Origin of the sequence: Pseudoalteromonas aurantia, assembly GCF_005886875.1 — a bacterium.
GTDB lineage: Bacteria > Pseudomonadota > Gammaproteobacteria > Enterobacterales > Alteromonadaceae > Pseudoalteromonas > Pseudoalteromonas aurantia_A.
Map to the genome: position 1 here is coordinate 1 of NZ_PNBY01000013.1, position 57671 is coordinate 57671.

Here is a 57671-nt window from a genome sequence, read left to right on the forward strand (position 1 = left end):
TAACCTCAGCTCTGGATAAGCGAATTTGCCCAATAAAGCTATTTTTCTCACGCTCGGCGTTGCTTTCATTTGTAATAGCCCGCTATTACTACATAAAAGCGCCCTGATATTGGGTAAAATATCATCATTGGATTGTACGTTAGTTGGTTTTCAAAACATTTTTATTGCAAAACCCCTATCCAAACCTGAGGTTACATACTACTTTTTTCTTTTTCACAACTTGATAACTTCTGTTGATAATCAGACTTTACAATGTCTAATGCTGCGAGTACTTGATCTGCGGGTAGTTCATGTTGTTCAAGCAGCATGATGAGGTCAACAGCTAACTTGATATGGGGGGGAGCGGCTTCTAATGTATTGCTCATTAAACTGATTTCCGTTTTTTGGCGACTTGGCTTATGGAAACATCGATTGCAATATTAACGCGTTGTTCCATTTGTATACGTTCGTGTTGGGGTAAATAAAATGCCATGTCTACATCATAGCGAATATATCGTGCTGGAAGTTGGTTTAAAATAGTACAGCAAAAATCCGCCATTATTTCATCACTATATTGTGCACTTAACCCACGTTTAATAAGCAGGTCGAGCATAATTTTTTCATAATAATTATGTACATCATCATGTAGTTTCATTGCAGCGCCTGACTGAATTAGTTAGGTTAAGTTTATACTATAATAACGTGCTTATCGACTAACACAATAAAAACCTAATGAGCTTAGCCTAAGTCAGGTTAAGCGGTTCTGCTTATATCAACGTGTTTGTTGTTTTTCAGCTAGTTGGATTTTTTCTTCGGTGGCTGATATTGCTTTTCGACATCGGCCGAGCCTTGCATGAAGTGTTAAGATTTCTTGATTAAGTGCATGTGCTTGCGTGGGGTTTGCGTTATTTAACTGGACCTTTCTCAGTTCTACCATTTCTATTAACCTACGCTCAAACTCATGGTTTTGAGAGAGCTCTTGATAGAGTTCTTGAGAGCTCTGTATCACTTTTTTCACTGCGGAGCGATATACTTTGGCTTTTTTAGGGTAATGGGCTTTATTTTCTTTTGCCCACACTGAGGTAGATTTTAATACTTTGATGACTGCTTCTATTTGAGTGGCAATTTTCTCAAGGGCGAAGGCATATGCGTGTCTTTTTTGTGGTTCAGGTAAAGCTGTGAGTGTTACTTTTATTTCATCAACGTAATCAGTTAACTGTAAGCTTTTGGTTGCAAAAACTGTTCTGTCGAACAAGCTCGGTTGAGCTTGAATATAGCGGTTTTTTGCAAACCACTTAGCATTATCAAATTGTTCAGCTTGCTGCGCTAAATAGTCTACTTGGTGGTGTAGTTTTGATAAAGCAGTCGTCATGTTAAATATGCCTCGACGATCAGCTTACCGGCCAAAATTATCACAATAGTATTAAATAAAGGCTTTATGAGCTTACTGCCAAATTTGATAGCAGAATGAGCGCCTAACCAGGCACCGAGCATTAAGAATATGCCCATGGTAACGCCCAGTATGAAGTTCACATGACCCAATGCCACAAAGGTGATCAGCGAGATAAAGTTCGATACAAAGTTCATTGAGCGAGCTAAGCCACAATTCAATAATAGGCTCATTTTATAAAGTAAGCTATTGGATGCAGTCCAAAAAGTACCAGTCCCAGGGCCAGCTAAACCGTCGAAAAAGCCAAGGCACAAACCTTGTACCCACTGCTTAACTTTTAACGTATTACTGTTGGCAGGTAACGTATGTGATTCAGTTGGGCTTAAACTCCCAAAAAGACTATAACAAGCAACAAAGATGATAATGATTGGCAGTAATTTGTTTAAAAAATCGATACTTAACTTATCCACTAATAAGGTGCCCAGTATTGAGCCTATGGCTGTGGCCAGAACTGAAGCAGCCCAAAACCTAGGGTTAAATAATTGCTTTTTGTAGTAGGTAATACTTGCGGTGATAGAGCCGAAGCTCGCCGCAAGCTTATTGGTACCGAGTGTTAAGTGAGGAGGTAAACCAGCTGTAAGTAATGCGGGCACGGTGAGCATGCCACCGCCACCTGCGACAGCGTCAATAAACCCGGCCGCAAGCGCGACTAGACATAATAATCCCCACGTCATGGGGTCAAGTGCGAGTTCAAACATAGATCAATCAATTTGTCTCTTAAAGGGTGGTAGAGTGTCCAGCATGGCTTTGCCATATCGTTTTGTGACTAAGCGCCTGTCCAGTACTGTTATACGGCCAGAATCTGACTCTTTGCGCAGCAGTCTACCACAGCTTTGGACTAATTTCTTTGCAGCATCGGGCACGGTGATTGATAAAAATGGATTTCCCCCTTTGCTTTGTACAAATTCAGCCTGAGCCTCTTCAATTGGGGAGGTTGGTACTGCAAAAGGGATCTTAGTTATAATTAAATTTTCTAAGTAATGGCCCGGTAAATCTAGACCTTCAGATAAACTCTGCGTGCCAAAGAGGACGCTGCCTTTACCTGAATCTATGTGACTTTTATGTGCTTTTAAGAGGCTATCGCGAGATTGCTCACCTTGAACAAGTATCTTCCAGTGATTGGCTCTTAATATTTTTACAACATGGTCCATTTGCCAATATGAAGCAAAGAGCACTAGATTGGCAGCCTCCTTATTTAGATAAGTAGGCAGTATACTTGCCAAGTAGTCACTAAATGTTTTGTCAGTCGGATCTTTTTCAGTTATTGGTAAATGTAAGGTTGCTTGATTGGGGTAATCAAATGGCGAATTGGCTTTGATGTATTTTACACCCGGTTCATTTCGTAACCCACTTTCTTTGGAGAAATGATCAAACGTGCCCATCGCACTGAGCGTTGCAGAACATAGAACAGCCCCAGCACACTCTTGCCAGAGTTTATCTTTCAAATAATAACCGACTTCAATAGGGCAGTCGCATAGTAAGTGATCATGGTGATGTTTATATTCTAAGCGTTTTATCCAGCGCGCGTGAGGCGTATTTTCGCCCTTACTCGCATAGCTAAACCACAGCTTGTTTAACTGCTCTAGCCGGTTTATGTATAGACCACTCTCAGTTAAAAGTGGGTCGGCAAGATAGGGCTTTACATCCCCATCACTGACATCAAGTGTGAGTGCGTCATGCATTTTTGACAGTGCACGCAGTGCATCAAGCGTCGCGTCGCTGATGTCTTTAGCCTTATCTGTGAGCGACTCAGGCACGACGCCATGTTCAAATCGGAACGTATCGTCGTCATTATAATTAAAGTCAGCTTTGTCTAAGATGTCTCTGACGACTCTTAAGTCTTTATTGGCATCATTGGCTGCGTCATTGAGTTTAAAGTTTTGACCAATGGCTTTTTGTGAAACAATAACATTGGCCATTTTGCCACTAAATTTTAATAGCTTGTCTAGCCAGTCTATTGTGCCTTTTATGGTTGCCGCAGCAGATGAAAAGTCTCGTGTAATATGTGGCAGGTGATGTGCCTCATCAATCACATAGAATGACTCATCTAATTCGGGTAGTATTTTTCCGCCTCCAAGCTCTAAATCGGCGAGCAATAACGCATGGTTAATGACGAGTACGTCCATTTGCGCCATTTTTTGTCGTGCTAAATGAAATGGGCATAAGTGGTGAGATTTCATTTGGCGTTGGCAGGCATGTTTATCACACGCAATAATGTTCCAAACCTTATCTGGGATGGTATCTGCCCAACTATCTCTATCGCCTTGCCACTTTTTATTTTGATAGGCGCTTTGTAAGTCTCTTAAACATTTCTGCTCCATATCTGATAGAGGTGATGACAAAGTTGGCAGCATGGACATTTGCACCATGTCTTCGTTAAGTGCTGCATTGAGTTTTTGAACGCATACATAACGTTGTCGGCCTTTAACCAGATCAAACTTAAAATCGAGCCCTGAATGCGCCTTAAAAAAAGGAAGCTCTTTTTCTATTAATTGTTCTTGTAGCGCGACAGTTGCAGTTGAAATAATTAACTTTTTTTTCTTAGCCAGCGCTAGAGGTAAAGCACTTAGGCAGTAGGCAAGTGATTTACCCGTACCAGTACCCGCCTCAATAACGCATATTCTCTGCGATTTATGATATTCACCAGCTAATGTTTTAGCGATTTCAGCCACAAGATAATTTTGACTGGTGCGAGGGTGATAGCCCTCTAAATTATCCGCTATATGTTGATGAGTTTGCCGAATTGTTTTCTTCAATGCGTCTGAGAGCATGTTAATCGCCTAAATTTAGATATATGTATATACTTACAGTATCGAGCGTTATTCTAGATGGGGAATTGGTTTGACACAAGCTGTCTACCCAGGGTTTATATTATCACGTCAACAGATCAATAATAATGGTCAGCTTCATTTGTGCTATTGGGTTAAAACTGAAGTCGGTCCAGTCAGGGTGTTGATTGAAAATGAAATGCCTGTCTTTTTCATTCGAGAACGAGATGTTCAAACAGCCAAAACATTGCTGCGTTCTGACGGTCAAGTGGTTGATATTAGGAAAACGGCGTTAAAACATTTCGACTGTGAACAGGTGTACGCTTGTTATTTTACAACGACACAAAAGCTTTTCTTAGCTAAGCGACTGTTAAATGAGCATGTACTTTTATACGAAGATGATATTCGTCATTGCGATCGATTTTTAATGGAGCGTTATATAAAAGGGGCTGCGTGGATTAAAGGAAATATTAGACAACGTGAAGGATATATTGAGTTAACAAACGCTAAGCTGAAAGCACACAATGACTATGTTCCAAATCTAGTAATGCTTTCATTAGATATAGAGTGCAGCGCTGAGGGGGTTTTGTTTTCTGTTGGTTTAGTAAACCATGAAGTTGAAGTTGTTATTATGGTGGGTGAGTCACAGGACTGTTCTGGCTATATTATTTGGGTTCGCGATGAAGCCGAGTTATTGCAAACTTTGATGGAGAAAATAACAGAATTCGATCCTGATGTACTCATTGGCTGGAACGTTATCGAGTTTGACTGTGTTGTTCTCGCTGAGCGTGCAGAGGCATTGGGCATTGAATTAATGCTAGGTAGGGGGCAAGGCCTCATTCATGTGTACAAAGGAAATTATGTTCGAGTGACTATACCCGGTCGAGTTGTAATTGATGGTATAGATACCTTAAAGAATGCTACATATCACTTTCCTAGCTTTCGTTTAGCCGAAGTCGCTAAAAAAGTGCTAGGTAAAGAAAAGTTACTTCAACAAGATAATAGATTAGCAGAGATAATCCGTCAGTTTAATGAAGATAAGTTGAGTTTAGCGGCATATAACTTACAAGATTGTTATTTGGTTCTTGAGATTTTTGAGAAACTCAGTTTACTGGATTTCGCAGTAGCGAGAACTCGTCTAACTGGGCTTGAATTAGAAAGAATGGGTGGCTCTGTAGCTGCCTTTACAAATTTATATCTACCGCTATTGCATCGAAGTGGCTTCATTGCGCCTAACTTAGGGGAGCATGGCTTAAATTTCGATAGCCCAGGCGGGTACGTCATGGAATCGACTCCTGGTTTACATAAGAATGTCATAGTGCTTGATTTTAAGAGCCTATATCCATCAATTATTCGTACATTTATGATCGATCCTTTATCCCTTATTATTGGCCTAGCTAATCCTCACGGTGCTATTCCTGGTTTTAATGGTGGTGTTTTTTCTCGCAAAGAGCACCACCTGCCGAATTTAATTAAATCACTATCTCACGCAAGACAGCTAGCTAAATCAAAGGATGATCTCATGCTATCTCAAGCTATTAAAATCATAATGAATAGTTTTTATGGTGTGCTCGGGTCTACTGGATGTCGCTTTTACGACCCTCGGCTATCAAGTTCGATAACCTTACGTGGTCATGAAATTATGCAGCGCACTAAAAGTTGGATTGAGGATGAAGGATTTGACGTTATTTATGGTGATACAGATTCAACATTTGTTCGCTTGCCATGTGAGTGGGAGAGAGAGAAGTGTAATGAAATAGGGGGGAGTCTTATGAATTTAATTAATAGAAAGTGGCAGATGCACTGCAATAATCACTTTGACTTAGATAGTCATCTGGAAATTGAGTTTGAAACTCTATATAGCCCGTTTTTTTTACCAACTATAAGAGGTGCGCAAACAGGCTCAAAAAAACGCTATGTAGGGCAAGTTAACAATAATGGTAATAATGAGCTCATTTTTAAGGGAATGGAAACCGTTAGAAGTGACTGGACTAAAATTGCACAACGATATCAAAGAGATATTTTTGAAGCTTTGTTTAAAAATGAAGGATTGCTGAGTATAACTGAACAGTATGTGGCGGCCATTCGGTCAGGGGAAGTTGATTGTATGTTGCTATATTCGAAACGGCTGGGTCAAAACCTTGAAATGTACAAAAAAAATGTCCCACCTCACGTCAAAGCTGCGCGTTCACACCAGAAAGTCAATGATAAAATTAGCTATAAAAAAGGTGCGATGGTCGAGTACTTTATCACTTCTAGTGGGCCTTCGGTTAGTTTTCAGGGGATGGAAATAGACTACGAACATTATATCGAAAAGCAAATAATACCAATTTTAAAGATGCTTCCTGGTTCAGAGGATGTTTTATTTAAGTTAACTGATCAGGGGTGTTTTTTCTTTTAATATCAAATATTTGTTTAGTAAATGTTTGTTAAATGTTTGTTTTTATTTTGGGGAATTGTTATTTAATCAATAATTAGAGTTGACGCTAGTGTCGCTGCTTGTTTAATATTCATGGTGAATGTTGCTTAGTTGCAATTGAATATAGAGGCTTAAGCCCGAAAAAATTACAAGCTACTAACAAGTGGTCCTGGGAGATACAAATGTTAAATAACAAAGTTTCAAACGCAGTGCGCTTAGCCATTGCATTTGGTGCTACATCTACAGCTATGTTTTCAGCTGGTGCGGTTGTTGCTGCTGAAGACGGTGCAAATAAAATTGAAAAGATCCAAGTAACAGGTTCTCGTATCAAGCGAGCTGATATGGAAGGCGCTAACCCTGTTCAGGTTATATCACGCGATGATCTAGTGGCATCGGGTATTACCAATGTTGGTGACATTCTTCAAGAGATCCCATCAGTTGCTGGTGCAGCGACAAATACAGCTATCAACAATGGTGGTTCAGGTGCTGTTCGTGTATCACTTCGTGGTTTAGGTTCATCTCGTACGTTAGTTCTAATTAATGGTCGACGTGTTGTAGCTTCAGGAACAGGTGCTAACTCATCAGTTGATTTGAGTACTATTCCAACAGCGGTAATAAAGCGCGTTGAAGTATTAAAAGATGGTGCTTCTGCGATTTACGGTTCTGACGCGATTGGTGGTGTAGTAAACGTAATTACGCGTGACGATTTTGAGGGCTTCGAAGCTAATGCTAGCTATGATGCATCGACACATGGTGGTGATGGCGAAACGAAAAGCTATGACTTTACAGTTGGTTTCTCTAGCGATAAAGGCAACGTAGTATTAAACGCATATTACGTTGAGCAGGGCCCTCAGTGGTCTTCTGATAGAGATTGGTCTAAATTTGAATTAGGGCTTGACCCTGACACCGGTGAATTTAATAAAGGCGGCTCTTCAGCTCCACCTTGGGGTCGTTATAATGGCATTGAAGGTGCAAACGACTGTTCTTCATTTACTCATGGCGCAGGCAGTGGCCCAGGTCAATCAGATCCAAGTGATTTTTCAAACCCGACTGGCTACGATTGCTGGGATTGGGATAAAGATACCTACAACTACGCACCTGTAAACTATCATTTAACACCACAAAAACGTTACGGAATGTTTGCGCAAGGTACTTATGAGCTTTCTGATTCGCATAGATTCTTTACCGAATTAAACTTTAACCGTCGTACGTCAGATACAAAATTAGCGCCATTGCCTCTTGCACCTCTTGCCTTCTTCGGTGTGACAAATGCTACGTATTCAAAAGACAACTACTATAACCAGCAGTTTGGACCTAAAGATGCTAGCGGCAACAGTGTAGATATTGCTGATTGGCGTCGTCGTATGGTTGAAACTGGCGGGCGTGATACGCGTTTCCGTGTAGAAACTGTTCGTGCGGTATTTGGTTTTGAAGGTGATATCAACGATACATGGGGATATGAAGTTTCTTACATCTTTGGCCGTAACGACTCTGCGACGGCTCGTGCTGGTGGTGTGAACTTTGAAAAAGTAGCCGAAGCGGTTGGCCCGTCTTTCATGGATTCAACAGGCAATGTTGTGTGTGGTACGCAAGAAAACCCGATTGCTGGCTGTGTGTCATTGAACACGTTTGGTATCCCAGGTACCGATACTCAAGTAACACAAGAAATGATGGACTTCATTACGTTTGAAGCGCATGACTTTGGTTCAAATGAGCAGCAAGTTATTTCAGCAAGTGTATTTGGTGAAGCGTTTGAATTACCTGCGGGCACTATTGGTGTTGCAATGGGTGTTGAGCATCGCGAAGAAAAAGGCGCTGATTACCCAGATGCACTTATTGCACTTGGTATTACGTCAGGTTCAAGTCGTCAGGCGACTGAAGGGTCATATACAGTTGATGAAATCTTCATGGAAGCTAACTTACCTATTCTTGATGGTGAATTTCTTGCTGAAGTACTTGAAGTAGATGTTGCTGTTCGTTATTCAGATTATGATACGTTCGGTGATACAACAAACCATAAAGTTGGTGTTCGTTGGTCTCCTATGGATGGCTTGATGTTCCGTGGTACGTCATCTACGGCATTTAGAGCGCCATCTACATCAGATTTGTTCTCTGGTGCTGAAGATAACAGCCCACAAGTCGCTGATCCGTGTGCTACTAACCCAACACAATTCTGTATTGCTGATGGTGTTCCTGCAGCAGGTTTTGAGCCGATTGGTGATCAGTTATCTTCTACACGTGGTGGTAACACAGAACTTCAACCTGAAGAAGCTGATATCTTTACTGTAGGTGTGGTATACAGCCCTGATTTTGTTGATGGGTTATCTTTCACTGTTGATTACTGGGATATTGAAGTAACTAATGCGATCAGTACTATTGGTGAGCAGCTTATCCTTGATAAATGTGCTGAAAGTGGGCTTTACTGTGACAAGATTACACGTTACACATCAGGTATATTAGCGGGTAACTCGAGTGATATCGATGATAGAAATGTAAACGTTGGTGGTGTTGATTCGTCAGGTATTGATTTCAACGTAAATTACGTCACTGAAGTTTCATTCGGTGCACTTAAGTTCAACTTAGATGCAACGCGTTACGACACATACGATATTACTCAAGCTGATGGGTCTGTTGTTGAAAATGCCGGTTGGTTCCGTCGCAACAGTGGTGATGGTAACTTCCCTGAGTGGAAAACAAACTTTGATGTTCGTTTGAACAAAGATGATTGGTCTGCAAGCTACGCTATCCGTTATATTGGTGAAGTGGAAGAACCATTTGGTAACGAAGCAGGTCAAAGAACTATTGATTCGCAAACAATACATGATGCGCGTTTCACTTATTTCTTTGATAACTTCACAACGACTGTTGGCTTAAACAATATCTTTGATGAAGATCCTCCGTATGCAGATACAGGATTCAATGATAACACTGACCCTCGTACTTATAATACTACGGGTCGTCATGTATACTTAACCTTAAGTGCTGCTTTCTAATTTAGAAACAAACTTTGTATTAAAACCGGCTAGTTATTAGCCGGTTTTTTTGTTTTTGGTACAATAAGCAATAAAAAAGCAATTTTTTTGTTGATTTTTTTTTCGCGTTTTTTGTCTTGTTATTTTTTGAAAACATCTGTTATTCACTCGCCTTACGAAATACATATTTTGTAAAAAATAATACATAAAGTTACACAATTTCACATTGTTACCATAAAAATTAAATGTTCTCGCTACTCGCAGAGCTATGATGTAAATGGTTCGTCGTGGCAGTTGTATGTAGTTATTACAGGTATATATTAAAACTCCCATTTTTGTTGAATTTTAAAATCAATGTTGACCTATTGTTGCAACAAAGATTAGTATGTACGCGTTGTACTGTATCAGGCACATACATTGTGTAACCTAATACAATAAAAAATAAATCAAAAAAACAATGGCTTAAGAGTTATTTTTTAAGCTCCAGGGAGAAATAAATGCTAAATCATAAAGTTTCAAAGGCGGTTCGTTTAGCAATCGCATTTGGTGCGGCGTCATCTGCTGCATTTACAAGCACAGTATTCGCTGCAGAAGATGGTGCGAAAAAAGTAGAAAGAATTGAAGTAACGGGTTCTCGTATCAAGCGTACAGATATGGAAGGCGCGATGCCTGTAAGCTCTTTCTCTTTGGAAGATATTAAAGCGACAGGTGTACCTACTTTAGAGCAATTTGTTGAACAACTACCTATTATTAGTGGTGGTAGTTATGGTTCAAGTACCAACAATGGTGGTACAGGTTTTGTTTCTATGAACCTGCGTGGTTTAGGTGATGACCGTACATTGGTACTATTAAATGGTCGTCGTTTTAGTGGTGATATCAGCGTAATTCCAATGGCTGCGATTGCACGTGTTGATGTACTACGTGACGGCGCTTCAACTATTTATGGTTCTGATGCAATCGCAGGTGTTGTTAACTTCATCACGACAAAAGATTACTCAGGTACAGAAATAGAATTCCGTTATCAAGAAACCTCTGAAGGTGACGGCGAAACCGATTCAATTAGCTTTGTAACGGGTGTTGAAGGAGATAAAGGAAACCTGATATTATCAGTGGGTTATGATAAGCGTGAAGCGATCTACGGCAGTCAACGTGACTTTTCTTCATGTCCATATTTCGAAAGAGATACAAACGATGATGGCGTGAATGATGAAACATTCTGTGCCGGTTCTTCAAGAACAACTCCATCGTCTTTTTCTTTGTCTGACGGTACTCGCGGTACCTTTATGAAAGCAGATGATGGTTCAGCTAGACCTCTTACAGCTGAAGACCGCTATAACTATGCTAGCTCAAGCATTTTATATCAACCACGTGAAAGTTATAATATTTTTGCCGCTGGTCGTTATGAGCTGTTAGATTCTGATTTTACAACGGTAGAGTTTTTCTCGGAGAATATGTTTACTCACCGTACTTCAGAACAACAAATGGCGCCTACAGCGACATTCTGGGGAATGACAGTACCAGAATCTCATCCTGACAATACAATGGGTCAAGATGTATCAGCAACACGTCGTTTGACAGAAACAGGTGGCCGTAATTGGCAACGTGACGTTTATGAATATCTTATTACATCAGGTTTCCAAGGCGAGCTAGATAATGGCTGGTTCTGGGATGTGAGCTACGGTGTTAACCACAGACGTCAAAACATTGAAGAGGATGGTCGTGTTCATCAAGAGCGTATCACCAATCTAGTCAATAAAGAAACGTGTGCAGCTGATGAATTATGTTCAGCAGCAGTGGCTGGCACGCCAAATGGTGTATGGAATCCGTTTGAAAAAGATACGCTAACTAAAGCTATGCAAGATTATGTGATTGTACCATTAACAAATACAACTATTTCAGAAGATACGCAATTACAATTTAACCTGACGGGTGATTCGGGTGATTTTGAACTTCCAGCTGGTGCTGTAGCATGGGCTGTTGGTTATGAGCATTTATCAACTAGCTACAGAAACATCAAAGATGGCGCAGCAGGTTTAGGCCAAATTTACGGTGTTGCAGCTGGTGGTGCCGAAGGTAAGTACAATACAGAAGCAGCATATGTTGAAGTTAATATTCCTCTTTTAGCCGACTTACCTTTTGCTGAGCGTTTAGACTTAACTGTAGCAACTCGTAGAACCGACGTTAGTACTATTGAAGATGCAGAGACAACAAGTAAAGTAGCTCTTGAGTGGCGCCCTAATTCAGAATTACTAGTTCGTGCTAATTACTCTGAAGGGTTCCGTACTCCTGGTATCGTAGATATGTTCCGTCCAAGAACTCAGTCTGCAAATACTTACTCAGATCCATGTGTTGACTTTGCGACGTCTGAATCAGCAACATTACGCGCAAACTGTCTTGCAGATGGTCTACCGCTTGATTGGGAACAAACAAATAGACAATCAGGTTCTTGGATTGGTGGAAGCCCTGATCTTGGCCCAGAAAAATCTGAAAGTGTTTCACTTGGTGTAGTTTGGTCTCCTGAGTTTATTGAAGGCTTCAGCATGACTCTAGACTATTATGACATTGCAATTGAGGAAGTTATTGGTGAGCTAGGTATAGGCACAATTGCTGCGGAATGTTATAACAGTGAGAACTTCTCATCACCTATGTGTGCTCAGATTAAAGGCCCTCAGGCATATGGTGCTTCAGGTAACGGCCCTCGTCGTGATTCAACAGATTCATTAAGTGGTGTTGATTTAGCAACACAAAACTTAGGTTTCTTTGATTCTGAAGGGGTTGATTTCGATTTTGAATATAAACTAGCAGCATTAAGTGGCGATATTCGCTTTAAGCTAAGCGGTACATACTTACTAGACCATACTCATTTAGAAGCTGAAGGTTTAACTGCTTCTGATTTACTTGGTAAATATGGTAATGACGTAGCGAATGGTGGACGTGGTGCATTTAACAAAGTGCGTGCAAACTTCCGTACGAGCTACTCACAAGATGATTGGGGTCTATCGCACACCATTCAATACCAAAGTGCAGTTGATGACTTCGCTCCAGCTGATTCGAACTTATCGAACTCAGTCGATGCTATGATGTATCATGATGTATCAGGCTATTATCATGCACATGATAACCTAAGCTTATCATTTGGTATTACCAACTTATTAGATCAAGATCCTGAATATGTAACGAATGGTGATAACCGTATGCTTATTCGTGTTCATCGTCTAACAGGTCGTCAATACTTTGCAAAAGCAACCTTTAAGTTTTAAGGTTGAATAATAAATAGGGGCTTACGAGCCCCTTTATTTTTTCGAAGGAAATGAAGATATGAAAAAACTATTATTAATCTCAACGATTGCCATTGTACTCAGTGGGTGTTCTTCAACGGACAGTAACTCAACAGCGAGCACTTCATCAGAAAATAAACCAAAAAAAATTAAGATGAAATGTGAAGTCAGCTCAATGACAGGGTCAAAGTTAAAGCGTAAACGCTGCGAAGATGCCGCATATGCAGCACAAAAAAGAACAGAAGCCAAAAGGCTTATAAGGGAATCCATCGATAACGCTGCAGATTTAAGTGGACGTTAATCACTAGCATAACGCTTGAGAAACTCCTTGCATAAGTTATTTCTGCATGATTTATGCAAGATTATTTTATATCAATAACCCGACTGGCTTTTTTGTAGCGAATTTTAAACCCTTGCCATGCTGGCAGCTCCCACCGTTTAGGTACCTCTTTTCTTTTTCCGCTCACATATTCTAACGTAATTCTTTTCGCCATGAATTGATAATTAATATTTAGACTAAGTTCATTGAGATGAACCTCTATTGGGTATTTTTCTATAAATGGTTCAATAAGCCAAGGTTCTAACCTGGTGTAGAATAGGTCTTCTGCTTCAATGAGTGCTAAATCACTTTGTTCTGTTATGCCTAATGACTGTAACGTATGTAATATATATTCTTTTTTTTCTGGTAGTTTGTGCTCTATATCATGCGCTTGATTGTATAACTCATGGTACTTTAAAGCATCATGAATTTGCTTTCCTGCTGGCGCGAAAAGCAGCCCTTGTACGATAAGTTCACAACATGCGGTAATAAGTTGTGGGCCTTGTGCTGCTACTTTTTTACTCTCTAGTGTTACTCCTGCATAGGTATATAGCGAATTAATAAAAATAACATTATCAATGACCTCTGGTGATTCACTAAGGTATGTTCCCAAAGATAACTTTTTAATTATGGCGATATTTACAGGTGCATTCAGTGTGGCTAAGGTGTTTGACTGCTTAGTGCCTTGACCAGCTAAAGCATACGTGTCGAGTACTAGCATCGCCTTGCTTTTATCGTCAATGCGAGAGGATTTTGAGAGCACCACTTCACTGAGCCCATTGCCAAATCCCCCCCTTTTATTATTACGTTTTATGAAAACGTAATTAGGTCTTGCTGCTGCAATCGACTCCACCAGTAGGTTATGATCATAACTTGCGGCATACTTTAATTCTGGTAACGCAAATGTACTTCGTAATAACTCACTAAATTGCTTCGCTTCTTGAAAGGCATCTAATGCGATATCAATAGTCGATATTTGTTCACGCATAATCGCTATGACAAGCTCGAGATCACAGCGGTTAGGTAAGAGAATATTTATCTGTTCAAGTAAATCTTGTTGCGTAGGTAAGTGATAAATACGTGCAGGGACACTCATTATTGCAACAACATCGATCATAGCTTGCATGAGTGAGGACGTTGGCATGGAATGAATTAAGTGAGCGAGCGTGGCATCTATTGGTAAAGGATAAAGGGCTTTACCATACTCTGTGGCTACGCCGGTTGCAGCAAGTGCCCCGATAGAATTTAACAGCGATATTGCTGAGGCTTTTGACTTTTCAGGTAAGGGATCAATAAAGCTTAGCGATTTGATCCCATCACTGGAGCATGCAGCAGCGAGTACGAGTTCTGTTAAATTTTCTCTATTTACTTCAGGAGGCGTCGATTTAATTAAAGGTGCATGTTGGCCATAAAGACGAATACATAGTCCATGTTGAGTTCGCCCAGCACGCCCTAGCCGTTGCTTTGCTGAATCAATGCTGATAGCGTCTAGCCCAAGCACTGTTTTTGAGCCTCTTAAATGTGTTCGTCGCTCTAAGCCTGAGTCAATCACACAGCTAATATTTGGTATTGTTAGCGACGTTTCGGCGACGTTAGTCGCAAAAATCAGTCTTTGCTGTGATTGTACTGATAAGGCCAATACTTGTTGTTGTGCCGAGCAACCACCATATAAACTCACGACAAGTGTATTTAACTTCTTTGCTGCAGCCGCACAAGCTTGTATTTCTGCCTTTCCGGGCAAAAAGATGAGTATGTCACCTGGTGTTTTTAGTATTGCTTGCTGACAGGTATTAATAACGCGTTCGGCTAACTGTTCTTTGCTAGGCATCGCTCGGCTATTATTTGCAATGAATTGCTCATCGACTGGATACATACTGCCTTCACTATGGAGTATTTTCGCATTTAAGTAAGAGGCCAATTGCGCTGTATTTAATGTGGCAGATGTAACAATCAGACGATGCTGATCATGCTGTTTTAGCATTGCTAGCAACAAGTCCATATCCCAGCGTCGCTCATGAAATTCATCAAGCATAACAATGTTAAACTCATGGAGTTTATCTTCAAAAAACCATCGTAGTGCAACACCAGGAGTAACAAAGACAACTTCGGTGTTTTCGCTGCGGTGGCTTTCAAAGCGGATGGCGTAGCCAATTCTTTCGCCAACGGGCTGTGAACTTTGCTGGGCTAAATATTCAGCCAAAGACGTGCAGGCTATGCGCCTTGGTTCAATGACGAGGACTCTACCTGATTGACTGGCCCACAAGGGCAAGCAGGTTGACTTACCTGAACCGGTTGCTGCGCTTACAATGACATCTGAGTGGGTAATGGTGCTCAAAAATTCCAGTTTGATCGCTTCAATAGGCAAGTGAGTCATGATAAATCTTTTGTTTTTTAGCGTGTGAGTGTGCCTTGATTTTATCAAATACATATTGAAAACACTGCAGTTCATACCAACTTAATTTAAAAAGGTGATTAAGTATTCAATATGATAATTAACAGTGTTTTATTGCTTGCATTGGGTGTGTTTGTGCTGGTTTATTGGCGTTGGAGTATGATCCAACACTCTATATGGAAGAGAAAATACCACGCGCATGGCTTATCGCGTAACGATAAAGCGGTGCTACTTAAGTACATGTCGATTTATCGGCATATGACGGATAAAGACAGGGCTTCATTAGAGCGCCATATTGTCTGGTTTTTAGGTGAAAAGCGTATTCTTGGTCGTGATGGACTTAAAGTAAATCGGGCAATGGAATTGGTGGTTGCGGCAGACGCGTGTTTACTCGTATTGAATAAACCATGGCCACTATATCCAAATGTTAAAGAGGTACTACTTTACCCCAGCAGTTATTACGTTCCTCACACAAGCAAAGATGGTGCTGGGTTAGTGAACTACCATACCTCTATAAGGCAAGGTGAGTCTTGGCCTGGCGGAACTTTAGTATTGAGCTGGCATGATGTTTTGGAAGGAAACCGTTTACCTGGTGATGGCCATAATTTGGTTTTTCATGAGTTTGCTCATCAATTAGATCAACAAACGGGCCAAACTAACGGCACGCCGGCACTCATCAGCCGTGAACAGTACACACATTGGGCGAAGGTGTTTCAACGCGCATATAGTAATTTAAAAAGTCACGTTGCGTATCAAATGCCACATGTGATCCACAGTTATGGTGCAACCAATGAAGCGGAGTTTTTTGCGGTAGTAACAGAAACATTCATTGAAAAGCCCGCTGAACTTAAAAGCTACGACCCTGAGCTTTTTTCGTTACTATGCCAGTACTATCAGTTTAATCCTAGCGATTGGGCTAAGTCCTTTGAATAGGCCTAGATAAGTGCAAATTTTGGGTGTTGGTGGTACTTTTCTGGCAATATTTTCGTTATTTTGTTGCTATAGGTACAACAAAATAACAGGGTTAAGAATCATGAAGCAGTATTTATTAAGCGCACTTGCGCTTGGGGTCTCGCTTACCTGCATGGTACAAGCTGCAACAGTTAATCAACTTACGCAATGGCAAGTTGATACACCGCCGGGTGAGTTCATAGGCGCTAAAATATCGGTAGAACAGGGACATGGATGAACGTGATGTGAGTCCTGATGGTGCATCACTGGTTTTTGATTTAGGTGTTAGTGAGCTTAGGTACACATGGTCAACGGGAAGGGCTGGCTGCACATTGGGAAATTTGGATGTTCGCCCAAGGGAGAATGTCACCGCTTCAAGCAATTGGTGCAGCAACTCTGGAACCGGCTCAGTATGTTGGCTTAGATCAACATATAGGGTCGATTGAAATGGGCAAGCTTGCCGATTTAGTGGTGGTTAATGGTGATCTATTAAAGAACATTCGTGATACAGATAAAATCTCTTATACCATGATCAATGGGCGGTTGTTTGATGCAGCAACCATGCAGGAGGTAGGTAAAAAACCTCGCGCTAAATTGTATTTTGAAGAGTAATTAGTGCGTTAAAAGCACGTCCCACTATTTAGAGAGGCTTCTCAGTACAGACAATGTGTCACTGTGTATCTTATACATTGAGCAGGCGTTGCGTTACTTTTGATTGTGGCTTTGCAAAAATAGCCGCTGTATTACCGTACTCAACAATCTTGCCTCTGCTGAGTACTAACAGTTGGTCGCTCATATGTTTCACTAAACTCAAGTGATGGGTGATCAAAATAAAGCTTAGACCCGAGTCTTTTTGTAGCTTTAATAATAAGTTAACGGTTTGCGCTCTGACTGATGGGTCTAAAGACGAGAGAGCTTCGTCGAGTACAACAACTTTAGGGTCTAAAATGAGTGCTCTAGCTAATGCAACCCGTTGTAGTTGGCCCCCACTAAACATATGTGGGTAGTATTGATAATGCTCACCAAGTAATCCAACGCGGCTCAAAGTGAGCTTGATTTTTTTATCACGCTGCGAGGACGTTAAATTTGTATTGTATTTCAAGCAGTCATCTAGCATGTCACCGATGGTTAAACCTGGGTTTAATGAGCGGGTAGGATCTTGAAAAATCATGCGAATATGACGACACTGATTCTTTCTTACCCCATTGTCTTCAATGGTTTTTCCGTCTAATAGTATTTGTCCACAATCGGCAGCATCGGCACCAGCGAGTAATTTTGCAAGGGTGCTTTTGCCTGAACCCGCCTCCCCAATAACGGCCAATGTTTCACCGGGACCCACAGCGAATGAAATATCTCTTAGTACCGCAATATGCTTACGCTTAAAAATGCCCGCTCTACTTTGAAAAGACTTACTTAATGCTTGAACTTTTAAGACGGGCTGCATTTGGACTTTTCCTTTAACAGAGGGAAATGACATGCATAAGCATGGCCATGACTTTTACTTTGAAGAGGTGTAACGACACATTGTTTTTGTGCTTGCGGGCAGCGTGGTCCTAACCGACAGCCTATTGGTAAATGCTGCAAAGGCGGAATGGTGCCCTTTAGTGCATAAAAAGGTTCTTTGTGCGCTAGGCCTTGTGCGTAATCAGGTAAACTTTTTACTAAGGCTTGTGTGTATGGGTGTAAAGGTTCATAAAAAACCTTTTGCGTAGGACCTGCTTCAACCATTTGCCCACAATATAAAACGTGCATGGCATGAGACCAGTCTGTGATCTCTTCAAGCTCATGGGAGATCATGAGTACTGACATGTTCTTAAGTTGGTTTAAGCTTTTCAGTAATCGAAAAATTTGTGCGCGCGTCGTACTTTCTAATGCTGTCGTCGGCTCATCGGCGATTAACAGTTTAGGGTTTCTGGCAATGGCCATGGCAATCATGACCTTTTGGCATACTCCTTCAGAAAGTTCATGAGGGTAGCTGCTAGCAACCCGAATATGTTCTCGGATCCCCACTTTATGCAGGAGAGCTTTGACCTTTTCTTTACGCTCCGTATTGCGACGGAAAAACCCTTTTTTAAAGGTGTCATCGGGTAATGACTCAGCCACTTGTTCAAATATTTTAGCGGTAGGGTCTAGGCTACGACTGGGTTCTTGATAGATCATAGCCATATCTCTGCTAACTATCTTTCTGCGTTTTTCAGAGCTTAAGCGCATTAGGTCAACACCTTGCCAATGCATACGATCTGCGGTCACGGTCCAGCGGGAGTTTAAAACGCCTACGATGGCTTTGGCGATTAGGCTTTTTCCCGAGCCAGACTCACCAACCAGTGCATGCACTTCACCTTCTTTAAGGCTGAGGTTTACTTTATCAACCGCTCTTATCACACCGTCTTCAGTGTGCAGCTCTATGATTAAGTTACGTATGTCGAGTAATTGCATTAATCAGCCTTACGCTCTTTGAGTACTTGTCTTAAGCCATCACCCACTAGGTTAGTAGAAAGTACCGCAATAAACAGCAGTACTCCTGGTAAGCCAACCGTCCAAGGGGCTAAATAAATTAGCCCTAAATTTTCGGCCAGAATAGCGCCCCATTCTGTTGTGGGCGGCTGGGCTCCAAGTTTCAAAAAGCCCAGTGCAGCAATGTCTAGAATAGCTGTGGACAGAGCCATAGTAAAAATAACCACGATATGCTCGTATATATTGGGCAGAACACCTCGGGTTAATAATTGCCATTGAGACGCACCATCAAGGCGAAAGGCACTGATATAATCTTTATTTAGTTCATCAACAACCAAATTGCGAATGGAGTGGACGTATTGAGGCAATAACGCAAAGATAATTGCCCATACGGTATTGAGTAAGCCTGGCCCGAGTATAGCGATGATAATAATGGCTAATAATAACGATGGGATCGAGAGCGTAATATCCAATAAATGATTTAATGCACTCGAACGAAAGCCATGGCTTATCCCCGCCAAAGTCCCTAAAAATACCCCAACTAGAGTGGTGATCAAGGCGGCGATGATTGAGAGTCCAAAAGTAAATGTAGCCCCGTTCATGAGTCGAGATAAAACATCGCGGCCTAAATCATCAGTGCCTAAGATAAACCTGACATCCCCCAATTCATGCCATGAAGGAGGCAGCAGCAATGCATCGCTGTGCTGTTGATTAATACCATATGGTGCGATAAATGGTGCTGTCATAGCGAGTAGTGTTAACGCAATAAACACCCACAGAGCGACTAACGCCGGGTGGTTACTTTTAAACTTTCGCCATAACCGCGAAAGGGGAGAGCGGTTAGACTCTTCGCTGAATAAATTAAACTTTGCCATAGGCTTGATTCCGTGACAAAGGGTCAAAAAGAGAGTGGCTAAATTCAGCCAGCATATTTGCCGATATAACAAACATAGAAACAGCCAATAGTCCGCCCTGTATCGCGGGGTAGTCACGTTGATAAATACTGTCGATCAGCCACCGTCCTATACCAGGCCAAGAGAATATGACTTCTGTCACCATTGCGAGTGTGATCAGGGTACTAAATTGTAAACCAATCTGTTTTATGACTGGGAGTAAAGCATTACGTAGTGCGTGATGTAAAATCAGCTGACGGCGATTTAAGCCTTTTGCGCGGGCTGTTTTAATATAGTTTTGTTCTAGGACATGCAGCATTGAATCTCGGGTGAAGCGCACAAGCACTGTGGTAGGGTACATAGCCAACACCACCGTGGGTAACGCTAAATGTCGAAGAGCGTCAAAAAAAGCGAGGCCATGATACGGGAAACCTTGGATAGCAATATCGATTAGAATAAAGTTGCTGATTGGGTCTATTTCATATAACAGGCCTATACGTCCTGACATGGGGAATAGCCCAAAAGACAAGCAAAACACCATTATAAGCAGTAACGCAAGCCAAAAAATAGGTATAGAAAACCCCATTAAAGTCAGAGAGTTGATAACTATGTCAGGCCCGCGGCGATGATACGCGGATGCCACAATACCGGCGGGGATCCCAAGTAAAACTGCAACCCCTAAAGCATAAACACAGAGCTCTAACGTTGCAGGAAAAAGCCGAATAACATGCTCAAATACGCTTTGTCCAGAGGAAAGTGATACCGCCCAATCTCCACTTACAATACGCACTAAAAAAGCACCATATTGCATAAGTAGGTTGTCGTTTATATGGTACTTCTGAGCCAAGATTTGGGCTTGGCTGTAATTGGAGTTAACTTGGCCACTAAAGTTCGTCAGCAAGTCGCCAGGAAAGAGGTAATTGAGAGAGAAGGTGAACACCGTTAAAGTGAATACCATAAAAACCAGTAAACTAATGCGGCGTAGTAAGTATTCAAATAACATTAGTTGCGCCTCACTTGACCAAGAGAAATACCACCAAATGGGCGTAAGGTAACGCCCGTCAAGTCATTACTGGTTGCTTGAAATCGCATCCCATGAGCAATGGGGATCAGCGGCAGCTGCTCGATAAGCATTTGCTGTGCTTGATAATAGTAAGTTTTACGCAGTGCAATATCGGTGGTGTCTAGCGCTTGTGTAAGTAATAAATCAAACTCAGGGTGACACCAATTAGCCGGGTTTTTACCACTAAACGTCGCGGTACAGCTCAATAACGGACTAAAAAAGTTATCAGGATCTGGTGTATCAGCAGCCCAGCCGAGTAAAACACTATCATGCTCATGCTTTCCGACCCGTTCAATAAACGTATTCCATTCATATTCAATAATTTGAGCAGAGATCCCTATGGCTTTTAAATCACTTTGGATCAGCTCAGCCATTTTTCGTGCATTAGGGTTATATATACGCGATACCGGCATGGCCCATAGTGTCATATTAAACCCATTTTCATAACCCGCTTCCTTTAAAAATTGTTTCGCTAATTCGGGGTTATAGCGGGGGATATTGTCTTGTGCTTGAAAGGCCCAAGATGAAGGGGGAAGGTGCGAACGCGCTAAAATGCCATTTCCGTAATATACTGCTTGCATTATTTTATCGAAATCAACAGAGTGCGCGAGTGCTTTGCGAACCAAAAGGCTATCAAATGGAGGGCGTTCAGTATTAAATGCCCAATAGCCAATATTTAGGTTTGCGGCTTTGTCGACGCGAATATCTTCACGGTCTTTGAGTACGCTCAGTTGTGTTGCACTAGGGTGTGCTGTGATATCACATTCTTTAGTCAGCATTTTCGCAATACGACTGGTGCCGTTGGTGGTGATATCGAACACCAGCTGCTGCATCGGCACTGGGTATTTCCAATATTTTTCATTGCGGTGATAACGAATAAGATTATCGCGTAAAAAGTTTTTGTATTTATATGGGCCGGTGCCAATAGGCAAGTGATCAAATGCGGCTTTATTTTTTTGTGCTATCAGCTGTTGGGCATATTCTTGTGAGAGAATAACCGCAAAATCGGTCGCAATATTCGATAGAAAACTACTTTCGGCGTTGAAGAGTTCAAACCTTACGGTAAAGTCGTCGACTTTAACGACTTTACGAATGAGTTGGTCAATCCCCACGCTTTGAAAATAGGGGTACTCAGCATCGCCGACAAAATGATATGGGTTATACACGTCGAATAAACGGCTAAATGAAAAAACCACGTCATCGGCATTGAGTGTGCGGCTTGGACGAAAGTAGTCTGTACTGTGAAACGCGACATCTTGGCGCAATGTGAACGTAATAGATTTACCCTTGTCGCTCACTGCCCAGCTACTAGCCAGTTCCGGTTTAAACTCTGCCGTTTCAGGATCAATACTTATTAACGTATCGTATAACTGGCTGGCAATAAGGTCTATGGTGGATCCGGTCGTTGTGACTTGAGGGTTAAAAGATACCGGGTTCGCTTCAGCGCAGTACACTAGGCCCTGAGATTTTTCGTTCGCTTGCTGTTGGTTTGCATCAACACAGCCAAGTAAATAAGTACACAAAGCACCTAGTACTAGATTCCGCACGCCTTACGCCTCTTGTTTTTGACCTGACTCTAACAGGTTGTATTTTTTCAAATAACCACGAAGTTGATGATACGTCAATCCGAGCATTTGTGCAGTTTTCTTTTGATTAAATTGACTATGCTCGAGCGCTTTTTTGAGTAACTCAATTTCAAAATCATTAGAGAGCTCTTTTAAGTCACAAGGAAACGCAATGTTGGGCTGTGCTGGTGAGAGAGAGGCATGGTTGCTCGAAGCTTCCGTCACAGGGGCATGGCTGGGTGTTTGAGCTACTTCAGGTTGTATTGCTGCACGGGCTTTTACCCGTTGTGTTGGTCTAAATGGACTCTCAAATGGATTGAGAATGATTTCGTGCACGGGTAAGTGTTCGTTGCCATGACGATATAAGCTTCTTTCTACGGTATTTTTGAGTTCACGAATATTACCAGGCCAATCGTAACTCAATAGTACCTCGGTGGCTTTACGCGTAAAGCCACTGAACAGTGACCAGCTTAAATCTCGTGCCATGTTTATTGCAAATTGTTCCGCTAATAACATGATGTCTTCTTGGCGAGCCCGTAATGGGGGCAATGTGATAACATCAAATGCCAGTCGGTCTAATAAATCGTGTCTAAACTCACCGTTGTCAGCCAAAGATGGCAAATCTTCATTGGTTGCGCAGACTAAACGTGTATCGACTTTTACCGTACTTTTACCGCCGACCCGTTCAAATTCGCCATATTCAATCACACGTAATAGCTTTTCTTGTACCATGGCAGAGGTATTGGCCAGTTCATCAAGAAATAATGTGCCGCCATTAGCCCGTTCAAATCGACCTTCATGGCGTTTACTGGCGCCAGTAAATGCACCACTCTCATGACCAAATAGCTCACTCTCTAACAAATTTTCATTTAGGGCGGCACAATTGAGTTTTACGTAGTTTTGTTCCCATCGCTCAGAAAGAAAGTGTAATCGTGCAGCGATAAGTTCTTTACCCGTACCGCGCTCACCAATAATCAATACTGGTTTTTCTAAAGGGGCGAGTTGCGACACCTTATCAAGCACGGTTAAAAAGCTGTCAGATTGACCGAGTAAATTGTCCTGTTGGCGGAATTGGCTCATATTGGCTAACTCTTAGTTATTTTTGCTAACACTTAGTGTATTTGATAATTAATGCAAACGAAAGTAATTTCTGATATGGTTTAATTTATTGATATTTATAGGCTTTTGTCTTTTAAAAAAGTTGGCAAGTTTATTGATACTACTAATACAAGCAACTTAAACTTAGAAACCAAAGAGGTAAAGATTATGGGAATTTTCTCACGTTTTGCAGATATCGTTAACTCTAATATCAATGCTATTTTAGATAAAGCTGAAGACCCAGAAAAAATGGTTCGTCTTATCATCCAAGAAATGGAAGATACGCTTGTTGAGGTACGGTCAACTTCAGCAAAAACGTTAGCGGAGAAAAAAGAATTAACACGTCGTGTTGAGCAATTAAATGAAGAAGTTGCGCAGTGGCAAAGTAAAGCTGAGCTAGCTTTAACCAAAGAACGCGAAGATTTAGCACGTTCAGCGTTACTTGAAAAGCAAAAGTCAGCGGATGCAGCTGCCAGTGTGCAAAGTGAATTGGCGCATGTAGAGTCGCATATCGAAAAATTGCAACAAGAAGTTGCGACACTACAAGAGAAGCTGGTTGATGCCAAAGCGCGTCAAAAAGCCATTGTGCTGCGTCAGCGTTCTGCGGAGTCTCGTTTAGAGGTGAAAAAAGCATTAGACAGCTCAAAAGTAGAAGATGCTTTAAATCGTTTTGAGCGTTATGAATCTAAGATTGACGGGCTAGAGTCGCAAGTTGAGTCATATGACTTAGGGAAAAAGACTCTATCTGATGAAATTGCAGATTTACAAAAGAACGAAAAAGTAGATGATGAGCTTGCAGAGCTTAAGAAAAAGCTTTCTGGCAAATAATGACAATAATCACACCCGCTGACCAAGCAGTGGGTGTTAGGTATCAGAACAATCAAGTCGCAGGAGTATAGGGTTATGGATCTTGAAGTATTAGTAGCACCGATCATTATTTTTATGTTGGTAGTGGCGCCATTATGGCTTGTACTTCACTATCGTAGTAAGAAGCAGGTAAGCCAGGGCTTAAGCGAGCATGAACATCGTCAGCTTATGGAATTGGCAAGTAAGGCTGAAAGTATGGCTGACCGTGTTGACACACTAGAAGCAATACTTGATCAAGAAGCACCAGAATGGAGACGTAAAGTATGAGTAGTATAAAAAGAGAACTTTACAGGGATCCAAAAAGAGGAAAGCTTGCAGGTGTGTGTGCTGGGTTGAGTGATTACTTCAATATGGAATTGTGGTTGGTCAGGATCCTGTTCATTACGGCAGTGTTGCTATCTGGTGGGCCCTTATTCGTTGTAGTTTATATCGCATGTTGGTTTATTTTAGATAAGAAAAGTGATTATGAAACCAAGCAGTCAGCCAATCATGATGCAGACCCGATTTCAGTAAAGTTTAAAGTTTGGCAAAAAGGTGAGCCGCCCAGACAAGCTTTGTTTGATTTAAAAGAGCGTTTAAATCGTTTAGATGGCAGAGTACAAAGTATGGAAACGTACGTAACATCAAGCGAATTTACAATCAGTAGAGAAATTAATAAATTATAATTTTTTGAACGTTATGTGGCGTATTCTACGCCACCGCTTTAAATATCCATGTAAATATGTTGTTCGGGAGGTGTGCCCCTTATATGAATACTAAACGTTTTAGCAAAGACACGTTCGATAAATTTAAAAGTACAGCACAAAAGACTTTACATAGAAGTCTTGATCAACATATAAAGCTTGCGGTCACTGGGTTTAGTGGTAGCGGAAAAACGGCTTTTATCACGTCACTTATCAAGCATTTAACATCTCAAACGAATAAAACAAACTTGCCATTTTTTGACGTAATAACAGAGCAGCGCTTAATAGCAGTAAAGCAAATACCACAACGTGCTTTGGACATTCCTAGTTTTGATTATACCAGTGCAGTGAGTTGCTTGTTAAATGACACACCAACATGGCCGTCATCAACACAGCGTATAAATACGTTAACCCTTGCACTTAAATTTGAATCACGGCATGTGCTAAAACAGCATTTGTCACCGGTGAGTACCGTTTATTTAGAGCTGATTGATTATCCTGGTGAATGGTTAGTTGATTTACCCATGTTAAATCAAGACTATCAGGCATGGAGTCAAGCTGTTCTTAATGTATTAAAGCAACCGCAGTATCGGGGTTATGCGAAAGCGTTTTTAGACATGTTAGCAAGCTTTGATGATGATGCAGCGGTTGATGAGTCTATTTTAAAGCAGTTATCTCAGCACTATCAACAATTACTCGTAACTCTAAAAGCAAAGACAAAAATAGCTCAGTTACAGCCTGGAAGAATGCTTATTCCTGGCGACTTAGCGGGGGCTCCAGTACTCTTGTTTTTCCCTTGCGTTAGTGCAGGAGAGCATTCGAACGATAGTCAATATAGTCATTTACAGAGCCGTTTTAATGCCTATAAACAGCAAGTGGTAACACCGTTTTATAAACAACATTTTTGTCAGTTTGATAGGCAGATAGTGCTGGTTGATGTATTAAGTGCTTTATCAGATGGGCCGGACACATTAAAAGAGCAAGAAGATGCGCTGCGCAATATTGTGCAAGTATTTGATTATGGCCGTTCAGGGTTACTCAAGCGGCTGTTTTATCCGAAGATAGATAAGGTTTTATTTGCTGCAAATAAGTGCGACCACGTAAGCTATGAGCAGCAACCGTTATTAGCAAAGCTGCTCCATAGTATGTTACATGAGCAAAGTAATGATTTACGCTTTGCAGGGGTTGAGATAGACACCATGGCGATTTCAGCGGTACAAAGCACGCAACAAAAGCAAGTTGTTGAAGCTGGGAAATCACTCAATTGCATCCAAGGTAAACCCAATAATGAACAGCACACGATTACATTTTTACCCCCAGAGCCCCCATCACATCGATTAAGTCGCGCTCAGTGGCCAGCACAGGGCTTCGACTTTTTATCTTTTGCCCCATTACCTGCGCAAGAGGGGCGTTTGAGCCATGTTCGATTAGATCACGTCCTGCAATTTTTATTAGGAGACAAGCTACGATGAGCGACCCACAGAATTTGCGCGCAGGCAGGCGCATTAGCACTGATGAACTTCCCCAAGCAGTGCCCCAGTTTATGGAGGCTGGAAAGCGCATCGAGCAGACACAGGAAAATTCAAGTTCTGATGGCGAGCAAGGTGTATTCAATAATAGTGATGTATTAGAACAAGAACTTGAGCATACTTTTAAGCCAAAGCGTACATTGCTAACGGTGAAAAAACTATTGCTGATCAGCTTGGTTGTTTTAGTTGCCGTCGAAGCTATTTACGGTGTAATAGAAGCCATTACGCAATCGTGGCTGTTAGGTGGCTTATATATTTTTGTACTGTCGCTGAGTTTCGTCGCACTGATACGCTTTTTGTTCAGTGAATACCGTGCACTTAAGTTGTTATCAACACGTGAGCATATGCAAAGTGACGCGCAGCGTTTATTGAGTAGTACACAAATTGGCGAGGCTCAGCAGTGGTTAGCGCCTCTCCTTAAGTATCATAGCCAAAGCGACGTAAACACGTTCAATGCGACAATTAAAGTGCATCATACCGATAAAGAAGTGTTAGAGCTTTATCAAAATACCCTATTGAATACGCAAGACCAGCAAGCTAAAGCGATCATTAGTTCGCATGCAACGACCAGCGCCATGCTGGTGGCCTTAAGCCCCATGGCCTTGCTGGATATGCTGTCTGTACTATGGCGCGGGGTGCACCTTGTTGAGAAGCTGAGTCAGCACTATGGTATTCGCTTAGGGTATCGCAGTCGTATTACGTTATATAAATTACTATTAAAGCAAATGGTGTTTGCTGGAGCTGCTGAGCTGGTGTCAGATCTAGCGGCAACGAGTATGGGAGCAGAGTTACTCAGTAAGCTGTCTGCTAGAGCTGCACAAGGGCTGAGTGCGGGTGTATTTACCGCTCGCTTAGGCTATAAAGCGATGGAATTATGTCGTCCATTACCTAAATTAGCAAATAAGCCTAATTTATTGCAGGGGTCGATTGAGCAAATATTTAAAGCGTTATTGAATCGCAGCAAATAAAGTGAGTGACAACAATTGTATACAAGCTGTTAAATTTAATCATGCCTAACTAGCCATCTTACCATCTGGCGTGCTTGTGAATTATTATTCGTTGATTTATTTATTAGGTAAATAAATTTAAGAATAACAATTTAACAGGCTATTTTATGAAGAAGTATGATGACAACACGCAATGTATCCACGGCCCAGCCCATTTTGATGACCCTCATGGTGCATTAACGGCACCTCTGTACCAAACCTCTACATTTAAGTTTAAAGACGCGGCCCAAGGGGCTGCGCGTTTTGCAGGCGAAGAGTCTGGGTATATTTACACCCGATTAGGTAATCCGACAACGCGCGAACTGGAGCAAAAAGTAGCTGCTCTTGAGGGAATGGACGATGTAGCTGCAACCGCGACGGGGATGGGGGCTGTTTCAGCCTCTGTGTTAAGCTTCTTACAACAGGGCGATCATCTCATTGCCTCGAGTGCATTGTATGGTTGTAGTTTTGCATTATTTTCTCATATGCTGCCCAAATTTGGCATAGATGTCACGTTTGTTGATATGACCGATGAAGCCCAGCTTCAAGCTGCTGTTACGCCAAAGACCAAAATGGTCTTTGCTGAAACGCCAATTAACCCGAACATGACGGTACTTGATTTATCAATGATTGGGCGTTTTGCTGGACAACACAAATTGATCAGTGTGATCGACAATACATTTTTGACCCCTCTGTTACAAAAGCCTAAACAATTTGGCATCGATATTGTTGTGCACAGTGCGACCAAATATCTAAATGGACATGGCGATGTTGTTGCAGGTTTAGTATGTGGCTGTGCAGAACACATTGAATTGATAAAGCTGACGGTATTAAAAGATATTGGTGCAACCATTAGTCCACATGATGCATGGCTTATTAATCGAGGGCTAAAAACACTGGCTGTGCGTATGGCGAGGCATTGTGAAAGTGCGCAAAAAGTCGCTGAGTTTTTAGAAAAACACCCAAAAGTCTCTCAGGTATTTTATCCAGGATTACCATCTCACCCTGGATATAAATATTTGGGTGAGCAAATGAAAGGGGCTGGAGGTGTTATAGCTTTTGAAATTGCAGGGACATTAGCGCAAGGTGAGGCGTTTATTAATGCCACCGAGCTATGCACATTAGCTGTGAGCTTAGGTGATCCTGAAACGCTAATTCAGCATCCTGCATCGATGACACACTCACCGTATACGCCTGAAGAGCGTCAAGCTGCAGGGATCTCTGATAGCCTGATCCGTATCTCGGTTGGATTGGAAGCGTCTGAGGATATTATTGCTGATTTAGAGACTGCGTTTAAATCGATTTAGTGTAAATTTTAATATACATTATGGTGTTGTTTTAGTCTTTGTTTTAGGTGTTGTAAATATAAATTTACTCGGGCGTTCTTTAATGTTTACGTTTTTTGGTTTTGTGGCAAAGCCGTAATTGGGCTTTGCTATTAAACTTTTGCTTACTTTTACATAGTATCGTTGTCACAAGTTGAAACACGATTGATGTTCATTCGTGGCAGGTAACAATGAAGGTTTCTATGGCTAAGTCGAGCAAGTACACTTCTAAGCAACCCGATGAAAATGGGATTATTGCGTGGAGCGATGAAGAAAATAAAATTTGGTCTGAGCTGGTGGCGCGTCAGTTACAATGCATTGAAGGTAAAGCATGTGACGAGTACATGGAAGGGCTAAAAAAAATAAATCTCCCGCATGACCGTGTCCCACAGCTTGCTGAGCTAAACGCAGTACTCGCTCGTGAAACGGGCTGGCAAGTAGCGCCTGTACCCGCGTTGATTGATTTTGATGAGTTCTTTCGACTGCTAGCAAACAAGCAGTTCCCTGTGGCAACGTTTATTCGTTCGCGTGAAGAATTTGATTATCTACAAGAGCCTGATGTTTTTCATGAGATATTTGGTCATTGTGCAATGTTAACTAACCCTGCTTTTGCAGAGTTCACCCATAAATATGGTCAGCTAGGCTATGCAGCTGAAAAGAAAGATCGTGGTTACTTAGCCCGTCTATATTGGTTTACGGTTGAGTTTGGTTTGATGCAAACTGAAGATGGCCTGCGCATTTATGGCGGTGGTGTGTTATCAAGCCCGGGTGAAACACAATACGTTTATTCAGATAAACCTGAGATACAGCCGTTAAATGTGATTGATGTATTACGCACACCTTACCGAATTGATATTATGCAGCCAATTTACTACACCATAAACTCTATTAACGATCTATTTGATATTTCGCAAATGGATATTATGGCATTGGTTGCCCAAGCAAAAGAATTAGGCTTATTCGAGCCAAAATTTCCACCGAAACAAAAACTAGCAAGTTAAGGATTTTAAATGTCTGATTTAAATGCACAAAAATGTGAAGCGTGTCGTGCTGATGCGCCTAAAGTGTCAGATGAAGAGTTAGCGGTACTTATCAAGCAGATCCCTGATTGGGTGCCTGAAGTACGTGATGGGATCATGCAGTTAGAGCGTGTTTTTAAATTTAAAAACTTCAAGCTAGCATTAGAGTTTACCAATAAAGTGGGCGCGATGGCGGAAGATGAAGGCCATCATCCTGGTTTATTGACTGAATGGGGTAAAGTAACGGTTACTTGGTGGAGTCACTCTATCAAGGGCTTGCACAAAAATGATTTTGTTTGTGCCGCAAAAACAGACGACGTGTTTGCTGCATTATAATTATTGAGCAGCTTACCGATTAGGTAAGTTTAAAAAGCGTCTTATGAAGAATTTCAGGTCACTGAATAATTCATAAGGCGCTTTTTTATAAACGTATTAAAAATTTGAATTATCAATCGTTTATAGAACGTAATAAGGCATTGATCCCAACCTTTTCACGTGTTTGCTGGTCTACTTTTTTCACAATAATGGCAGCGTAAAGGCTATGAGAGCCATCTTTACTTGGCAAAGAGCCTGGTACAACAACGGCACCGGCTGGTACTCGCCCGTAATGGACTTCACCTGTTTCACGGTCGTAAATACGGGTGCTTTGAGAAATATAAACACCCATTGAAATGACTGCGCCTTCTTCAACAATCACACCTTCAACAATTTCAGAGCGTGCACCAATAAAACAATTATCTTCGATGATTGTCGGATTCGCTTGTAAAGGCTCTAATACCCCACCGATGCCAACACCGCCAGATAGGTGAACATTCTTACCTATTTGCGCACATGAGCCGACAGTGGCCCAGGTATCGACCATCGTGCCTTCATCAACATAGGCACCGATATTGACATATGACGGCATAAGGACCACATTTTTACCCACAAAGCTGCCTTGGCGTGCAACAGCGTTTGGCACAACACGCATGCCACCTTGTTGGAATTGCTCAGGCGTATAGTCGCTGAACTTTAACGGCACTTTATCGTAGAATTGATTTACGCCATCGCTCATCGGCTGATTGTCACGAATTCTGAATGACAGTAAAACGGCTTTTTTTAGCCACTGATGGACAACCCACTCACCGCTTATTTTTTCCGCTACACGTGCCGCACCCGAATCTAATAGGGCAAGAGACTGGGTGATAGCGTTATATACTTCCTCTGTTACTTGGTTAGGTGAGATCCCGTCTCGCTGTTCCCAAGCTTGTTCAATAATGCTTTTTAAATCAGACATAGTTTCCTCTTTACTCTGTTTCTGCATTTAATTTCTTCATCAGATCGCGTTGAAGCGCAGCTTTATGCTCTTCTGCAAGCGCTTGATAATCAGTATTTGATATTACAAAAAAGTCTTCTGCTCGTTCGCCAACTGTTGTAATTCTCGCAGCGTGAATGTGCAATGAATTCGCTTGAAAGACCTCGGCAATTTTTGTTAAAAGCCCTGGTATATCAATGGCTTGAATTTCAATTAAATTTCTATCAGCACGGGCATGAGGTCGTACAATGACTTTAGGTTTAATATTAAAGTCTTTAAAACGTTGCGAGCGATTTTTCTTGGTACGAATTTTCTTTTTCGGATCTTTTAAAATAACTTCTAAGCCACGGCGTATCGACTTGGCTCGGCTACTGCTCATCGGGTTGCCACTCACTTCTAAGATCACGAAGTTGTACACCACCGAGTTATCTTTGGTTGTCATGACTTGAGCGTGCTGTATTTGAGCTTTTTTGGAGCCGATGATAGTGAGTAGTTTTGAGAATAAATTGGCATTATATGGACTATACACAAATACTTGTGTGCCGCCATGCATGGCTTGCTCACCTACAACAACGCAAGGTGCGTTTAAGTCGTTTATTTTAAGTAAGTGTTCACTGTGCCATGAGATTTGCTGTTCACTGAATGCGGTGAAGTAGTTTGCTTTTAAACGTGACCAAATAGCATCAATATTTTCTTCATTAAACTCTAAGTTAATGAGCCGTTGTTTTGCTTGCTTCTTTTTGTCTCGAATTTGGTCGCGCATATCCATTGGGTTTTCTAGACCCAAACGTAAGGCATGTTGAGAGTGCAAATAGAGTTCTCGAAGTAGCGTGTTTTTCCAATCATTCCATAGGTTGTCATTGGTTGCGCGAATATCGGCCACAGTTAAGCAATACAAGTAATCAAGTTGACGTTCATTTTTTACAACTGATGCAAATTCGGCGATAACATCTGGGTCGTTAATATCTTTGCGCTGTGCGGTGACAGACATCAACAAGTGATTCTCAACCAGCCAAGAAACTAAGCGAGCATCCGAGTTAGTGAACCCATGTACTTTACAAAAGGCGAGCGCATCAACGGCGCCAAGCTCTGAGTGATCACCACCGCGACCTTTGGCAATATCATGAAAAATAGCGGCAAGGTAGAGTAGCTCTGGTTTATCCATGCGGGTGATGATTTCACTGCATAGCGGGAAGTCTTTCTTTTGCTCTTTATCAGTGTAAAGGTAAATATTGTTGATGAGCTTATGGGTGTGTTCATCTACGGTGTAGGCATGGAATAAGTCGAATTGCATTTGGCCAAAAATATTGCGCCATTGCGGTAAATACGCCGCAATCAAGCCATGCTTATGCATCAAAGTAAATGCTCTACCCATGCCATTTGGATGTTTTAGCAACCGTAAAAAAGCATCCCTACAACCGGCATAGTCTTGCAAATCACCGAGCAGTCGGCGACGAACTTGGCGCATTGTTCTTATTGTACTGGGCTCGATATTGGTGATTTCAGGGTGGTCGGCAATATGCTCGAATAACACCAGTAGTTGTTCTCTGCGAAAAAAGACCGAAGGATTTTTAACGCTAATTTTATTGCCAATACGTTCAAAGTTATCGTCCAACGAAACCGCTATTTGTTCGCTTTGGTCGGGTAAAATACTCTGTTCAAAATACGACAATAGCATTTGGTTCATTTCACGTACACGGCTCATGATCCGGAATAAGCGCTTCATCATTCGCTCTACAGAGGCTTTACCTTCAGACCCAAACCCAAGTATTTCAGCTGCATGGGGTTGATAGTCGAACAACAGTCGGTTTTCACATCGTCCTGCTGCCAAGTGCAGTGCAAATCGTATATTCCAAAGGTTTTCTAAGCACTCTAGTAGTTCTTGATATTCCTCGTGAGTGAGATAACCATGGTTGATTAATTCTTCAAGTGTTTCAGCATGGAAATGTTTTTTAGCAACCCAAAAAATAGTTTGCACATCTCTGAGGCCACCAGGGTTTTCTTTGATATTGGGTTCTAAGTTATACGCGGTGCCATGGCACTTTCTATGCCTTACTTGCTGCTCGTTGATTTTGGCAATGAAAAAGTCATCAGATTTCCAAATGGGTGTTTCTACAATATGACTTCTCAATCGCTCAAACTCGACATGATTACCACAGATAAGTCTACTTTCGAGTAAACAGGTGGTGAAATGTACATCTTCTTGTTTTTGTTCTAATACTTGATCATGGGTACGAACGCTGTGACCAATTTCTAAGTTTAGGTCCCACAGAAGTGTCACAAACTCTTCAAGTGCCGTGGTCATTTCAGCGTTGGGGGTGTCGTTAACCAGCAGTAAGAAGTCAATATCTGAATAAGGATGTAACTCACCACGACCATATCCTCCAACTGCAATAAGAGCCAATTCTGGGTAACGGGCTAACCCAGTGTCGTTGAATAACTTTATCAACAATCGGTCTATAAATTCAGCGCGAGAGTTAATGAGGTTGCGAACTGGCTGTTTTGAAAACTCATTGCTTAACCATTTATAAAAATAGTTTGCACAATCTTTTAAATCGCCAAGGTGCTGCGCGCTGTCGAGCAACGTTTTTACTTTATTAGGTAATGCCACTTAAGGCCCCCTGATCCGTCTTATTTAGGTTTATGCTATCGGTTATGGTGAGCACAGTAATGTATTCAGGCCCGATACCTTTGCAAAGGTGTATTAGCTTAGCTTACTGACTTGCGCACAAAGGGCAACGCTTGAAGCGCATTTTTTATAGAGATATGAGCGAAGTGAGTAAAGTACCGACCAGTCTTCACTCACTTTTCGCTAAATTATGGTTAATACGGATGACCCGTAATGAACCATGGTTGTTATGCTGTGTGCTCTATCACTCTATCGATGGTATCGTCATTACGGTGCGTTAAGATCTCCACACCATTGTCTGTAACCAATAAAGTGTGTTCCCACTGAGCAGACAAGCTGCGGTCTTTTGTCACTACAGTCCAGTTATCTTTGAGCACTTTACATTGACGCTTACCTGCGTTGACCATAGGTTCAATGGTTAAACACATGCCCGCTTTTAATGTTTCACCTGTCCCTGGTTTACCGTAATGCATGACTTGAGGTTCTTCGTGGAATTCAGCGCCAATACCATGGCCGCAGTATTCGCGTACGATTGAATAATTAAAACCTTCAGCATACTTTTGAATTGCTGCACCAATGTCACCTAAACGCGCACCTGGTTTAACCATTTTAATGGCAAGGTAAAGGCTTTCTTGGGTAATTTCAGCAAGGCGTTTGCCTTGAATATTTGGCGTCCCTACATGAAACATTTTAGATGTATCGCCGTGGTAGCCATCTTTGATAACGGTAACATCAATATTGACACTGTCACCATCTTTTAATGCTTTGTCATTGGGAATACCGTGACAAATTACGTGATTAACGGACGTACAAATCGACTTTGGAAAACCATGGTAATTAAGCGGGGCAGGGATGCCTTGTTGCTTATTTACAATGTAATCATGACAAATTGTATTTAGCTCGTCTGTTGTGACCCCTGGCTTCACATGCGGCTCAATCATTTCTAATACTTCCGCGGCTAAACGCCCGGCAATACGCATTTTTTCAATTTCTTCAGGGGTTTTAATCACTGCACTCATTCAGACTCCAAGTCGGTTATTTTAAGGTGGTTACAACGCACAATTTTTATACTGATTGTTGAGTTCTGTTATTTTATATGGTATAAAGCGCGCCGTCTTTTTACAAATTTATCTAAGAGATGTTTGTATTTAAGGCGACCACAATTTTATTTTAACACACACACATATCGACACATACACTTGGGTGCATGTCTTAGTAAAATACTGAACATGTTGGTGCTATGGGATATGTGGAGGCTTAACCCTAACTAACTTAGAGGAAATTAAAATGGCAAACGTTTCAATGCGCGATATGCTTCAAGCTGGTGTTCACTTCGGTCACCAAGCACGTTACTGGAACCCAAAGATGAAGCCTTTCATCTTCGGCGCTCGTAACCGTGTACATATCATCAACCTTGAAAAAACTGTACCAATGTTCAACGACGCACTTAAGTTCTTACAGAACGCTGCTTCTAACAAAGGTAAAATTCTTTTCGTAGGTACTAAGCGCGCTGCAAGCGAAGCAGTTAAAGAGTCAGCTCTTCAAAGTGAGCAGTTCTACGTAAATCACCGTTGGTTAGGTGGTATGTTGACTAACTGGAAAACAGTTCGTCAATCAATCAAGCGTCTTAAAGATCTTGAAACTCAAAGCCAAGACGGTACTTTCGAGAAGCTAACTAAAAAAGAAGCGTTAATGCTTACTCGTGAAATGGAAAAGCTTGAAAAGAGCCTTGGTGGTATCAAAGATATGGGCGGTCTTCCAGACGCTATCTTCGTTATCGATGCAGATCACGAGCACATTGCAATTCGCGAAGCTAACAACCTAGGTATTCCAGTAGTATCAGTAGTTGATACTAACTCGAACCCAGATGGTGTTGATTTCATCATCCCAGGTAACGACGATGCAATCCGTGCTATCCAGCTTTACACTGGCGCTGTTGCAACTGCTATCACTGAAGGCCGTGAAAGCAATATCGTTGCTCAAGCAGAGAACGACGATTTCGTTGAAGCTGAGTAATTAGCTGTCATCAAGTCTTCATCAATTCGTGATGAAGACTTGATATTCTTGAAGAGCGGTCATCCCGCTTCCCTAAACATATTCAGATCTGAGGATATACTAATGGCTGTAACTGCTGCCCTAGTTAAAGAATTACGCGAGCGTACTGGCGCTGGCATGATGGATTGTAAAAAAGCGCTAACTGAAACTGCTGGTGACATTGAACTAGCAATTGAAAACATGCGTAAGAGCGGTGCTGCAAAGGCTGCTAAGAAAGCGGGTAATATTGCTGCTGAAGGCACAATCCTTATCAAAGAAGGCGCAGGTTTTGCTGCACTTCTAGAAGTTAACTGTCAAACAGACTTCGTTGCTAAAGATGAGAGCTTCCTTGCGTTCGCTAACTCTGTACTAGACGTTGCTGCGACTTCTAAAGTTGCTGTTGCTGAGCTTCAAGCACAGTTTGAAGAAGCACGTGTTGCATTAGTTGCTAAAATCGGTGAAAACATCAACGTTCGCCGCGTTGAGTACATCGACGGTGCAAGCCTTTCTACATACCGTCACGGTGAGCGTATCGGTGTTGTTGTTGCTGGTGAAGCTGATGCGGAAACGCTTAAGCACGTAGCTATGCACGTTGCTGCATCTAAGCCTGAGTACGTAAACCCTGAAGACGTACCTGCAGACGTGGTTGAAAAAGAAAAAGCTGTTCAAATCGACATCGCGATGAACGAAGGCAAGCCTGCTGAAATCGCTGAGAAAATGGTTGTTGGTCGTATGAAAAAGTTCACTGGTGAGATCTCTCTTACTGGTCAAGCATTCATCATGGAACCTAAAAAATCTGTTGGCGATATTCTTAAAGAAAAAGGCGCAACAGTATCTAACTTCGTACGTTTAGAAGTTGGCGAAGGTATCGAGAAGAAAGAAGAAGATTTCGCTGCTGAAGTTGCTGCTCAAATCGCAGCTGCAAAAGGCGAGTAATCCCTCTTTTCTCAGCAAAAAAAGCAATGAGGCCATAATGGCGGATTTGCTTTTGCTTCAACGCTGAAAATTCTTTAAAATAACCGCGCATTTATGACTTTCATAAGCGCGGTTATTTTTTATCTCACTTTTACAAATGGCCCGGAAACTATGACTATCAATCGAAAACCTGTTTTTAGACGCGTTCTTCTCAAACTAAGCGGTGAAGCTTTAATGGGAGATGAAGGCTTTGGCATTGATCCAAAAGTATTGGATCGTATGGCACAAGAAATAAAAGAATTAGTAGAGCTCGACGTAGAAGTGGGTTTAGTTATCGGGGGCGGTAACTTCTTACGAGGTGGTTCATTGGCTGAAGCGGGTATGAACCGCGTAGTAGGTGACCACATGGGCATGCTTGCAACCGTGATGAACGGTTTAGCAATGCGTGACGCACTGCACCGTGCGTTTGTAAACTGTCGTTTAATGTCGGCGATCCCACTGAATGGCGTATGTGACGCGTACAACTGGGCTGAAGCAATTAGCTTGTTAAAGTCTGGTCGAGTTGTTATTTTCTCAGCGGGGACGGGTAATCCATTTTTCACAACAGATTCAGCTGCCTGTCTGCGTGGTATTGAAATTGAAGCCGATACGGTGATCAAAGCGACAAAAGTTGATGGCGTATTTAGTGATGACCCAGTTAAGAACCCTGACGCAACCTTGTATCGTCATTTGACGTACAATGAGATCATTGATCAAGAATTAAAGGTGATGGACTTAGCGGCATTTACGCTAGCACGTGACCATAATATGCCTTTAAGCGTATTTAACATGAATAAACCTGGCGCGTTAAAGCGTGTCATTATGGGCGAAGAAGAGGGCACTCTTATCTCTTCAGCACCTTCTGAATAATCAAACAAGACTAGGATTGAATTGTGATTAACGATATTAAAAAAGACGCGCAAGAGCGCATGCAAAAAAGTGTGGCAGCCCTAGCTAGCCAACTTTCTAAAATTCGTACTGGCCGTGCACACCCTGCATTGCTAGATGGCATCATGGTATCTTATTACGGTGCTGATACACCGTTAAATCAGGTTGCAAATGTATCAACAGAAGACTCTCGTACACTAACAATTAGTGTATTCGATAAATCTCTGGCTCAAGCCGTTGAAAAAGCAATTATGTCTTCTGACTTAGGTTTGAACCCAATGTCAGCAGGGACTATTATTCGCGTACCATTACCGCCGCTAACTGAAGAACGTCGCAAAGACTTAATCAAAATTGTTCGTGGTGAAGTTGAGGGTGGCCGTGTTGCTATTCGTAATATTCGTCGTGATGCCAATGGTGATATTAAATCTTTATTAAAAGATAAAGACATTTCTGAAGATGAAGCGCGTCAAGCTGAAGATGAAGTTCAGAAGCTTACTGACAAGTTTGTTAAAGAAATGGATACGCAATTGAGCGCAAAAGAAGCTGAGTTGATGGAAATCTAAGCAATTCAAAATTATTAGTTTTGCAACGCTGTCTGGGGTATACTAGGCGGCGTTTTTTTTTATAGAAATCGGGATTTATGAGTTTAAACGCTGACACAATTTCGCAGCAGTCATTGCCAAAACACATCGCAATTATTATGGATGGCAATGGACGGTGGGCGCAATCTCGCAATCGTCCAAGAACATATGGTCATAAAAAAGGCGTTGATGCGGTTCGTTCCGCAGTTCAATTTTGTTCAAAGCTAAAAATAGAATCATTAACTTTATTTGCATTTAGTAGCGAAAATTGGCGTCGACCTGAAGATGAAGTAAGTACATTAATGGATTTATTTCTTTTTGTACTGACCAAAGAAGTGAAAAAGCTTCATAAAAATAATGTTAAATTAAACGTTATCGGTGAAATATCTCGTTTTCCAAGCTCTTTGCAAGAGCGGGTGCAGGCAGCCCATGTGTTAACAGAGAATAATACCGGCTTACAATTAAATATTGCAGCAAACTATGGTGGTCGTTGGGATATAATGCAAGCGGCACAAAAACTTGCAATGCAGGCGAGTGAAGGAAAAATTCAGCCAAGTGATATCACGGAAGAAGCAATAACAAAACAACTTTCAATGGCACATCAAAGCGAACTAGATTTGCTAATACGAACTGGTGGAGACTGTCGTATAAGTAATTTTTTGCTTTGGCAAGCAGCATATGCTGAACTCTATTTCACTGATACACTCTGGCCTGATTTTAATGAAGAGGCGTTTGCAGAGGCGATTGCATGTTATGTATCTAGAGAGCGACGTTTTGGCTGCACGGGCGATCAAATAAAAGAACTACTCGCTGTGTCTAAAGTAACAAGTTAAAGGTAATTAATTTGCTTAAACAACGAATCTTGACTTCAGTGGTGCTAGCACCGCTGGCTCTACTTTTGGTGTTTTATACGCCACTGGCTTTATTTAGCTTTATTGCAGCCGCTATCGTATTACTCGGTGCTTGGGAGTGGTCTGCCTTCATGGGGCTAGCTAAAAACCGTCAACGCTTGTGTGTTGTGGGGCTCATGGGCGTTATTATCTCCGTATTGCATGTACATTGGCCCATTGAGTCATTATGGCAACAGGGCAAGTTGGTAGCTGATGCGAACTATATTTTTACTTTGTCTTTTGCTTGGTGGCTAGTCGCTACTTTTCTAATATTTAAATACCCCACCATGAGTCGCGCTTGGAGCGACGGTATCGTGATGAGAGCGATTGCGGGTATATTGACATTGATCCCACTGTGGTTAGCGCTAAATGTCATGCGCAGCGCTGAATATGTGCAAGCTCAACAATATGGTTCAACCCTTATTATGGTGGTGTTGGGTATTGTATGGAGTGCTGATATTGGCGCTTATTTTGCGGGTAAAAACTTTGGTAAGCGCAAACTGATGCCAAGAGTGAGCCCGAATAAAACCATTGAAGGCTTGTTGGGCGGCGTACTTACCTCCGTCATTTTTGTTTTAATATTTTGTTATTTTGCCGATGTAGAGCCAAAGCAGTGGCTGTTATTTTGTGGGCTAACGGTGGTGATTGCATTATTTTCAGCCATTGGCGACTTACTGGAAAGTATGTTTAAGCGTGAAGCGGGTTTAAAGGACTCAGGTTCAATATTACCGGGCCACGGTGGCATATTAGATAGGATCGATAGCTTAACAGCAGCAGCGCCTATTTTTGCCTTGTGTTATGCATGGACCGTTACTCTATGAGTATGAAAAGCAATGTGGTCATACTGGGTGCGACGGGCTCTATTGGCTTATCGACACTTGATGTGATCCAAAGAAATCAAGCACGTTATTCTATATTTGCTTTGGCGGCGGGTAGTAATGTTGAGAGCATGCAAAAGCTTTGCGTAACACATCAGCCAAAGTATGCTGTTATGCACTGTGAAGCGGCTGCAAAACAGCTTAAAGAAGCACTCAAGCACACTCATATAGAAGTGTTGAGCGGAACTCAGGCTATGTGTGACCTTGCTGCTCATAGTGACGTTGATACTGTAATGTCAGCCATTGTTGGCGCTGCGGGGTTATTACCAACGCTTGCCGCTGTAGAGGCAGGTAAAAAGGTATTGTTGGCCAATAAAGAGTCACTTGTGATGTCAGGGCAACTATTTATGGATAAAGTGGCAAAATATGGTGCCACTTTATTGCCAATTGACAGCGAACATAATGCAATTTATCAATGTTTGCCTCATACATTGCAGCAAAACACTGACCTTGGGCTGGATAGCCAAGGGGTCAACAAGATTTTACTGACCGGTTCTGGTGGCCCATTTTTAACGCGTGATTTAAAAACATTACCTCATGTGACGGTTAAAGAAGCGGTCGCTCATCCAAATTGGTCAATGGGTCAAAAAATCTCAGTAGATTCAGCCACGATGATGAATAAAGGGCTAGAGTTTATAGAGGCTAAGTGGCTATTTAATTGTGCTGTAGATGATATTGAAGTGGTTATTCATCCACAAAGCATGATCCACTCTATGGTGCAATATAAAGATGGTTCCGTTATCGCCCAAATGGGGCAACCAGATATGCGCACACCAATTGCGTATGGCCTTGCTTATCCAGATCGGATAAATGCTGGGGTTGCACCGTTAGATTTTTCTACTATCGCTAATTTTACCTTCTCTAAGCCTGATTTTACGCGTTATCCTAACTTAGCATTAGCTATAGAGGCATGTCGTTCAGGTCAAGCGGCAACCACAACCATTAATGCCGCTAATGAAATGTCGGTGGCGGCATTTTTAGCCAATAAAATTGGTTTTTGTGACATTTACAGAATTAATTCAGAGGTGCTTGCTAAGTCGACATTAAACTCATTAAACTCGGTACAAGCAATTATGGAACAAGATGCACAAGCACGTGCGATCGCAAGACAGTGTATTAGTGAGTTGAATTAACTATGTTTGAGTTTTTATGGAATCTCGGTTCATTTATTGTAGCGCTAGGCATATTAGTAACCGTCCATGAATATGGCCACTTTTGGGTGGCAAGAAAATGCGCTGTCGAAGTACAGCGTTTCTCTATCGGTTTTGGAAAGCCATTATTAAAATGGCACGATAAGCTTGGCACGGAGTATGTTATTGCCCTTATCCCACTTGGCGGCTATGTCAAAATGTTGGATGGGAGAGTTGATGAGGTGCCAGAACATAAACGTCATCTCGCTTTCAATAGTAAACCCGTATTATCAAAAATAGCCGTCGTGGCTGCGGGTCCCATTGCTAACTTTTTATTCGCTATTATTGTTCTAGCCGCTATGTATATGATTGGCGTACAAAATGTTAAACCTGTTGTGGGCGGTGTTACTGAGCAAAGCAGAGCTGAAACTGCAAATTTTCAAGCGGGTGATCACATATTACAGCTGGGTGATAAGTCAGTGTCATCATGGCAAGAGGTCACGTTTGGTTTAATGAGTAATTTGGGTGAAGAGCAGGTTGTTGTTAAGGTTCAGGATGCGCAGCAACAGATCCGCTTAAGAGCGTTACCATTAAACGATTGGAAACTAGATAAACAAGATGAAGCGCCCCTTCAATCTGTAGGAATACAGCCTTTTCGTCCGGAGATCACGTTAACACTGGCACATGTTCAAGCTGGTTCCGCAGCAGAAAAAGCGGGTTTACAAGTTGGTGATACAATACGTTCAATTGATTCTGAGCCGGTACAAAGCTGGCAGTTATTGGTTGATAAAGTGAAGGAGTCAGCAAAACAACCTTTACGTATTATTGTTATTCGTGCCCAAGAAGAAATCAGCTTAACTGTCATTCCAGGTGCGAATACACTGAAAAGTGGAGAGACGGTTGGGTACTTAGGGGTTGTGCCTCAGCTAGCTGAATGGCCAGCAGGATATATAGAAACTAGACAATATGGCCCATTGGATAGTATGGTGCTGGGCATAAAAAAGACGTATGAGCTAATTAGCCTTAGTTTTGATATGATTGGTAACTTAATTACAGGCCAAGTATCCGTCAAAAATTTAAGTGGGCCAGTAGGCATCGCTGTAGGAGCAGGCAATAGCGTAAGCTATGGTATTGTTGCCTTTTTGAGCTTTTTAGCTCTGATTAGTGTTAATTTAGGTGTTTTTAATTTATTACCGCTCCCGGTCTTAGATGGTGGGCACTTAATGTATTACTTAATTGAACTAATCCGGAAAAAACCTGTCTCTGAAAAGACACAAGAGTTAGGGTTTAAGGTAGGTGCACTGCTATTAATCGCTCTAACATGTTTTGCTTTATTAAATGATGTATCGAGACTGTAGCTCGAATTGGTGTATACAACACCCGTCAAAGCGTCATGACGCTAATTGTTGTAAAGGATAAAGATAATAAAATGCCTATAAAAAAACATCTCGCAGTAACCAGTTTACTGGGCGCAAGTTTTGCCGCTTTGGGGCAAAATTCCTTTATCGTAGAAGATTTAAAAGTTGAAGGGCTACAGCGTGTAGCGTTAGGCGCCGCTTTAACTCACATTCCCATAAACGTGGGCGACTCGGTAGATGAATACACGATATCTAGAACCATTAAAGCGCTTTATAAGTCAGGTCACTTCGATGACATTGCGGTACTACGTGATGGCAATCAAGTTGTCTTTAAAGTACGTGAGAGACCGACGATTGCGTCTATCGAATTTGATGGCAATAAAGACATCAAAGATGAGCAACTTAACGAAAGTTTAGAAGGGCAAGATATTCGCGCTGGCGAGCCACTAGACAAAACCGTACTTGATAATATTGAAAAAGGATTGATCGAATTCTTTCATAGTATTGGAAAGTATAATGCCAAGATAGAAGTGAGCATTATCGAGTTGCCACGTAACCGAGTAAGGTTAAATCTAGAGTTTGATGAAGGGGACGCTGCGTCCATTCGACAAATAAACCTTGTAGGTAATGAGCTGTTCTCTGATGAAGAGCTGCTTAAACTTGCTGAGTCTCAGCAAGACTTACCTTGGTGGAAATTTATGTCAAATGACCGCTACCAAAAGCAAACGATTGAAGGTGATTTAGAAAAAATCCGCAGCTTTTATTTAGATCGTGGTTATTTACGTTTTAATATTGATTCAACTCAAGTATCTGTTAGCCCTGAGCGTGAGTCTGTTTATGTAACGGCAAATTTAACCGAGGGTGAAAAGTATTCCGTTAAAAGTTTTGATTTTATCGGTGACCTACTCGGTAGAGAAGAACTTATTAAAAGCGTAATTCCACTACGTGCTGGTGAACTTTACAATGGTTCTGTTGTTACTTCCTCTGAAGAATTTATCAAAAGCTATTTAGCTCGCTTTGGCTATGCCAATGCTGAAGTTCGTACCATTCCAGAAATTGATGATGAAAACAAAGAAGTAAAGCTGACTTTATCAGTAAACCCGGGTAAACGCGTTTATGTGCGACGTATTATGGTCAATGGTAACCAAGTGACTGCAGATGAAGTAGTGCGCCGTGAAATGACCCAATTAGAAGGCGCTTGGCTGTCAAACCAAAGCTTAGAGCGTTCTAAATTGCAGATTCAACGTCTACCATACATGGAAAGTGTCGAATTTGATGTTAAGCCAATTTCAGGCGTTGACGACCAGGTTGATGTTGATTTTGATGTAAAGGAGCAGCCAGCAGGCAGCTTTCAGGCTGGCGTTGCATATGGTTCATATGCAGGCATGCAGTTTAATGTTGGCGTCAGTGAGTCTAATTTCTTAGGTACTGGTAATCAGGTCGCGTTTAATATTAATACGTCAAAAGGTTCAGACCGTTACAGTGTTTCTTATACAAACCCTTACTTTACACCAGACGGTGTATCGCAAGGCAGCAGTATTTTCTTCAGTAATTACGACGCGAGTAAGTTTAGCTTAGTTGATTATAAATCGCGTAGTTATGGTATAGGAACCAGTTTTGGTTTTCCAATTAACGCGGTAAATAGAATTAACTTGAGTGGTCGCTGGATAGAAGAATCATTATCAGACATTGCTGATTATGAGCAAACTCGGATCTTGAAACTAAGCTTTTTGAACGAAGAAAACCCAGATGCAGACTTTGATTTCACCAAGTACGAACTGAGTTTAGGTTGGTCTCGAGTTACGGTTAACCGTGGTATGTTCCCAACTGATGGTTCTCGCCAGTCATTAAGTTTAACTGCGACAACGCCAAACTCTGATCTGAATTATTTTAAAGTTAATTATGATTCTCGTTTTTACTGGCCAATCAGTAATGACCATCGTTGGGTGTTCTCAGCACGTGCAGCGCTTGGCTATGGTAACGGCTATGGTGAAACCAATGGTTTTGACCAAATATTACCGTTTCAGGAGTTTTTCCGTATAACAGAGGCTGAATTACGTGGCTTTGATAGAAATACTATTTTGCCTCAAGCATTACAGCGGAGAAATTCTGAAATAGGCGGCTCTGTCCTTCCTGATGGATCGTCAACGGGCGTTATCGGTGGAAATCCAGAGTTTGATCGTATCTATGAAAGTGGTCGAATAGGGGGGAACGCTAAAGTGGTTGCTGGGTTAGAAGTGATTGTACCAACGCCATTTTTAGATGAGGATAATACAAGCTCAGTACGCACAAGCTTTTTTGTAGATGCGGCAAACGTGTGGGATACAGAGTTTGATATAGATCGTTATATGCAATTACCAGAAGAAGAATTTAAGAAATTGTCTGATTATTCAGACCCAAGCCGATTTAGGGTATCAGCGGGGTTATCTATACAATGGATTTCGCCAATGGGGCCGATGTTGATTAGTTTTGCTCATCCGTTAAGACAAGAAGAAGACGATGATACAAAAGCTATCAGCTTTAACATCAGTAATACATTCTAAGGAGTAAATTTGTGAATAAATTATTTAAAACTACAGCGATGGCCTTAATGGCCGCATTAATGATGGGTACTTCAGCAAGCGCACTAGCACATAAAGTAGGCATTGTTGATATGCAGCAAGTCTATAAGCAGATCCCTCATATGGCTAAGATTGAGCAGCAACTACAAAGTGAATTTGCTGAACGTCGTCAAGAGCTTGAAAAAATACAAGGCGATATTCGTTTTGAAGCTGAGAAATTTAAGCGCGAAAGTGCGACCATGAGTGATGATCAAAAAGCAGCCTTACGTGAAAAAATTCAAGGTATGCAGAAAACGCTAACCGAAAAAGGTCGTCCGTTAGAGCAAGAAATTAAGGCTCGTCAAAATCAAGAGCTTGCAAAGGTTCAAGAAGTGATCATCAGCACCATTCAAAGTGTTGCTAAAAAGGGAAATTTTGACGAAGTACGAGTTAAAGATACCACTATTTACTTCAATCCTGATAAAGTGACAGATCTTTCCAGTAAAATTGTTGAAGCGGTAAGTAAAAAATAATGACCAAGCAGTATACCTTGGGGCAACTGGCGGCGCATCTTGATGCGTCCGTGGTTGGAGATAGTGATTACGTAATTGATAGAATTGCGACACTCTCTAAGGCTAGCCCAACAGAGATCGCCTTTTTAGCGAACAAAAAATATCGTAATCAACTTGATCAAACAAATGCCGGTGCGGTGATCGTTTCACAAGAAGATGCTGTGTATTTTTCAGGTAATAAAATTGTCGTAGAGAATGCCTATATTGCTTATGCTCATTTAGCACAAATGATGGATACAACACCAGTATCAGCGTCGAATATACATTCTTCAGCAGTTATTCATGGTAGTGTTCAGTTAAGCGATAATGTGAGCATTGGTGCGAATGCGGTGATTGAAGCTGGCGTTATTTTGGGTGAACATGTTCAAATAGGTCCTGGTTGCTTTGTTGGACGCAACACCAAAATTGGCCATAACACCAAGTTATGGGCCAATGTAATGGTTTATCATGATGTTGTAATTGGTGATGATTGTTTGTTCCAATCAGGTGCTGTTATTGGTAGTGATGGTTTTGGCTACGCGAATGAAGCTGGAAAGTGGATTAAAATTCCTCAAGTTGGCAGTGTCAATATTGGTAATGGTGTAGAAGTTGGTGCGAATACGGTTATTGACCGAGGTGCACTTGATGATACGATTATTCATGACAATGTGATTTTAGATAATTTGATTCAAATTGCACATAACGTTGAGATTGGTGAGGGTACTGCGATAGCTGCAGCTACGGTTATTGCCGGGAGCTCGACGATTGGCAAGCATTGTCAGATCGCTGGGTTAGTTGGTATCAATGGTCATATAGACATCTGTGATGGTGTTATCATCACGGGGATGACTATGGTCACTAAAGCGATTACCGAATCTGGCGTATATTCATCTGGCATACCACACTCAGCGAATAAAGAATGGCGCCGTAATATCGCTCATTTTCGCAATTTATCAGAGTTCAAGCAGCGTTTGAAATCGTTAGAAGCACTGACTGAGCAACTACAAAACATTGATGATTAAAAGGATGCTACTTTGGCAAACGAATTAAACAGCTTTGATACACAAGAGATATTAAAGCTATTACCTCATCGTTACCCAATGTTGTTAGTCGACAAAGTGATCGACTATAAGGCTGGTGAGTATTTACATGCAATTAAGAATGTCACAGTAAATGAGCCTATTTTTACCGGACATTTCCCAGGACAGCCTATTTTTCCTGGGGTGATGATTTTAGAAGCTATGGCACAGGCCACGGGGTTACTCGGTTTTAAAACCGTAGAGCATCGTAGCGAAGGTGAACTATACTTATTTGCAGCAATCGATAATGCACGATTTAAGCAACCAGTTCTACCTGGTGATACCATGCATTTGCATATTGATTTTGTGAAAGAGCGTCGAAACATATGGAAGTTTCACGGTGAAGCAAAGGTAGACGGCAAAGTAGTGTGCAGCGCCGAGCTAATGTGTGCGAGAAGAGAGTTATAACAGTGATCCATCCTACTGCGATTATTGAATCGGGTGCAAAGCTGGGTATCAACGTAAAAGTTGGCCCATATAGTTATATTGGTCATGATGTTGTGCTAGGTGATAATTGTATTATCGAGTCCCATGTTGTGATCAAAGGACCATCAACCATTGGGTCTGGCAATCATATTTTTCAGTTTGCCTCGGTGGGAGAAGCTTGCCAAGATAAAAAGTACAAGGATGAACCGACAGAACTTATTATTGGTGATAATAACGTTATTCGAGAATGTGCGACAATTCATCGAGGCACAATTCAAGATCAAGGGATTACTCGTATCGGTAGCAACAACCTATTTATGGCATATACGCATGTTGCACATGATGCTGTAATTGGTAGTAATGTTATTTTTGCCAATGGCGCAAGTGTTGCAGGGCACGTTCATGTAGGTGATTGGGTCATTTTAGCTGGTAATACAGGTGTACATCAATTTTGTAAGATTGGTGATCATGCATTTATTGGTATGTACTCAGGTGTTAATAAAGATGTTCCACCGTTTGTTACAACCACAGGTACCCCAGCAAAACCCGCTGCAATTAATACCGAGGGCATGAAACGTCGAGGGTTCGACAGCGATGAAATTATGGCGGTTCGAAGAGCTTATAAAGCTTTATATCGTAAAGGGTATAGCTTAGATGAAGCTGTTGCTTCGTTAGCTGATGATGCTAAACAGTTTGCAGCAGTGCAGCAGATGATCGACTTTTTAGATACGTCTGATCGCGGAATTATTCGCTAGTTACACTGTGACAAGAAGATCTTGATGAACGCCATGCAGAGTACTTTGTATGGCGTTTTTATTTATACAAACGCAGACTATTAATATGATTGATAAAAAGAAGCTAACTATTGGTATTGTTGCAGGCGAGTTATCTGGTGATATTCTTGGTGCAGGTTTGATCCATGCGTTGAAAAAGCATTATCCAGATGCTGAGTTTGTTGGGATCGCAGGTCCTAAAATGCAACTAGCCGGCTGTAAAACTTTATTTGATATGGAAGAGTTGGCGGTCATGGGGCTTGTTGAAGTACTAGGACGGTTGCCTCGTTTACTTAAGATCAGAAAGCAACTGGTAAAGCACTTTGTTGATAACCCGCCTGATGTATATATTGGTATAGACGCCCCCGATTTTAATTTACGTGTTGAAAAGCCATTGAAAAAAGTGGGTATTAAAACGGTTCAATATGTAAGCCCATCAGTTTGGGCATGGCGTCAAAAGCGGATTTTCACGATTGCTGAAGCCACGAATTTAGTGTTGTCTTTACTGCCCTTTGAAAAAGCATTTTACGATAAACATGATGTACCTTGTGCGTTTGTGGGCCATACATTAGCCGATGAAATTCCACTTGAAATGGACTCAAATGAGGCAAGGGTTACATTAGGTTTGGAAGCAGATGATTTAGTTTTGGCTTTATTGCCAGGCAGTCGAGGATCTGAAGTTGGTTTGCTCAGTAGCACATACATACAAACTGCAAAACTATTAAAAGAAAAACTCCCAAAACTGAAAATTGTTGTCCCATTGGTTAATGACAAAAGAAAGGCACAATTTGAAGCTGTGCTCGCGGATGTAGCGCCTAATTTAAGGCCGATTTTATTAGAAGGCCAGTCAAGTAAAGCAATGTTAGCTGCTAATGCCGTGTTATTGGCGTCAGGTACCGCAACGTTAGAAGCTATGTTGTATAAAAAACCCATGGTTGTTGGTTATAAATTTAAGCCTTCAAGTTACTGGATATTCAAAAACTTTTTCACGTTTAATATAAAATATTTTTCTTTACCAAATTTACTTGCTGATGCGCCATTGGTCCCTGAATTTTTGCAGGAAGAGTGTAATGCTGATGCTTTGGTTGATGCACTATTACCCATGTTACGCGGTGAGAGTAATACGTTAGTAAAACGTTTTTATGAAATACACGAAAATATTAGATTAGATGCCAGTAAGCAGGCGGCAAAAGCCGTATCGGAGTTAATAGATGCAAGTTGAACGTCCTGATGTACAGTATATCGCAGGTGTAGATGAAGTTGGCCGTGGTCCTTTAGTGGGTGATGTTGTAACCGCAGCTGTGATTTTAGACCCTAATAACCCGATTGCAGGATTGGCCGACTCAAAAAAGCTCACAGAGAAAAAACGCCTTGCGCTTGCTGCAGAAATAAAAGAAAAAGCTTTGTGTTATTTTGTGGCGCGTTCATCGGTAGCAGAAATAGACAAGCTTAATATTTTACATGCAACGATGCTGGCAATGAGCAGAGCTGTTGAAGGGTTATCCATTCAGCCAGATTTTGTGTTTGTTGATGGAAATCGTTTACCTAAATTATCGATGAATGCACAAAGTGTGGTTAAAGGAGATAGTTTAGTTGCTGAGATCAGTGCTGCGTCTATTTTAGCAAAAGTGACCAGAGATGCTGAAATGCTCGCATTAGATACTGAGTTTCCGCAATACGGTTTTGCAGCACATAAAGGTTATCCAACAAAGGCGCACTTTGCAGCATTAGAAGAGCATGGCGTAACGCCGCATCATAGAACCACATTTAAGCCAGTACAACGTATTATTGCAGGTAAGGTATAACAATGGCAGAGCCGAGTTTTGTTCACTTAAGAGTACACAGTGACTTCTCTATGGTTGATGGTTTAGCTAAAACCAAGCCTATCGTCGCTAGAGCGCAAGAGTTAGCGTTACCCGCACTTGCTATTACAGACCAAATGAACTTCTGTGGTCTGGTTCGATTTTATGGGGCGGCCCATGGTGCAGGCATGAAGCCGATTGTGGGAGCGGATATTTGGCTTAAAAGCGACCAGTTTCCAGACGAACCTTGTCGTTTAGTGGTGCTAGCGAAAAATAATACAGGCTATAAAAACCTGACTTTATTGATCTCTGAAGCCTATCAACGAGGGCATGTGTTTCACCGCCCAGTGGTTGATAAACAGTGGTTAGCCCAGCATAAAGAAGGGCTTATTTTACTGTCAGCAGGCAAAGATGGCGATGTGGGTAAAGCGCTATTAAAAGGTAATCCACAACTCGTATTAGATACCCTGCAATTTTATGAAGAGCACTTTGCAGATAACTTTTACCTTGAACTAATACGCACAGGCAGAGCTGACGAAGAATCGTATTTACATGCAGCAGTTGAGATTGCACAACAACGTAATTTACCCGTTGTCGCAACTAATGAAGTGGTTTTTTTACACGAAAAAGATTTTGATGCCCATGAAATCCGCGTTGCTATTTTTGATGGCTATACGCTAGAAGATAAACGCCGACCCAAACGCTTTTCAAAAGAGCAATATTTAAAAACGCCAGAGCAGATGGAAACGCTGTTCAGCGACATACCAGAAGCATTACAAAATACGGTTGAAATCGCTAAGCGCTGTAATGTGACCGTGCAGTTAGGCACTTACTTTTTGCCAGATTATCCAACGGGTGACCTAAATATTGAAGACTTTTTAGTTAAAGTCTCACGAGATGGATTAGAAGAGCGTTTACTGTTCTTATTTCCAGAAGAAGAAGACCGAAAAGTAAAACGGGTTGAGTATGATGACCGTCTACAGCTAGAGCTTGATGTAATCAACCAAATGGGTTTTCCTGGTTACTTCTTGATCGTAATGGAGTTTATTCAGTGGAGTAAGGATAATAATATTCCAGTAGGGCCTGGGCGAGGCTCTGGTGCTGGTTCCTTGGTGGCATACGCCTTAAAAATTACTGATTTAGACCCTCTTGAATTTGATTTGCTTTTTGAGCGATTTTTGAACCCTGAGCGGGTATCAATGCCCGACTTTGATGTCGACTTTTGTATGGATAGGCGTGATGAAGTAATTGATCATGTCGCTATGCTCTATGGTCGTGATGCGGTATCTCAGATCATTACTTTTGGTACTATGGCGGCAAAAGCGGTAATTCGTGATGTTGGCCGAGTATTAGGTCATCCATACGGTTTTGTTGACCGGATCTCTAAATTAGTGCCTGGTGATCCGGGTATGACGCTTGCTAAAGCATTTGATGTGGAGCCGCGTTTACCCGAGGTATACGACAGTGATGAGGAAGTGAAAGATCTCATCGATATGTGTCGTATTTTGGAAGGGTGTACTCGAAATGCTGGTAAGCATGCCGGCGGTGTTGTTATTTCACCGACCACCATTACTGATTTTGCTGCTTTGTATTGTGATGATGAGGGGAAATTCCCTGTTACCCAATTCGATAAGAACGATGTTGAAACGGCAGGGTTGGTTAAATTTGACTTTCTAGGTTTAAGAACGCTTACCATTTTGCAGTGGGCACTCGATATGGCTAACGAGCGCCTAACGCGTGAAGGTAAAGAGCATATTGATATTGCTGCCATTCCACTGGACGACCGCAAGAGCTTTGAGTTGCTGTTGCGAGCTGAAACAACGGCTGTATTCCAGCTAGAATCTCGTGGTATGAAAGACTTGGTTCGACGGCTGAAACCTGACTGCTTCGAAGACATGATCGCCCTCGTTGCACTATTTCGTCCTGGCCCACTTCAGTCAGGTATGGTAGATAACTTTATCGACCGTAAACATGGCCGAGAAGAGCTATCATATCCTGATGCACAGTGGCAACACGATAGCCTTATCCCTATTTTAGAACCGACCTACGGTATTATCTTATATCAAGAGCAGGTAATGCAGATTGCCCAGGTTCTTGCAGGTTACACGCTTGGTGGCGCAGATATGTTACGTCGGGCTATGGGTAAGAAAAAGCCTGAAGAGATGGCCAAGCAGCGCTCGACGTTTGAAGAGGGCTCGGTAAATAACGGCGTTGATGGCGAGTTGGCGATGAAAATCTTCGACTTGGTAGAGAAATTCGCTGGGTATGGCTTTAACAAATCTCACTCAGCAGCTTATGCCTTGGTGTCTTATCAAACCTTGTGGATGAAAACGCACTTTCCGGCTGAATTTATGGCGGCGGTAATGTCGGCAGATATGGATAACACAGAAAAGATCGTTATTCTGGTCGATGAATGTGAAAACATGAAGTTGACGTTATTACCCCCAGATGTGAATGCCGGTGAATATAAATTTACTGTAAATTTGCAAGGTGAGATCGTCTATGGAATAGGGGCAATCAAAGGCGTAGGTGAAGCCCCTGTTGACACTATTTTAGAATGTCGTGAAAAGGGGGGGGAGTTTAAAGATTTATTCGACTTTTGTGCCCGTGTTGATTTAAAGCGCCTTAATAAACGGGTCTTAGAAAAGCTCATTTACGCTGGTGCATTAGATAAACTCGGCCCTGATGGCACGCAAGCGGGGCGTGCAATACTACTCGCTAGTGTAAAAGATGCAATGAAGTCGGCCGAACAACACCATAAAGCGGAGGCGATTGGCCAGTCAGATTTATTTGGTTTACTAGCCGTAGAGCCTGAAGAAGTTGAACAAGCGTTTGTGTCGGCAAGGCCTCTCACCGATAACGAATGGTTAGATGGCGAGAAAGAAACACTGGGCCTTTATTTAACAGGCCACCCAATAAATCAATACCGACGTGAACTCAGGCACTATACATCGGGTAAATTAGTTGATTTGCAGCCAACGAATCGCGATGTGCAATCAACTGCGGCTGGATTAGTGATTAATGCACGTACGTTAATAAATAAAAAAGGGAATCGTTGGGGGTTAATAACTTTAGATGACAAAAGCGCCCGAATTGATGTACGCTTATTCCCTGAACAGTTTGAAATATACCAAGAATTGCTGCAAATTAACCAAATCTTGGTAATATCAGGACAGGTCAGCTTTGATAACTTCTCTGGTGGCATTACAATGACTGCCAGAGATGTTTGTACCATAGCTCAAGCGCGTGAAAAGCGAGTTCGAGCAATTAAAATGACACTAAATATGGTGCAAATGGACGAAAACTTCTTCGATAATTTACGAAAAGTGTTAGAACCGTATAAATTTGGTACATGTCCGATAAAGATCATGTACCAGCGTCCAGATGCGTTAGCTGAGCTAACACTAGGGACCGAATGGTGTGTGACGCCAACTGACGACTTATTAACTCGGTTGTCGCAAATGGCGGCGCAAGAAATAGAACTCGAATTTTAATTAATAGGTAGTTTAGAGCATGAGTCTCAATTATCTTGACTTTGAACTTCCAATTGCAGAATTGGAAGCAAAGATTAAAGAATTACAAAATGTTAGCCGTTCAGGTAGTTTGGATCTGAGCTTAGAAGATGAAATTACTCGTCTAAAAGAAAAAAATGTTGAGCAAACCGAAAAGATTTTTTCTGGTTTAGGTGCTTGGCAGGTTTCTCAATTAGCGCGTCATCCTCTGCGCCCATATACTCGTGATTACATTGAACGTATATTTACTGAATTTGATGAGTTTGCAGGCGATCGTACGTTCGCAAATGACCCCGCTATTCTTGGTGGTGTGGCACGTTTTGAAGGTCAGCCAGTGATGGTCATTGGCCAGCAAAAAGGTCGTGATACCGCTGAGAAGATCAAGCGCAACTTTGGTATGCCAAAACCTGAAGGTTACCGTAAAGCATTACGCTTAATGGAAATGGCTGAGCGTTTTAAAATGCCAGTTATCACCTTTATTGACACACCTGGGGCATACCCTGGTGTTGGTGCAGAAGAGCGTGGTCAAAGTGAAGCAATAGCGCGTAACTTAAAAGTTATGGCGGCACTTAAAGTACCAACTATCTGTACTGTCATCGGCGAAGGAGGATCGGGTGGTGCGTTAGCGATTGGTGTCGGTGACAGAGTAAATATGCTGCAATACAGTACTTACTCAGTGATCTCGCCAGAAGGCTGTGCGTCAATTCTTTGGAAAAGTGCTGATAAAGCACCGCTAGCTGCTGAAGCGATGGGTGTATCTGCGACACGTGTTAAAGAGCTCGATTTAATCAATAGCATTGTTGATGAGCCGTTAGGTGGTGCACATCGAAACTATGATGTGATGGCTAAAAACCTAAAAACACAATTAAAACGCGACTTGTCAGATCTTCAAGCTTTAAGCACTGAAGACATGCTTGAGCAGCGTTACCAAAGGCTTATGTCTTTCGGTTATTGCTAAGTATGAAAAATTAGCGTAAAAAGCCGCATTAGCGGCTTTTTTGCGTTTTAATTATTATGAAGTCTAGTTTTTTATACAAGCAGTTTGAAACGGCTATTGAGCAACTTAACCCTACACAAAACCCCTTGTGTGTGGCGCTCTCTGGTGGCGTTGACTCCGTTGTTTTGTTGCACTTATGCGCTACATTGCGTAGTTCACACCCTGAAATTGCACTTTCTGCGGTGTATATTAATCATGGTTTGTCAGAGCATGCCAGTGATTGGCTACAGTTTTGTCAAGCGTTATGTGAACGCCTTGCTGTGCCTTTTCAGTCACAGCGTGTCGTTATTGAGCATAAACCTCGACATAGTATTGAAGCACAAGCGCGAGAATTAAGATATCAAGCGTTAGATCAAATGGCTGACACGGATGCTTTGTTAGTGTTGGGCCAGCATGCGGATGATCAGCTTGAAACATTTTTATTGCGTTTAAAGCGCGGTTCAGGTTTATTGGGTTTAGGTGGAATGAAAGCAACAACCCAATTGGCTAATGGCCGCAGGTGTATTAGACCGTTATTGACCTGTAGCCGTGAAGAGATTGAATTCTTTGCTCAGCATTACACGCTATCGCATATCGAAGATGAATCGAATCAGCAAGATCAATACGACAGAAACTACTTACGTAATCAGATTATTCCCTTATTAAAGTCTCGTTTTAAAGGTTTACTCTCAAGCACCACTAGAAGCATTCAATTATTACAGCAGCAACAACAACTCATTGACGAAATAACCGATGAAGATTTACAGTTTTGTTTACATCGCAAAGCGACAGATGACTGTATTGATTTAGCTAAACTGGCTAAGCGATCTGTACTTAGGCAAAAAAATGTGATCAGAGCCTGGTTGTCTCATCAGCAAGTTGCCATGCCGTCTTTAGCGCAATTAGAGCAAATACTCACGCAAAGCTTTCATAGTAAAATAGATGCGCAGTTGAAAATTGACTTACAGTCAGGGTCTGTTCGACGCCATCGCGGGTTATTATACTGGGTCCAAACGCAGACAGCATCAATAGAGCATAAAGATATTGGGCTGAGTAATATTGTATTGAATACGACAGCCATACTCAGTGTAAATTATGGTGCGGGTATACGCATGCCCTTCAGTGATGAAGTTGTGTCAGTGAAATTCGGGCGGGCAAAAGATAAAATAAGACCGTATGCAAAACCCGGTAGAAATACGCTTAAGCATTGGCTAAAAGATGCAGGTGTTCCCGTATGGCAACGAGATCATATTCCGTTGATTTATTATAATGATGTGTTGGTGCAAGTCGTCGGATATTATTTCAATCACGATTTTAAAGTAAGTTGTGATGGTGTTTTTTGGGAAAAGTGTAATGATAAATAACGTAAAAATTGGCGCATCTTTGGCAAAGCAGTCGCCTTGGGGCGTATTACTGACTGGCGTTATTTTTTTGGGATTAGCGCTCACCGATACATTAAATGTTAGCAACATTGTGTATGCCGTGGTGTTTGGTCATTTAACCAGTGCGACCTTATTGGCTTACTGGCATGGGAAAGGTGGTACTTTTTTTATCGTTGCAGTGTTGATGCCTTTATTGCTCATTGTTATGACTGAATTACCCAATTTTATGTCGTTGGCATGGGTGATCAATGGGTTCTTTTTTGGTTTAGCGTTTTCATTACTCGTATATCATATTTACTTAAGTAAGTTTGCTAAGTAATGCGAGAAAACACGTAAGAAAAAAAGGCTCAGCTAGGGGGGCTGAGCCGATGTCGTTAAACTGCGCGAGCGCAGTTTCTTCCTGCCGCTTTTGCTTTGTATAAGCCTTTATCTGCGCGAGAGAAAATGATGTTCTCGCAATCATGGCTGGCAGCCAATGTAAATCCAATGCTGGCTGTTACGCCAAATTTTGTGAGTAAACTACAATTTTTTACTGCTGCCATAATTCGCTCGGCAATGAGTTTATTCGTTGGGAATTCAGGATCATCAATCAATACGGCGAATTCATCCCCACCGAATCGATAAACACTGTCAGTAGCTCTAATTGATTGCTGCAAAATATGAGCAAATTCAACCAGCACTTCATCACCTGCTTTGTGACCGTGTATATCGTTCACGGCTTTAAAATGATCTAAGTCTAATAGCATTAAACTAAAACTACGATGATGGCGACGGCTACGCTCTAGCTTTTGTGCTAGGTTATCATTAAATTGGCTGCGATTGTTTAAACCTGTGAGTGCGTCTTTTGTCGCAAGCTGCAGTACACGATTGTACATCAAGGCGTTACGCAATGGATAAAGCAGTGCGTTATGTAAATGACACAGTTTGGCTTGAATACTGCTACTCAATTGATACTGACAAAAATAGACCAATTGCCCTAAATGTTCACCATTGACTTCGAGATCAAATGAATAGGGGGTATGTTGATTGTCGCTTTCTTTCATTTGCGCCACGCCCAATGACGAATGAAACTGTAAACCAGACAATTTAATTATGCGCTTGGCAAACTCGGCATACAAAGTAAGTTGTTCATCGAGTTGCAATGTGGTTTGTAGTTGCTCAACTAAGCGATGCGTTGGATCAGGTATGTTATTCACAAACTGCTCGTTGCTGAACGGCAAGTAGTCGCCACGCGTTGGTATTCGCTGCGTTAATATATGGACATTCTCCATAAATCGTTCCCCTAAATACAATGATAGGTAATATAAAGCCAGATCCGTGCCAAAAATTTAAACTGGCTGAAAAACAGCTGCTTGCTATAGTTAAGTTAGCTTAGTGAATCTTATTACCAACTTTTTGACGCTCAGGAGGCTATTTGCAGAACATATTTGCCGAAGTGTTTGCGCTATTACTTGCCGCAGTGATATTAGTTTGGCTATTTAAACGGGTTGGCTTACCTGCAATCTTAGCGTATTTGGTGACTGGCATTTTGGCGGGCGGTCATGGCATTGGTTGGATGACAATAAGTTATGAAATGCATTTTATCGCAGAGCTCGGTATCGTATTTTTGCTTTTTAGTTTAGGTTTGGAGTTTTCAGTTCCCAGATTAATGGCTATGCGCCATTTGGTGTTTGGTTTAGGCAGTTTACAAGTGGTTTTGACCACATTGTTAGGGACTACACTCTTGTGGTTTTTGCAATTTGATTGGCTGGAAGCTTTTGTCATTGCCAGCTTAGTCGCTTTGTCGTCTACGGCGGTGGTGGTCAAGTTATTAAAAGAATCAGGTTCTCTCAATTTACGCAGTGGTCAACTGGCTATTGGCGTCCTCTTATTTCAAGATATTGCCGTTGTTCCTTTATTAATTGCTTTTCCGTTAATTGCGCAGTCAGACAACCAAGTTTTAGTGGGGGCCTTGAGTTTTGCTTTAGCCAAAGGGGCGTTAGTA

At 41.7% G+C, this 57671-nt stretch carries 50 protein-coding genes and 1 pseudogene (1 of these 51 running past the window's edge); 35 read left to right on the forward strand and 16 right to left on the reverse strand.

The genetic code is table 11. The features are described from left to right. Positions 1 to 191 precede the first annotated feature (191 nt). The 5 genes from CWC18_RS02875 to dinG all read right to left on the reverse strand — a co-directional run bounded on the left by CWC18_RS02875 (position 192) and on the right by dinG (position 4200). On the reverse strand, positions 192 to 365 hold the full coding sequence (locus CWC18_RS02875) for a DUF2496 domain-containing protein (protein ID WP_138674670.1): 174 nt from the start codon (positions 363 to 365) through the stop codon (positions 192 to 194). Further along, a complete protein-coding gene (locus CWC18_RS02880; RefSeq protein ID WP_138674671.1) occupies positions 365 to 634 on the reverse strand; it encodes a late competence development ComFB family protein in 270 nt (89 codons plus the stop codon). The genes CWC18_RS02875 and CWC18_RS02880 overlap by 1 nt, the downstream gene beginning before the upstream one ends. A 117-nt stretch (positions 635 to 751) precedes the next feature. Further along, positions 752 to 1351: a primosomal replication protein gene (locus CWC18_RS02885; protein ID WP_138591245.1), complete on the reverse strand. Its 600-nt coding sequence runs from the start codon at positions 1349 to 1351 to the stop codon at positions 752 to 754. Beyond that, positions 1348 to 2127 carry a TSUP family transporter gene (locus tag CWC18_RS02890; RefSeq protein WP_138674672.1) on the reverse strand — a complete coding sequence of 260 codons (780 nt, stop codon included), beginning with the start codon at positions 2125 to 2127 and terminating at the stop codon, positions 1348 to 1350. The genes CWC18_RS02885 and CWC18_RS02890 overlap by 4 nt, the downstream gene beginning before the upstream one ends. Before the next feature lie 3 nt (positions 2128 to 2130). Further along, positions 2131 to 4200 carry an ATP-dependent DNA helicase DinG gene (gene dinG / locus CWC18_RS02895; protein ID WP_138674673.1) on the reverse strand — a complete coding sequence of 690 codons (2070 nt, stop codon included), beginning with the start codon at positions 4198 to 4200 and terminating at the stop codon, positions 2131 to 2133. A 70-nt stretch (positions 4201 to 4270) separates the two neighbouring features. On the opposite strand from dinG, the gene CWC18_RS02900 reads away from it, so the two are divergent. The 4 genes from CWC18_RS02900 (at position 4271) to CWC18_RS02915 (ending at position 13167) form a co-directional block, all read left to right on the forward strand. Continuing rightward, positions 4271 to 6598 carry a DNA polymerase II gene (locus CWC18_RS02900; RefSeq protein ID WP_138674674.1) on the forward strand — a complete coding sequence of 776 codons (2328 nt, stop codon included), beginning with the start codon at positions 4271 to 4273 and terminating at the stop codon, positions 6596 to 6598. A 200-nt stretch (positions 6599 to 6798) separates the two neighbouring features. After that, positions 6799 to 9609 carry a TonB-dependent receptor gene (locus CWC18_RS02905; protein ID WP_138674675.1) on the forward strand — a complete coding sequence of 937 codons (2811 nt, stop codon included), beginning with the start codon at positions 6799 to 6801 and terminating at the stop codon, positions 9607 to 9609. Positions 9610 to 10085: 476 nt separating this feature from the next. Continuing rightward, positions 10086 to 12848: a TonB-dependent receptor plug domain-containing protein gene (locus CWC18_RS02910; protein ID WP_138674676.1), complete on the forward strand. Its 2763-nt coding sequence runs from the start codon at positions 10086 to 10088 to the stop codon at positions 12846 to 12848. A gap of 58 nt (positions 12849 to 12906) precedes the next feature. After that, the gene (locus CWC18_RS02915) at positions 12907 to 13167 is read left to right on the forward strand and encodes a hypothetical protein (protein ID WP_138674677.1); all 261 of its coding nucleotides are present in this window, start codon (positions 12907 to 12909) and stop codon (positions 13165 to 13167) included. A gap of 61 nt (positions 13168 to 13228) precedes the next feature. Here the strand turns inward: CWC18_RS02915 and CWC18_RS02920 are convergent, their stop codons facing one another. Then, positions 13229 to 15559, reverse strand: a complete 2331-nt coding sequence (locus CWC18_RS02920; RefSeq protein ID WP_138674678.1) for a DEAD/DEAH box helicase — start codon at positions 15557 to 15559, stop codon at positions 13229 to 13231. Positions 15560 to 15673: 114 nt separating this feature from the next. Between CWC18_RS02920 and CWC18_RS02925 the strand changes: the two genes are divergently transcribed. The 3 genes and pseudogenes from CWC18_RS02925 to CWC18_RS02930 all read left to right on the forward strand — a co-directional run. Beyond that, positions 15674 to 16510: a M90 family metallopeptidase gene (locus CWC18_RS02925; RefSeq protein ID WP_138674695.1), complete on the forward strand. Its 837-nt coding sequence runs from the start codon at positions 15674 to 15676 to the stop codon at positions 16508 to 16510. A 100-nt stretch (positions 16511 to 16610) separates the two neighbouring features. Next, the gene (locus CWC18_RS20955) at positions 16611 to 16766 is read left to right on the forward strand and encodes a hypothetical protein (RefSeq protein ID WP_171041020.1); all 156 of its coding nucleotides are present in this window, start codon (positions 16611 to 16613) and stop codon (positions 16764 to 16766) included. 44 nt (positions 16767 to 16810) lie between these two features. Then, a pseudogene (locus CWC18_RS02930) lies at positions 16811 to 17140 on the forward strand (amidohydrolase family protein); the annotation flags it as partial. Positions 17141 to 17210: 70 nt separating this feature from the next. Here the strand turns inward: CWC18_RS02930 and CWC18_RS02935 are convergent. Genes CWC18_RS02935 through pspF form a run of 6 tightly spaced genes read right to left on the reverse strand, consistent with a single transcriptional unit; the run spans position 17211 to position 23583 of the window. After that, complete coding sequence (locus tag CWC18_RS02935; protein ID WP_138591237.1) at positions 17211 to 17972, reverse strand: ATP-binding cassette domain-containing protein; 762 nt, start codon at positions 17970 to 17972, stop codon at positions 17211 to 17213. Next, positions 17957 to 18964 (reverse strand): peptide ABC transporter ATP-binding protein, encoded by a 1008-nt coding sequence (locus CWC18_RS02940; RefSeq protein ID WP_138591236.1) that lies wholly within the window; start codon positions 18962 to 18964, stop codon positions 17957 to 17959. Before CWC18_RS02940 ends, CWC18_RS02935 begins: the two co-directional genes overlap by 16 nt. Beyond that, entirely contained in the window at positions 18964 to 19857 is an 894-nt protein-coding gene (locus CWC18_RS02945; protein WP_138591235.1) for an ABC transporter permease subunit, read from the reverse strand. Before CWC18_RS02945 ends, CWC18_RS02940 begins: the two co-directional genes overlap by 1 nt. After that, positions 19844 to 20878, reverse strand: coding sequence for an ABC transporter permease (locus CWC18_RS02950; protein ID WP_138674679.1), 1035 nt, complete (start codon positions 20876 to 20878; stop codon positions 19844 to 19846). The genes CWC18_RS02945 and CWC18_RS02950 overlap by 14 nt, the downstream gene beginning before the upstream one ends. Further along, positions 20878 to 22485 (reverse strand): ABC transporter substrate-binding protein, encoded by a 1608-nt coding sequence (locus CWC18_RS02955; protein WP_138674680.1) that lies wholly within the window; start codon positions 22483 to 22485, stop codon positions 20878 to 20880. Before CWC18_RS02955 ends, CWC18_RS02950 begins: the two co-directional genes overlap by 1 nt. Before the next feature lie 3 nt (positions 22486 to 22488). Then, positions 22489 to 23583 (reverse strand): phage shock protein operon transcriptional activator, encoded by a 1095-nt coding sequence (gene pspF / locus CWC18_RS02960; protein ID WP_138591232.1) that lies wholly within the window; start codon positions 23581 to 23583, stop codon positions 22489 to 22491. Positions 23584 to 23769: 186 nt separating this feature from the next. Here pspF and pspA point away from each other — a divergent pair, with 186 nt between their 5' ends. From pspA to CWC18_RS03000, 8 genes are all read left to right on the forward strand, one after another. Further along, positions 23770 to 24429: a phage shock protein PspA gene (pspA, locus tag CWC18_RS02965; RefSeq protein WP_138674681.1), complete on the forward strand. Its 660-nt coding sequence runs from the start codon at positions 23770 to 23772 to the stop codon at positions 24427 to 24429. A gap of 75 nt (positions 24430 to 24504) precedes the next feature. Next, entirely contained in the window at positions 24505 to 24735 is a 231-nt protein-coding gene (gene pspB, locus CWC18_RS02970; RefSeq protein WP_010361613.1) for an envelope stress response membrane protein PspB, read from the forward strand. Then, positions 24732 to 25133 carry an envelope stress response membrane protein PspC gene (gene pspC, locus CWC18_RS02975; RefSeq protein WP_138591230.1) on the forward strand — a complete coding sequence of 134 codons (402 nt, stop codon included), beginning with the start codon at positions 24732 to 24734 and terminating at the stop codon, positions 25131 to 25133. The genes pspB and pspC overlap by 4 nt, the downstream gene beginning before the upstream one ends. An 83-nt stretch (positions 25134 to 25216) precedes the next feature. Then, positions 25217 to 26623, forward strand: coding sequence for a YcjX family protein (locus CWC18_RS02980; RefSeq protein ID WP_138674682.1), 1407 nt, complete (start codon positions 25217 to 25219; stop codon positions 26621 to 26623). Continuing rightward, complete coding sequence (locus CWC18_RS02985; RefSeq protein WP_138674683.1) at positions 26620 to 27648, forward strand: TIGR01620 family protein; 1029 nt, start codon at positions 26620 to 26622, stop codon at positions 27646 to 27648. Before CWC18_RS02980 ends, CWC18_RS02985 begins: the two co-directional genes overlap by 4 nt. Before the next feature lie 146 nt (positions 27649 to 27794). Continuing rightward, positions 27795 to 28973, forward strand: coding sequence for a trans-sulfuration enzyme family protein (locus tag CWC18_RS02990; RefSeq protein ID WP_138674684.1), 1179 nt, complete (start codon positions 27795 to 27797; stop codon positions 28971 to 28973). Between the two features lie 221 nt (positions 28974 to 29194). Further along, positions 29195 to 29992: a phenylalanine 4-monooxygenase gene (gene phhA, locus CWC18_RS02995; RefSeq protein WP_138591249.1), complete on the forward strand. Its 798-nt coding sequence runs from the start codon at positions 29195 to 29197 to the stop codon at positions 29990 to 29992. Positions 29993 to 30001: 9 nt separating this feature from the next. After that, positions 30002 to 30346 (forward strand): 4a-hydroxytetrahydrobiopterin dehydratase, encoded by a 345-nt coding sequence (locus tag CWC18_RS03000; RefSeq protein ID WP_138674685.1) that lies wholly within the window; start codon positions 30002 to 30004, stop codon positions 30344 to 30346. Between the two features lie 112 nt (positions 30347 to 30458). Here the strand turns inward: CWC18_RS03000 and dapD are convergent, their stop codons facing one another. The 3 genes from dapD to map all read right to left on the reverse strand — a co-directional run bounded on the left by dapD (position 30459) and on the right by map (position 34952). Next, the gene (gene dapD, locus CWC18_RS03005) at positions 30459 to 31286 is read right to left on the reverse strand and encodes a 2,3,4,5-tetrahydropyridine-2,6-dicarboxylate N-succinyltransferase (protein ID WP_138591226.1); all 828 of its coding nucleotides are present in this window, start codon (positions 31284 to 31286) and stop codon (positions 30459 to 30461) included. Positions 31287 to 31296: 10 nt separating this feature from the next. Next, positions 31297 to 33915 (reverse strand): [protein-PII] uridylyltransferase, encoded by a 2619-nt coding sequence (glnD, locus tag CWC18_RS03010; protein ID WP_138674686.1) that lies wholly within the window; start codon positions 33913 to 33915, stop codon positions 31297 to 31299. 245 nt (positions 33916 to 34160) lie between these two features. Further along, entirely contained in the window at positions 34161 to 34952 is a 792-nt protein-coding gene (map, locus tag CWC18_RS03015) for a type I methionyl aminopeptidase (protein ID WP_138591224.1), read from the reverse strand. A 268-nt stretch (positions 34953 to 35220) separates the two neighbouring features. Between map and rpsB the strand changes: the two genes are divergently transcribed. The 19 genes from rpsB (at position 35221) to CWC18_RS03110 (ending at position 56006) form a co-directional block, all read left to right on the forward strand. Continuing rightward, entirely contained in the window at positions 35221 to 35949 is a 729-nt protein-coding gene (rpsB, locus tag CWC18_RS03020; protein WP_010361623.1) for a 30S ribosomal protein S2, read from the forward strand. 102 nt (positions 35950 to 36051) lie between these two features. Next, a complete protein-coding gene (tsf, locus tag CWC18_RS03025; RefSeq protein ID WP_010361624.1) occupies positions 36052 to 36903 on the forward strand; it encodes a translation elongation factor Ts in 852 nt (283 codons plus the stop codon). 150 nt (positions 36904 to 37053) lie between these two features. Continuing rightward, a complete protein-coding gene (pyrH, locus tag CWC18_RS03030) occupies positions 37054 to 37791 on the forward strand; it encodes a UMP kinase (protein ID WP_119862042.1) in 738 nt (245 codons plus the stop codon). 23 nt (positions 37792 to 37814) lie between these two features. Next, positions 37815 to 38372, forward strand: a complete 558-nt coding sequence (frr, locus tag CWC18_RS03035) for a ribosome recycling factor (RefSeq protein WP_010361626.1) — start codon at positions 37815 to 37817, stop codon at positions 38370 to 38372. A gap of 77 nt (positions 38373 to 38449) precedes the next feature. Then, a complete protein-coding gene (locus CWC18_RS03040) occupies positions 38450 to 39223 on the forward strand; it encodes an isoprenyl transferase (protein ID WP_138591222.1) in 774 nt (257 codons plus the stop codon). 11 nt (positions 39224 to 39234) lie between these two features. Beyond that, positions 39235 to 40101 (forward strand): phosphatidate cytidylyltransferase, encoded by an 867-nt coding sequence (locus CWC18_RS03045; protein ID WP_138591221.1) that lies wholly within the window; start codon positions 39235 to 39237, stop codon positions 40099 to 40101. After that, complete coding sequence (gene ispC, locus CWC18_RS03050) at positions 40098 to 41291, forward strand: 1-deoxy-D-xylulose-5-phosphate reductoisomerase (RefSeq protein WP_138591220.1); 1194 nt, start codon at positions 40098 to 40100, stop codon at positions 41289 to 41291. The genes CWC18_RS03045 and ispC overlap by 4 nt, the downstream gene beginning before the upstream one ends. 2 nt (positions 41292 to 41293) lie before the next feature. After that, complete coding sequence (rseP, locus tag CWC18_RS03055; protein WP_138591219.1) at positions 41294 to 42646, forward strand: sigma E protease regulator RseP; 1353 nt, start codon at positions 41294 to 41296, stop codon at positions 42644 to 42646. A 71-nt stretch (positions 42647 to 42717) separates the two neighbouring features. Next, complete coding sequence (bamA, locus tag CWC18_RS03060) at positions 42718 to 45189, forward strand: outer membrane protein assembly factor BamA (RefSeq protein ID WP_138591218.1); 2472 nt, start codon at positions 42718 to 42720, stop codon at positions 45187 to 45189. An 11-nt stretch (positions 45190 to 45200) separates the two neighbouring features. After that, positions 45201 to 45719: an OmpH family outer membrane protein gene (locus tag CWC18_RS03065; protein ID WP_138591217.1), complete on the forward strand. Its 519-nt coding sequence runs from the start codon at positions 45201 to 45203 to the stop codon at positions 45717 to 45719. Continuing rightward, positions 45719 to 46759 (forward strand): UDP-3-O-(3-hydroxymyristoyl)glucosamine N-acyltransferase, encoded by a 1041-nt coding sequence (lpxD, locus tag CWC18_RS03070; RefSeq protein WP_138591216.1) that lies wholly within the window; start codon positions 45719 to 45721, stop codon positions 46757 to 46759. The genes CWC18_RS03065 and lpxD overlap by 1 nt, the downstream gene beginning before the upstream one ends. A gap of 12 nt (positions 46760 to 46771) precedes the next feature. Continuing rightward, positions 46772 to 47224 (forward strand): 3-hydroxyacyl-ACP dehydratase FabZ, encoded by a 453-nt coding sequence (gene fabZ / locus CWC18_RS03075; protein WP_010361634.1) that lies wholly within the window; start codon positions 46772 to 46774, stop codon positions 47222 to 47224. 2 nt (positions 47225 to 47226) lie between these two features. Next, complete coding sequence (gene lpxA, locus CWC18_RS03080; RefSeq protein WP_138591215.1) at positions 47227 to 47997, forward strand: acyl-ACP--UDP-N-acetylglucosamine O-acyltransferase; 771 nt, start codon at positions 47227 to 47229, stop codon at positions 47995 to 47997. 85 nt (positions 47998 to 48082) lie between these two features. Next, positions 48083 to 49237, forward strand: a complete 1155-nt coding sequence (lpxB, locus tag CWC18_RS03085) for a lipid-A-disaccharide synthase (protein WP_171041021.1) — start codon at positions 48083 to 48085, stop codon at positions 49235 to 49237. After that, a complete protein-coding gene (gene rnhB, locus CWC18_RS03090) occupies positions 49227 to 49820 on the forward strand; it encodes a ribonuclease HII (protein ID WP_138591214.1) in 594 nt (197 codons plus the stop codon). The genes lpxB and rnhB overlap by 11 nt, the downstream gene beginning before the upstream one ends. A gap of 2 nt (positions 49821 to 49822) precedes the next feature. Further along, positions 49823 to 53311 carry a DNA polymerase III subunit alpha gene (gene dnaE, locus CWC18_RS03095; protein ID WP_138674687.1) on the forward strand — a complete coding sequence of 1163 codons (3489 nt, stop codon included), beginning with the start codon at positions 49823 to 49825 and terminating at the stop codon, positions 53309 to 53311. A gap of 19 nt (positions 53312 to 53330) precedes the next feature. Then, positions 53331 to 54287, forward strand: a complete 957-nt coding sequence (gene accA, locus CWC18_RS03100; RefSeq protein ID WP_138674688.1) for an acetyl-CoA carboxylase carboxyl transferase subunit alpha — start codon at positions 53331 to 53333, stop codon at positions 54285 to 54287. 56 nt (positions 54288 to 54343) lie between these two features. After that, positions 54344 to 55669: a tRNA lysidine(34) synthetase TilS gene (gene tilS / locus CWC18_RS03105; protein WP_138674689.1), complete on the forward strand. Its 1326-nt coding sequence runs from the start codon at positions 54344 to 54346 to the stop codon at positions 55667 to 55669. Beyond that, positions 55659 to 56006 (forward strand): hypothetical protein, encoded by a 348-nt coding sequence (locus CWC18_RS03110; protein WP_138674690.1) that lies wholly within the window; start codon positions 55659 to 55661, stop codon positions 56004 to 56006. The genes tilS and CWC18_RS03110 overlap by 11 nt, the downstream gene beginning before the upstream one ends. Positions 56007 to 56061: 55 nt before the next feature. Here CWC18_RS03110 and CWC18_RS03115 read toward each other — a convergent pair whose 3' ends face one another. Next, positions 56062 to 56958 (reverse strand): GGDEF domain-containing protein, encoded by an 897-nt coding sequence (locus CWC18_RS03115; RefSeq protein WP_138591209.1) that lies wholly within the window; start codon positions 56956 to 56958, stop codon positions 56062 to 56064. 143 nt (positions 56959 to 57101) lie between these two features. On the opposite strand from CWC18_RS03115, the gene CWC18_RS03120 reads away from it, so the two are divergent. Next, positions 57102 to 57671, forward strand: the beginning of a protein-coding gene (locus tag CWC18_RS03120; RefSeq protein ID WP_138674691.1) for a monovalent cation:proton antiporter family protein. 1404 nt of this gene lie beyond the right edge of the window; the window shows 570 of its 1974 coding nt (coding positions 1-570); it begins with the start codon at positions 57102 to 57104; its stop codon lies beyond the right edge, outside the window.

Coding starts and splice junctions, on each gene's coding strand:
- CWC18_RS02875 (WP_138674670.1), bottom strand. CDS start 365: ATGAGCAATACATTAGAAGCCGCTCCCCCCCATATCAAGTTAGCTGTT.
- CWC18_RS02880 (WP_138674671.1), bottom strand. CDS start 634: ATGAAACTACATGATGATGTACATAATTATTATGAAAAAATTATGCTC.
- CWC18_RS02885 (WP_138591245.1), bottom strand. CDS start 1,351: ATGACGACTGCTTTATCAAAACTACACCACCAAGTAGACTATTTAGCG.
- CWC18_RS02890 (WP_138674672.1), bottom strand. CDS start 2,127: ATGTTTGAACTCGCACTTGACCCCATGACGTGGGGATTATTATGTCTA.
- dinG (WP_138674673.1), bottom strand. CDS start 4,200: ATGCTCTCAGACGCATTGAAGAAAACAATTCGGCAAACTCATCAACAT.
- CWC18_RS02905 (WP_138674675.1), top strand. CDS start 6,799: ATGTTAAATAACAAAGTTTCAAACGCAGTGCGCTTAGCCATTGCATTT.
- CWC18_RS02910 (WP_138674676.1), top strand. CDS start 10,086: ATGCTAAATCATAAAGTTTCAAAGGCGGTTCGTTTAGCAATCGCATTT.
- CWC18_RS02915 (WP_138674677.1), top strand. CDS start 12,907: ATGAAAAAACTATTATTAATCTCAACGATTGCCATTGTACTCAGTGGG.
- CWC18_RS02920 (WP_138674678.1), bottom strand. CDS start 15,559: ATGACTCACTTGCCTATTGAAGCGATCAAACTGGAATTTTTGAGCACC.
- CWC18_RS20955 (WP_171041020.1), top strand. CDS start 16,611: ATGAAGCAGTATTTATTAAGCGCACTTGCGCTTGGGGTCTCGCTTACC.
- CWC18_RS02935 (WP_138591237.1), bottom strand. CDS start 17,972: ATGCAGCCCGTCTTAAAAGTTCAAGCATTAAGTAAGTCTTTTCAAAGT.
- CWC18_RS02940 (WP_138591236.1), bottom strand. CDS start 18,964: ATGCAATTACTCGACATACGTAACTTAATCATAGAGCTGCACACTGAA.
- CWC18_RS02945 (WP_138591235.1), bottom strand. CDS start 19,857: ATGGCAAAGTTTAATTTATTCAGCGAAGAGTCTAACCGCTCTCCCCTT.
- CWC18_RS02950 (WP_138674679.1), bottom strand. CDS start 20,878: ATGTTATTTGAATACTTACTACGCCGCATTAGTTTACTGGTTTTTATG.
- pspF (WP_138591232.1), bottom strand. CDS start 23,583: ATGAGCCAATTCCGCCAACAGGACAATTTACTCGGTCAATCTGACAGC.
- pspA (WP_138674681.1), top strand. CDS start 23,770: ATGGGAATTTTCTCACGTTTTGCAGATATCGTTAACTCTAATATCAAT.
- pspB (WP_010361613.1), top strand. CDS start 24,505: ATGGATCTTGAAGTATTAGTAGCACCGATCATTATTTTTATGTTGGTA.
- pspC (WP_138591230.1), top strand. CDS start 24,732: ATGAGTAGTATAAAAAGAGAACTTTACAGGGATCCAAAAAGAGGAAAG.
- CWC18_RS02980 (WP_138674682.1), top strand. CDS start 25,217: ATGAATACTAAACGTTTTAGCAAAGACACGTTCGATAAATTTAAAAGT.
- CWC18_RS02985 (WP_138674683.1), top strand. CDS start 26,620: ATGAGCGACCCACAGAATTTGCGCGCAGGCAGGCGCATTAGCACTGAT.
- CWC18_RS02990 (WP_138674684.1), top strand. CDS start 27,795: ATGAAGAAGTATGATGACAACACGCAATGTATCCACGGCCCAGCCCAT.
- phhA (WP_138591249.1), top strand. CDS start 29,195: ATGGCTAAGTCGAGCAAGTACACTTCTAAGCAACCCGATGAAAATGGG.
- CWC18_RS03000 (WP_138674685.1), top strand. CDS start 30,002: ATGTCTGATTTAAATGCACAAAAATGTGAAGCGTGTCGTGCTGATGCG.
- dapD (WP_138591226.1), bottom strand. CDS start 31,286: ATGTCTGATTTAAAAAGCATTATTGAACAAGCTTGGGAACAGCGAGAC.
- map (WP_138591224.1), bottom strand. CDS start 34,952: ATGAGTGCAGTGATTAAAACCCCTGAAGAAATTGAAAAAATGCGTATT.
- rpsB (WP_010361623.1), top strand. CDS start 35,221: ATGGCAAACGTTTCAATGCGCGATATGCTTCAAGCTGGTGTTCACTTC.
- tsf (WP_010361624.1), top strand. CDS start 36,052: ATGGCTGTAACTGCTGCCCTAGTTAAAGAATTACGCGAGCGTACTGGC.
- pyrH (WP_119862042.1), top strand. CDS start 37,054: ATGACTATCAATCGAAAACCTGTTTTTAGACGCGTTCTTCTCAAACTA.
- CWC18_RS03040 (WP_138591222.1), top strand. CDS start 38,450: ATGAGTTTAAACGCTGACACAATTTCGCAGCAGTCATTGCCAAAACAC.
- ispC (WP_138591220.1), top strand. CDS start 40,098: ATGAGTATGAAAAGCAATGTGGTCATACTGGGTGCGACGGGCTCTATT.
- rseP (WP_138591219.1), top strand. CDS start 41,294: ATGTTTGAGTTTTTATGGAATCTCGGTTCATTTATTGTAGCGCTAGGC.
- bamA (WP_138591218.1), top strand. CDS start 42,718: ATGCCTATAAAAAAACATCTCGCAGTAACCAGTTTACTGGGCGCAAGT.
- lpxD (WP_138591216.1), top strand. CDS start 45,719: ATGACCAAGCAGTATACCTTGGGGCAACTGGCGGCGCATCTTGATGCG.
- lpxB (WP_171041021.1), top strand. CDS start 48,083: ATGATTGATAAAAAGAAGCTAACTATTGGTATTGTTGCAGGCGAGTTA.
- rnhB (WP_138591214.1), top strand. CDS start 49,227: ATGCAAGTTGAACGTCCTGATGTACAGTATATCGCAGGTGTAGATGAA.
- dnaE (WP_138674687.1), top strand. CDS start 49,823: ATGGCAGAGCCGAGTTTTGTTCACTTAAGAGTACACAGTGACTTCTCT.
- accA (WP_138674688.1), top strand. CDS start 53,331: ATGAGTCTCAATTATCTTGACTTTGAACTTCCAATTGCAGAATTGGAA.
- tilS (WP_138674689.1), top strand. CDS start 54,344: ATGAAGTCTAGTTTTTTATACAAGCAGTTTGAAACGGCTATTGAGCAA.
- CWC18_RS03110 (WP_138674690.1), top strand. CDS start 55,659: ATGATAAATAACGTAAAAATTGGCGCATCTTTGGCAAAGCAGTCGCCT.
- CWC18_RS03115 (WP_138591209.1), bottom strand. CDS start 56,958: ATGGAGAATGTCCATATATTAACGCAGCGAATACCAACGCGTGGCGAC.